The 57,671-nt window shown below is 42.0% G+C and carries 52 protein-coding genes (2 of these 52 running past the window's edge); 25 read left to right on the top strand and 27 right to left on the bottom strand.

What is annotated here, in order from left to right; all coding sequences use genetic code 11:
- From ACXAH9_RS10565 to ACXAH9_RS10525, 9 genes are all read left to right on the top strand, one after another.
- Window positions 1–3,337: the 3' portion of a hypothetical protein gene (locus ACXAH9_RS10565; protein ID WP_474894823.1), read on the top strand. 1,583 nt of this gene lie to the left of the window's left edge; the window shows 3,337 of its 4,920 coding nt (coding positions 1,584–4,920); the start codon falls outside the window, past its left edge; its stop codon occupies window positions 3,335–3,337.
- A 69-nt stretch (window positions 3,338–3,406) separates the two neighbouring features.
- The gene (locus ACXAH9_RS10560) at window positions 3,407–4,774 is read left to right on the top strand and encodes a dipeptidase (RefSeq protein ID WP_474894822.1); all 1,368 of its coding nucleotides are present in this window, start codon (window positions 3,407–3,409) and stop codon (window positions 4,772–4,774) included.
- 3 nt (window positions 4,775–4,777) lie between these two features.
- Window positions 4,778–6,721 carry a protein-disulfide reductase DsbD family protein gene (locus ACXAH9_RS10555; RefSeq protein WP_474894821.1) on the top strand — a complete coding sequence of 648 codons (1,944 nt, stop codon included), beginning with the start codon at window positions 4,778–4,780 and terminating at the stop codon, window positions 6,719–6,721.
- 18 nt (window positions 6,722–6,739) lie between these two features.
- Complete coding sequence (locus tag ACXAH9_RS10550) at window positions 6,740–8,047, top strand: peptidoglycan DD-metalloendopeptidase family protein (RefSeq protein WP_474894820.1); 1,308 nt, start codon at window positions 6,740–6,742, stop codon at window positions 8,045–8,047.
- Window positions 8,048–8,143: 96 nt separating this feature from the next.
- On the top strand, window positions 8,144–8,821 hold the full coding sequence (locus ACXAH9_RS10545) for an OmpA family protein (RefSeq protein ID WP_474894819.1): 678 nt from the start codon (window positions 8,144–8,146) through the stop codon (window positions 8,819–8,821).
- Between the two features lie 11 nt (window positions 8,822–8,832).
- Window positions 8,833–10,884: an OmpA family protein gene (locus ACXAH9_RS10540; protein ID WP_474894818.1), complete on the top strand. Its 2,052-nt coding sequence runs from the start codon at window positions 8,833–8,835 to the stop codon at window positions 10,882–10,884.
- Window positions 10,885–10,946: 62 nt separating this feature from the next.
- Window positions 10,947–12,347, top strand: coding sequence for an aldehyde dehydrogenase family protein (locus ACXAH9_RS10535; RefSeq protein ID WP_474894817.1), 1,401 nt, complete (start codon window positions 10,947–10,949; stop codon window positions 12,345–12,347).
- Window positions 12,348–12,350: 3 nt separating this feature from the next.
- The gene (locus ACXAH9_RS10530) at window positions 12,351–12,752 is read left to right on the top strand and encodes a hypothetical protein (protein WP_474894816.1); all 402 of its coding nucleotides are present in this window, start codon (window positions 12,351–12,353) and stop codon (window positions 12,750–12,752) included.
- Between the two features lie 80 nt (window positions 12,753–12,832).
- A complete protein-coding gene (locus ACXAH9_RS10525) occupies window positions 12,833–15,751 on the top strand; it encodes an AsmA family protein (RefSeq protein ID WP_474894815.1) in 2,919 nt (972 codons plus the stop codon).
- 15 nt (window positions 15,752–15,766) lie between these two features.
- Here ACXAH9_RS10525 and rodA read toward each other — a convergent pair whose 3' ends face one another.
- The 6 genes from rodA to ACXAH9_RS10495 form a co-directional block, all read right to left on the bottom strand.
- Window positions 15,767–17,035 carry a rod shape-determining protein RodA gene (rodA, locus tag ACXAH9_RS10520; protein WP_474894814.1) on the bottom strand — a complete coding sequence of 423 codons (1,269 nt, stop codon included), beginning with the start codon at window positions 17,033–17,035 and terminating at the stop codon, window positions 15,767–15,769.
- Complete coding sequence (locus ACXAH9_RS10515) at window positions 17,004–18,827, bottom strand: penicillin-binding transpeptidase domain-containing protein (RefSeq protein WP_474894813.1); 1,824 nt, start codon at window positions 18,825–18,827, stop codon at window positions 17,004–17,006. Before ACXAH9_RS10515 ends, rodA begins: the two co-directional genes overlap by 32 nt.
- Complete coding sequence (locus tag ACXAH9_RS10510) at window positions 18,824–19,339, bottom strand: hypothetical protein (protein WP_350205142.1); 516 nt, start codon at window positions 19,337–19,339, stop codon at window positions 18,824–18,826. The genes ACXAH9_RS10515 and ACXAH9_RS10510 overlap by 4 nt, the downstream gene beginning before the upstream one ends.
- Window positions 19,336–20,136, bottom strand: a complete 801-nt coding sequence (gene mreC / locus ACXAH9_RS10505) for a rod shape-determining protein MreC (RefSeq protein WP_474894812.1) — start codon at window positions 20,134–20,136, stop codon at window positions 19,336–19,338. Before mreC ends, ACXAH9_RS10510 begins: the two co-directional genes overlap by 4 nt.
- Window positions 20,137–20,143: 7 nt before the next feature.
- Window positions 20,144–21,175, bottom strand: a complete 1,032-nt coding sequence (locus ACXAH9_RS10500; RefSeq protein ID WP_349566049.1) for a rod shape-determining protein — start codon at window positions 21,173–21,175, stop codon at window positions 20,144–20,146.
- 87 nt (window positions 21,176–21,262) lie between these two features.
- Entirely contained in the window at window positions 21,263–22,513 is a 1,251-nt protein-coding gene (locus tag ACXAH9_RS10495) for a TAXI family TRAP transporter solute-binding subunit (protein WP_474894811.1), read from the bottom strand.
- A 238-nt stretch (window positions 22,514–22,751) separates the two neighbouring features.
- Here ACXAH9_RS10495 and ACXAH9_RS10490 point away from each other — a divergent pair, with 238 nt between their 5' ends.
- Window positions 22,752–24,671, top strand: a complete 1,920-nt coding sequence (locus ACXAH9_RS10490) for a CASTOR/POLLUX-related putative ion channel (RefSeq protein ID WP_474894810.1) — start codon at window positions 22,752–22,754, stop codon at window positions 24,669–24,671.
- Here ACXAH9_RS10490 and ACXAH9_RS10485 read toward each other — a convergent pair.
- Window positions 24,668–24,841 carry a hypothetical protein gene (locus ACXAH9_RS10485; protein ID WP_474894809.1) on the bottom strand — a complete coding sequence of 58 codons (174 nt, stop codon included), beginning with the start codon at window positions 24,839–24,841 and terminating at the stop codon, window positions 24,668–24,670. The two genes, ACXAH9_RS10490 and ACXAH9_RS10485, sit on opposite strands and share 4 nt — an antisense overlap.
- Before the next feature lie 182 nt (window positions 24,842–25,023).
- Here ACXAH9_RS10485 and gdhA point away from each other — a divergent pair, with 182 nt between their 5' ends.
- Complete coding sequence (gdhA, locus tag ACXAH9_RS10480) at window positions 25,024–26,373, top strand: NADP-specific glutamate dehydrogenase (protein WP_474894808.1); 1,350 nt, start codon at window positions 25,024–25,026, stop codon at window positions 26,371–26,373.
- Here the strand turns inward: gdhA and ACXAH9_RS10475 are convergent.
- Complete coding sequence (locus ACXAH9_RS10475; protein ID WP_474894807.1) at window positions 26,370–26,966, bottom strand: class I SAM-dependent methyltransferase; 597 nt, start codon at window positions 26,964–26,966, stop codon at window positions 26,370–26,372. The genes gdhA and ACXAH9_RS10475 overlap by 4 nt on opposite strands.
- Before the next feature lie 9 nt (window positions 26,967–26,975).
- Window positions 26,976–27,350 carry an Hsp20/alpha crystallin family protein gene (locus tag ACXAH9_RS10470; RefSeq protein WP_474894806.1) on the bottom strand — a complete coding sequence of 125 codons (375 nt, stop codon included), beginning with the start codon at window positions 27,348–27,350 and terminating at the stop codon, window positions 26,976–26,978.
- Window positions 27,351–27,562: 212 nt separating this feature from the next.
- Between ACXAH9_RS10470 and ACXAH9_RS10465 the strand changes: the two genes are divergently transcribed.
- Window positions 27,563–28,150, top strand: coding sequence for a hypothetical protein (locus ACXAH9_RS10465; protein WP_474894805.1), 588 nt, complete (start codon window positions 27,563–27,565; stop codon window positions 28,148–28,150).
- An 85-nt stretch (window positions 28,151–28,235) separates the two neighbouring features.
- Window positions 28,236–28,892, top strand: a complete 657-nt coding sequence (locus tag ACXAH9_RS10460) for a LiaF transmembrane domain-containing protein (protein ID WP_474894804.1) — start codon at window positions 28,236–28,238, stop codon at window positions 28,890–28,892.
- Here the strand turns inward: ACXAH9_RS10460 and ACXAH9_RS10455 are convergent.
- From ACXAH9_RS10455 to ACXAH9_RS10425, 7 genes are all read right to left on the bottom strand, one after another.
- Entirely contained in the window at window positions 28,889–29,506 is a 618-nt protein-coding gene (locus tag ACXAH9_RS10455) for a LysE family translocator (protein ID WP_474894803.1), read from the bottom strand. The two genes, ACXAH9_RS10460 and ACXAH9_RS10455, sit on opposite strands and share 4 nt — an antisense overlap.
- Window positions 29,503–30,528 carry an ATP-grasp domain-containing protein gene (locus ACXAH9_RS10450; RefSeq protein ID WP_474894802.1) on the bottom strand — a complete coding sequence of 342 codons (1,026 nt, stop codon included), beginning with the start codon at window positions 30,526–30,528 and terminating at the stop codon, window positions 29,503–29,505. The genes ACXAH9_RS10455 and ACXAH9_RS10450 overlap by 4 nt, the downstream gene beginning before the upstream one ends.
- 3 nt (window positions 30,529–30,531) lie before the next feature.
- Entirely contained in the window at window positions 30,532–31,041 is a 510-nt protein-coding gene (locus tag ACXAH9_RS10445) for a DinB family protein (RefSeq protein ID WP_474894801.1), read from the bottom strand.
- A 73-nt stretch (window positions 31,042–31,114) separates the two neighbouring features.
- On the bottom strand, window positions 31,115–31,591 hold the full coding sequence (locus ACXAH9_RS10440) for a regulatory protein RecX (RefSeq protein ID WP_474894800.1): 477 nt from the start codon (window positions 31,589–31,591) through the stop codon (window positions 31,115–31,117).
- Window positions 31,592–31,598: 7 nt separating this feature from the next.
- Window positions 31,599–32,078, bottom strand: a complete 480-nt coding sequence (locus ACXAH9_RS10435; RefSeq protein ID WP_349566077.1) for a YcxB family protein — start codon at window positions 32,076–32,078, stop codon at window positions 31,599–31,601.
- A 52-nt stretch (window positions 32,079–32,130) separates the two neighbouring features.
- Window positions 32,131–32,988: a carboxylating nicotinate-nucleotide diphosphorylase gene (nadC, locus tag ACXAH9_RS10430; protein WP_474894799.1), complete on the bottom strand. Its 858-nt coding sequence runs from the start codon at window positions 32,986–32,988 to the stop codon at window positions 32,131–32,133.
- A 45-nt stretch (window positions 32,989–33,033) separates the two neighbouring features.
- Window positions 33,034–33,405: a DUF4783 domain-containing protein gene (locus tag ACXAH9_RS10425; RefSeq protein ID WP_474894798.1), complete on the bottom strand. Its 372-nt coding sequence runs from the start codon at window positions 33,403–33,405 to the stop codon at window positions 33,034–33,036.
- Window positions 33,406–33,503: 98 nt separating this feature from the next.
- On the opposite strand from ACXAH9_RS10425, the gene gpmI reads away from it, so the two are divergent.
- Together gpmI and ACXAH9_RS10415 are read left to right on the top strand one after the other, a co-directional pair.
- Window positions 33,504–35,006 (top strand): 2,3-bisphosphoglycerate-independent phosphoglycerate mutase, encoded by a 1,503-nt coding sequence (gpmI, locus tag ACXAH9_RS10420; protein WP_474894797.1) that lies wholly within the window; start codon window positions 33,504–33,506, stop codon window positions 35,004–35,006.
- Window position 35,007: 1 nt separating this feature from the next.
- Entirely contained in the window at window positions 35,008–35,568 is a 561-nt protein-coding gene (locus ACXAH9_RS10415) for a hypothetical protein (protein ID WP_474894796.1), read from the top strand.
- On the opposite strand, the gene ACXAH9_RS10410 is transcribed toward ACXAH9_RS10415, so the two are convergent.
- The 4 genes from ACXAH9_RS10410 to pdhA form a co-directional block, all read right to left on the bottom strand.
- Window positions 35,549–36,751, bottom strand: coding sequence for an erythromycin esterase family protein (locus tag ACXAH9_RS10410; RefSeq protein ID WP_474894795.1), 1,203 nt, complete (start codon window positions 36,749–36,751; stop codon window positions 35,549–35,551). The genes ACXAH9_RS10415 and ACXAH9_RS10410 overlap by 20 nt on opposite strands.
- Before the next feature lie 5 nt (window positions 36,752–36,756).
- A complete protein-coding gene (ribH, locus tag ACXAH9_RS10405) occupies window positions 36,757–37,239 on the bottom strand; it encodes a 6,7-dimethyl-8-ribityllumazine synthase (RefSeq protein ID WP_474894794.1) in 483 nt (160 codons plus the stop codon).
- A gap of 108 nt (window positions 37,240–37,347) precedes the next feature.
- Window positions 37,348–38,043, bottom strand: coding sequence for a tetratricopeptide repeat protein (locus ACXAH9_RS10400; protein ID WP_349566093.1), 696 nt, complete (start codon window positions 38,041–38,043; stop codon window positions 37,348–37,350).
- 125 nt (window positions 38,044–38,168) lie between these two features.
- Window positions 38,169–39,185 carry a pyruvate dehydrogenase (acetyl-transferring) E1 component subunit alpha gene (gene pdhA / locus ACXAH9_RS10395; protein ID WP_474894793.1) on the bottom strand — a complete coding sequence of 339 codons (1,017 nt, stop codon included), beginning with the start codon at window positions 39,183–39,185 and terminating at the stop codon, window positions 38,169–38,171.
- Window positions 39,186–39,424: 239 nt separating this feature from the next.
- Here pdhA and recF point away from each other — a divergent pair, with 239 nt between their 5' ends.
- Together recF and ACXAH9_RS10385 are read left to right on the top strand one after the other, a co-directional pair.
- Window positions 39,425–40,486, top strand: a complete 1,062-nt coding sequence (recF, locus tag ACXAH9_RS10390) for a DNA replication/repair protein RecF (RefSeq protein ID WP_474894792.1) — start codon at window positions 39,425–39,427, stop codon at window positions 40,484–40,486.
- A gap of 10 nt (window positions 40,487–40,496) precedes the next feature.
- Window positions 40,497–40,787, top strand: a complete 291-nt coding sequence (locus ACXAH9_RS10385; RefSeq protein WP_350205157.1) for a DciA family protein — start codon at window positions 40,497–40,499, stop codon at window positions 40,785–40,787.
- Here ACXAH9_RS10385 and ACXAH9_RS10380 read toward each other — a convergent pair.
- Together ACXAH9_RS10380 and ACXAH9_RS10375 are read right to left on the bottom strand one after the other, a co-directional pair.
- Entirely contained in the window at window positions 40,784–41,443 is a 660-nt protein-coding gene (locus ACXAH9_RS10380; protein ID WP_474894791.1) for a DUF6048 family protein, read from the bottom strand. The genes ACXAH9_RS10385 and ACXAH9_RS10380 overlap by 4 nt on opposite strands.
- Window positions 41,424–41,864: a hypothetical protein gene (locus ACXAH9_RS10375; RefSeq protein ID WP_474894790.1), complete on the bottom strand. Its 441-nt coding sequence runs from the start codon at window positions 41,862–41,864 to the stop codon at window positions 41,424–41,426. Before ACXAH9_RS10375 ends, ACXAH9_RS10380 begins: the two co-directional genes overlap by 20 nt.
- Before the next feature lie 188 nt (window positions 41,865–42,052).
- Here ACXAH9_RS10375 and rimO point away from each other — a divergent pair, with 188 nt between their 5' ends.
- The 8 genes from rimO to ACXAH9_RS10335 all read left to right on the top strand — a co-directional run bounded on the left by rimO (window position 42,053) and on the right by ACXAH9_RS10335 (window position 53,388).
- Window positions 42,053–43,369 (top strand): 30S ribosomal protein S12 methylthiotransferase RimO, encoded by a 1,317-nt coding sequence (gene rimO, locus ACXAH9_RS10370; protein ID WP_474894789.1) that lies wholly within the window; start codon window positions 42,053–42,055, stop codon window positions 43,367–43,369.
- A 16-nt stretch (window positions 43,370–43,385) separates the two neighbouring features.
- On the top strand, window positions 43,386–44,939 hold the full coding sequence (bshC, locus tag ACXAH9_RS10365) for a bacillithiol biosynthesis cysteine-adding enzyme BshC (protein ID WP_474894788.1): 1,554 nt from the start codon (window positions 43,386–43,388) through the stop codon (window positions 44,937–44,939).
- Window positions 44,940–44,990: 51 nt separating this feature from the next.
- A complete protein-coding gene (locus ACXAH9_RS10360; protein WP_474894787.1) occupies window positions 44,991–46,076 on the top strand; it encodes an alanine racemase in 1,086 nt (361 codons plus the stop codon).
- Window positions 46,076–47,224, top strand: a complete 1,149-nt coding sequence (locus ACXAH9_RS10355) for a glycoside hydrolase family 3 protein (RefSeq protein WP_474894786.1) — start codon at window positions 46,076–46,078, stop codon at window positions 47,222–47,224. The genes ACXAH9_RS10360 and ACXAH9_RS10355 overlap by 1 nt, the downstream gene beginning before the upstream one ends.
- Window positions 47,225–47,263: 39 nt before the next feature.
- Window positions 47,264–48,139 carry a bestrophin family protein gene (locus tag ACXAH9_RS10350; protein WP_474894785.1) on the top strand — a complete coding sequence of 292 codons (876 nt, stop codon included), beginning with the start codon at window positions 47,264–47,266 and terminating at the stop codon, window positions 48,137–48,139.
- A 36-nt stretch (window positions 48,140–48,175) separates the two neighbouring features.
- Window positions 48,176–49,078 (top strand): hypothetical protein, encoded by a 903-nt coding sequence (locus ACXAH9_RS10345; RefSeq protein ID WP_474894784.1) that lies wholly within the window; start codon window positions 48,176–48,178, stop codon window positions 49,076–49,078.
- A gap of 109 nt (window positions 49,079–49,187) precedes the next feature.
- On the top strand, window positions 49,188–52,184 hold the full coding sequence (locus ACXAH9_RS10340) for an ATP-binding cassette domain-containing protein (protein ID WP_474894783.1): 2,997 nt from the start codon (window positions 49,188–49,190) through the stop codon (window positions 52,182–52,184).
- A gap of 1 nt (window position 52,185) precedes the next feature.
- A complete protein-coding gene (locus tag ACXAH9_RS10335; RefSeq protein ID WP_474894782.1) occupies window positions 52,186–53,388 on the top strand; it encodes a hypothetical protein in 1,203 nt (400 codons plus the stop codon).
- Here ACXAH9_RS10335 and lipA read toward each other — a convergent pair.
- From lipA to ACXAH9_RS10310, 5 genes are all read right to left on the bottom strand, one after another.
- Window positions 53,385–54,269 (bottom strand): lipoyl synthase, encoded by an 885-nt coding sequence (lipA, locus tag ACXAH9_RS10330; protein WP_474894781.1) that lies wholly within the window; start codon window positions 54,267–54,269, stop codon window positions 53,385–53,387. The genes ACXAH9_RS10335 and lipA overlap by 4 nt on opposite strands.
- 54 nt (window positions 54,270–54,323) lie before the next feature.
- A complete protein-coding gene (locus ACXAH9_RS10325) occupies window positions 54,324–55,031 on the bottom strand; it encodes a hypothetical protein (protein ID WP_474894780.1) in 708 nt (235 codons plus the stop codon).
- A gap of 42 nt (window positions 55,032–55,073) precedes the next feature.
- A complete protein-coding gene (ytxJ, locus tag ACXAH9_RS10320; RefSeq protein WP_474894779.1) occupies window positions 55,074–55,445 on the bottom strand; it encodes a bacillithiol system redox-active protein YtxJ in 372 nt (123 codons plus the stop codon).
- 25 nt (window positions 55,446–55,470) lie between these two features.
- On the bottom strand, window positions 55,471–56,784 hold the full coding sequence (locus ACXAH9_RS10315) for a hypothetical protein (RefSeq protein WP_474894778.1): 1,314 nt from the start codon (window positions 56,782–56,784) through the stop codon (window positions 55,471–55,473).
- Between the two features lie 81 nt (window positions 56,785–56,865).
- Window positions 56,866–57,671, bottom strand: partial view of an Rne/Rng family ribonuclease gene (locus ACXAH9_RS10310; protein ID WP_349566125.1) — the 3' portion only. It continues 745 nt past the right edge of the window; the window shows 806 of its 1,551 coding nt (coding positions 746–1,551); its start codon lies off the right edge, out of view; it ends in the stop codon at window positions 56,866–56,868.

Below are 57,671 nucleotides of genomic sequence, written 5' to 3'. Positions count from 1 at the left end.
TATTGCAATGGAAATCATGAATGGCAAAGACCTGCTTCCTGCTTCCTTCGAATCAGAAGACTTCTTTAATATGATTCGTTACAGAAAGATGGGGCGCTTTCTTGACTTCCATCCGATTAACGCCGCTGTATACTACGCTCGGAAATACAACCTTGAAGAGTTTTATGTAGGAGAGTTGGCCCTGGAGTATGACATAAACGAAAACTTTGCAAAAGCAGCAGGAAAAGTGCTTTCCCAATACGGGTTTGCGGACTACAATGCAAGCACAGGAAAGCTGAAGTTACACCCAAAAGCGTTTATGTACTATGATGCTTCGGCCGAAAAGGTTGATTTCGACAACCTGATGATTCCCTCGAAAATAAAAAACGGATCAAATGCACACCTCGTTTTGGACAGTGGTCAATTAAAAGTAAGAGGGGTTAGTCGGTTTTATCTGACAACCGACTTCAAAATCTACGCAGAGCCCATTGATAGTACTGTGACTTTACTCAAGGGAAGAAACCTAGAGTTTGATGGTATGGTGAAGGCAGGGGATTTTCAATATAAAGGCTCAGATCATCAATTTGATTATGAAGAGTTCATCATCAACATGCCTCAAATCGACTCAATGAAACTCACTGTTCCTTTGAGAGATACCACTAAAGCGGATTCTGAATTTGAGATGGTAGAATTGAAAAACGAACTCACAGAAACCTCAGGTACCCTTCACATTAATAGTAGCGACAATAAATCTGGCATTAAAGAAAACAGACGTTACCCTTACTTCAACTCGGACAGCCAAGCCATCGTCTATTTCGATGGAAAAGAGGTTTTAAATGGTGCGTATGACAAATCTGTGCGTTTCGTTATCCCTCCATTTGAGGTGGACAGCATTGAGCGGGAAGATGGTGCAAGCATCACCTTTGACGGCACATTTAATTCAGGAGGAATATTCCCAACTTTTCCGGAAACCCTTACCATCCAGGAGGACCGATCACTTGGGTTTACCCACCAAATCCCAGAAGAAGGATACAACCTTTACGAAACGGAAGCCAAAACCTATGAAGAAATTCGATTGAGCAACAAAGGAATGCGAGGTTATGGACAGATTGACTTTCTTACTACAACCATCTATTCCGATGACTTTATTTACTACCCTGACTCGGTGACAACAGATGGTACTGGCGGAGTGATTTCTCCGGGAAACTACAAAGGAGCCAGCTACCCGGAAGCAGTGATTGGAGCTTATGATATGTATTGGCTGCCACGTAAAGACAGCATGTATCTTCGAACCGTAGGTGAGCCATTTAAATTTTATAACTCAACAGCAGAACTTGAAGGTTTTGCTAACATCACCACAAATGGTGTGTATGGTGGAGGGACGATGCTTACAAGAGGATCTAAAGCGATATCTCAGGAATTGAATTTTAAGGAATTATCATACGGTGCACGCCATGCACAGTTTGAAGTTTTGACAGATGACCCTGAAAAGCCCGCAATGGCAGGTGATGACATTCGTCTGGATTTTGATCTCACCAATAATACTGCAACAATTCGTCCTGAAAAAGTCGGGGTGGCGGCCATCTCTTTTCCGTATGCGCAAATGAAAACCTCCATTACAGAGGCTATTTGGGATTTGGAAGATTCAGTAGTTACTATGACCAAGCCTGACAATATCCCGATAGAGGACTCCTACTTCTACACCACCAGGGAAGATTTGGACTCCCTAGCCTTTAATGCGGAAAGAGCAGAATATGATATAAACTCTAAAGAGCTACTGGTGCATGGAATCCCCTACATCATTGTGGCAGACTCCAAGATTATTCCTGAAGGAAATGAAACCACCATTTTAGCTAACTCTGTACTGCAGGAGTTTAAAAATGCAGAAATCATCATCGATACCTTAAATGGATATCATTATTTGGACCGTGCCAATATTCGAGTAATCTCACGACTCAAGTTTGAAGGCGATGCATATTATCAACAGATAGTAGGTACAGACACATTCGATATACGATTCGATAGTTTTGAATTGCAGGAGGTGCCCGTTGGAGAACCAGACCGTCGTGGTAACTATGAGACACGATTAATGACTGTTTCTGGAGGAGAGGTGATGGAAAACCAGAATGTGATCATCTCCCCTGGATTTTTCTATAAAGGCTCAGTGACTATGTATGCTTCAAAGCCCGCACTTGAGCTGGATGGATTAGTTAAACTCGATTTAGCCGACCCAGATTATAACCACTGGGTACAGTTTAAACGAACCGAAGGGGAAAGAAATGTTCAGTTACCTTTTGATAACGCTCTATTAGAAGGAGGAGAAAGGGTGTATGCTGGGATTCATGTCAATATTAGAGATGAGCTGTATACAACATTTGTCGAGCCTAAAGAAAATGGTACCGACATGAATTTTTTTGTTTCCAGTGGTACCCTCTCATACATTGATTCTATCAAAACCTATCGAATAGAAAATCCGGCCAAAACTGATGGCTCTTCGTATCAGGGCCACTCCATGCTGTACACAGACACTTTGAAGTCGTTTGTTTTTGAAGGCAAATCCAACTTCATCAATCCACTGAATGATCAAATAACTGTTGATGCTTCTGTTTTGGGAGTTGGCGATATTGAAAAGAATGAATACACCGCTGACGCGATGTTCGGCATGACGTTTCCTGCTCCCGATGGTGCCTTCGAAATCATGGCTCAGGATCTTACTGATATCATCGAACGGATCGGTCCGCCATTGGCCAACGACATCTCACTGAAACTGCTTTACAAACTGGCAAACTTTACCAATGATGCTACCGCCAAAGAGTATGAGCAGTCAAGCTTAAAAGACTATACATCGCTGGCCTCAGTTTCGAAAGAACTGGAACGCCAGCTACTTATCTCAGGGGTAAAGATGAAATGGGATGGAAGTCAAAAAGCATGGCACAATACCACTAAGCTGGCTATATCTAATATTTATGATAATGATCTCAATGCCAAACTAGATGGGTTTTTAGAAATCAAAAAAGATGAATCAGGAGCTGAAGTGGTGAATTTATTTATTCAAGCTGCCCCTGGAATCTGGTACTACATAGGGTACACCTTCAACCAGCTAATTTTATATTCTTCCAATTCCGAATTCAATGAACTAATAAAGTCTAAATCCAATGTTGAAAACTCCAAACCCGGTGAGCTCATCTTGGCTGTAGGAGATACCAACGAAACGCTTGGATTTATTAATGACTTCAGAAAAAAATACTTCGGCATAGAAGAACCTTACAACCTGGTTTCTCCAGATGAAATCAATGTAGAAGATGAAAATTTCGACACCATCGAGGAAGATGAAGACGATGGTTTTGGGTTTGATTAAACCTTATCGCAGCTATTTCGTGTAGAGCTTCTCATCCTGCGTTAAGTTTGCCAAAAAATTACGATCATCATGAGTGCCATTTCATACATTGAAGAACACAAAGAACAATTCCTAAACGAGCTTTTAGATTTACTACGAATTCCATCGGTCAGTGCAGACTCTAAGTTTTCCGGTGACGTAAGAAAAGCAGCTGAATATTTAAAAAATCGTTTTGAGGAACTTGACACGCATGTAGAAATCTGTGAAACAGCTGGCTATCCAATCGTTTATGCTGAACACATTAAAGACCCAAACCTCCCAACTGTCCTTGTCTATGGTCACTATGATGTTCAACCTGCTGATCCTTACGAGCTTTGGGACTCTCCTCCTTTCGAGCCGGTCATTAAAAATGAAAAAATCTATGCACGTGGCTCTGCTGATGACAAAGGGCAGATGTACATGCACGTGAAAGCATATGAAGCATTGATCAAAACAGATAGCCTTCCATGTAATGTCAAATTCATGATTGAAGGGGAAGAAGAAGTTGGATCTGAAAATCTGGAGGTATTTGTTAAAGAAAATCGTGAAAAATTAGCCGCTGATGTGATACTGATCTCAGACACAGCAATGATCAGCAATGATACACCTTCGATCAATGTTGGCCTCAAAGGGCTTAGCTATGTAGAGGTAGAAGTGACCGGACCTAACCGTGATCTCCACTCGGGTGTATATGGTGGAGCAGTTGCGAATCCAATCAACATTCTGTGTGAAATGATTGCCTCGCTCCAGGATGAAAAGGGAAGGATTACCATTCCGGGGTTCTATGACAAAGTACAGGAGCTTTCAGACGAGTATCGAGCGAAAATGGCCGAGGCACCATTTGATCTGGAGAAATTCAAAAAGGACCTGGATATAGAAGAAGTTAAGGGCGAAGAAGGGTATTCCACCATTGAGCGAACAGGTATCAGACCCACACTGGATGTGAATGGCATTTGGGGTGGCTACATCGGTGAAGGAGCTAAAACGGTCCTACCATCTAAGGCTCATGCTAAGATATCAATGCGATTGGTTCCTGATCAAACAAGTGATGAAATCACTAAGCTATTTGCTGACCACTTCGAAAGCATTGCTCCAAAATCTGTGAAGGTTAAAGTGACTCCACATCACGGTGGAGAGCCGGCCGTAACTCCTACCGATTCAATAGGGTATAAAGCGGCGGTAAAAGCCATGGCCAAATCATGGGGAAAAGACCCAATTCCGACACGCGAGGGAGGAAGTATTCCTATTGTTGCGTTGTTCAAGGAAGAACTAGGATTGGATTCGATATTGATGGGCTTTGGGCTTAATGAAGATGCCATTCACTCCCCTAATGAAAGCTATGGGCTATTCAACTATTATCGTGGCATTGAAACGATTTCCTATTTCTATCAGTTTTTCACAGATATGTCAAAATCATAATCAATGAAGATACCAGTCTTTTTCGCTTCACTCTTTTTATTCGTATTTGCAAGTTTCAGCCAGGTGTTGAAGCCCATTGAATGGGAGGTGACTTTATCTGATGCTTCTCCAAAGTCAGGTGATGAGATCGAGCTTCGTTTTAAAGCCAAAATCGAGAAAGACTGGTATCTGTACTCTTCGGATTTTGATCCGGATTTAGGTCCTCTTGTTACTGAGTTTACTTTCGAGGAGAATGATTCGTATGAGTTGGTCGGTGAGATAGCCCCCATTGACCCGAAGAAAAAATACGACTCCTTATGGGAAGGTGAGTACACGTACTTCAAAAAGGAGGGACTCTTTATTCAAAAAGTGAAGATCCTAAATGAGGATTTCAAAATATCAGGAACATATTTCTATCAGGTTTGCTCAGACATAGATGGAAAGTGCATTCCTTTTGAAGATGAGTTCTCTTTCGGAGATAAACCCGCTGGTAAAACGGATGACTTAAAAAAAAAGGCTAACCCGGAAGAAGATCAAGGAAGTCTCTGGTCGATTTTAATTACTGCATTTCTTGCTGGACTGGTGGCATTGCTTACACCATGCGTGTATCCAATGATCCCGATTACGGTTTCAATTTTCTTAAAACAAAGCAAGTCTAAGAAGGAAGGCATTGGAAAAGCACTGATTTATGGTCTATCCATCATTGTTTTTTTCAGCTTGCTGGGATTTTTGATCTCTATGATCTGGGGATTCACAGCACTCAATGAATTAAGCACCCATTGGTTATTTAACCTGATTATATTCTCGGTTTTCATCCTTTTTGCCCTTTCGTTTTTTGGTCTGTTCGAGATCACTCTTCCCTCCTCCCTGGTAACGAAAATCGATCGACAAGCGGATCGAGGTGGGCTCATCGGTATATTCTTTATGGCAATCACGCTTGTCTTGGTAAGCTTTTCGTGCACCTTCCCTATTGTGGGTACGGCTTTGATCAATACACTGAGCGGCGGTTCCATTCTGGAAGGAACGATGGCTATGTTTGGTTTCTCTTTAGCTTTTGCCATCCCGTTTACCGGCTTTGCCATTTTCCCAGCCTGGTTGAAATCAATGCCTGAGTCCGGTGGCTGGCTCAATTCGGTAAAAGTGGTTCTTGGTTTCTTAGAACTTGCGCTTGCATTAAAATTTCTGAGTGTCGCAGACCTGGCCTATCACTGGGGCATTCTTGACCGTGAAGTATTCATTGCTCTATGGATAGCCATTTTCGGACTGTTAGGACTTTATCTCATTGGTAAACTAAAGCTGAAAAGTGACACAGACTCTGACAAGATATCGGTGGCACGACTGATCCTTGCCGTAATTACTTTCACTTTTACCATTTCGCTCATTCCCGGTTTGTGGGGAGCTCCACTAAAATCTCTTTCTGGTTTTTTGCCGCCTATGGCTACTCACAATTTTAACCTGCTGGAGGAAGAAGCTGGCGGCACCACTTGCGAAGATCCTAAGCACACTAACATTCTACATTGGCCTCACGGCCTACAGGGCTACTTTGATTATGAACAAGCATTGGCGTGTGCTAAAGAGCAAAACAAACCTCTTTTCATTGACTTCACAGGTCATGGTTGTGTCAACTGCCGAGAAATGGAGCAGCGTGTCTGGTCAGATTCGGAAGTATTGAAGCTCCTGAGTGAAAACTTCGTTTTAGTCGCATTATACGTAGATGATCGTACCCAACTTTCGCAGGATTCGTGGTATACCTCATCTTATGATGGAAAAACGAAAAAGACCATCGGCCAGCAAAATGCAGACTTCCAAATTACCCGATTCAACAACAACGCTCAACCTTTTTATGTCATACTCAATGAAGAGGAAGAGCTTCTGATCGCACCCAGAGCGTATGATTTGAGTGTTTCCGGTTTTGTTGATTTTCTGGATAAAGCCTTGGAAAACCACCGAAATGACACAGTTTTGTAGCGTCATCAAGCTAATAGCATGAAAAAAACGAGAATCTGGCTCGTAATCACTGGGCTGACCATCGCGCTGATTTCAGCTGTATATGTAAAAGTTCCTCTGGTGGAGCAGGAAGAAGTTGCTGAGGAGATTGAAATTGATTCAACATTTTTTCACCTTCCAACACTTCACTATGGATTCCCAATTGACTCCTTTGAGATTGCAGAAGGTCGAGTAAAGTGGAATCAGAATTTATCTGAGATTCTAACTGCTTTCAATATTTCCTACAAGGATCTACACCTTTTATCTCAGCGATCAAGAGAAGTTTTTGATGTAAGAAAACTCAAAGCGGGTTCTCAATTTTCAATTATCCATGAAAGAGATTCATTAAAAACTGCACGTCAGTTCATATTCGAACCATCACCAACAGAGTATGTGGTTTATAATTTGGTTGATTCCATTTTTGTTGACGTACAGAAAAAGCCAATTGAGGTTAAGGAACGAACAATCGCTGCAGAAATCAACTCTTCGCTATATGAATCCTTACTCGATAAAGGTGCATCTCCACTGCTAGTCAGCCAAATGGTAGATGTCTTTGCCTGGCAGGTAGATTTCTTTAGAATTGCTAAAGGCGATAAATTCAAACTTATTTTTGAGGAGGAGACTGTCGATGGAGAGGTTGTAGGTATCAAAAGTATTAAAGGTGCATATTTTGAGCATTGGGGAAAACCCTATTATGCCATTCCTTTTCAAAATGGAGAAAAGTTAGACTTCTTTGATGAAGAAGGAAACAGCCTTAGAAAAACATTGCTTAAAGCCCCATTGAAGTACGACAGAATCAGTTCACGATATTCACTCAGAAGATTCCACCCGGTTCAGAAGAGATACAAAGCTCACCTTGGAACGGACTATGCTGCTAGAACAGGTACACCTATTCAAACGGTAGGTGATGGTGTTGTGCTTGAGGCTCGATACCATGGAGGAAATGGTAACTATGTAAAAATCAAACACAACAGCAACTACACCACTCAATACCTTCACATGTCTAAAATCGCCAGAGGTATCCGGCCCGGGGTAACTGTGAAACAAGGACAGACGATTGGATATGTAGGTAGTACCGGTCTGGCAAATGGACCACACCTCTGCTACAGATTCTGGAAAAATGGTCGACAGGTGGACGCCTTAAAGGTAGACCTGCCATCATCCAGTGGAATTGACGAGATCCAACTCAATGAGTTTAAAGTTTACAGTGACTCTGTCAAAATCATTCTTGATCAGATCGCCTACTCACATCAAGAGACGCTTTTGGCAAAGATTCCGTCGGATTCTGAAGATAATCCAACTCCATAGTCTTAATTAAATCCAATCCGTTTACCTAAACGCACAATTATTCTTTAGTTTTTGCATTTAATTGAGTTATTTTGGGCTAAATCATCCTAATAACAAATGCGAAAAATCTATACTATTGCCATTTTTTCGCTTGCTTTTGCCGCCACCACATTCGCCCAGGTCTCAAGTGACACTTTGGTACAGGTGTATGGCAAACTGTTAAAAGCGGCAGATTCTACTCCGGTAGTTGGCAATATTCTCTATGAAAAGCTTCCCTACTATGACGATATGGGAATGGCTTCCACAAAAACGGATGGCTCGTTCCAAATACAACTCATTAAAGGAGAAACCTACAATTTTTCGGTCAAGAAGGGTGGATTCAAAAATTTCGAAGATAAAATTAAGGTTACCGGAAATCTCAACCGAAACTTTTTCATTCAAGAAGACCTTATCGAGTTAAGAAAACTCGAAAATCTCATTTTCGCTCGTGGAAGCGATAAAATCTCACCCAGCTCTTATCAGGAGCTAAATGAACTTGCTGCATGGATGATCGAAAACCCCTCCATCGTTATTCAGCTGGAGGGGCATACTGATTTTGCAGGAAACCCGGATGCAAACATGAGGCTCTCGGAAGCCCGTGTGATTGCGGTTCAGGAATACCTGATTGATCAGAAAGTGAAGAAAAACCGAATTTTCACCAAAGCATTTGGTGGTACTCAACCAGTAACGCAGGATCGAACTGATGAGGCAAAAGCCCTCAACAGAAGAGTAGAAGTAAGAGTTATCCGTCGTTAAAGCTAGACACAATGAAAAAAATCTACCTAGTCGTCCTTGGCCTTTTGGCAGTATGCGCTGTTGAGGCACAAGAGACAGTAGCATGGGGCACACAAGTAATTGATGTTTCCTCTGAATATTCGCCTTATGAATATTCCGCCATTCAAACATTACACAGACCAAACGTCTTGCCGGGGGGAGGAGACAACCCCAATGCCTGGCGGCCAAAAAGCACAGATAAAGAGGAGTTTGTTATGGTCGCCTTCCGTACGCCAATCAAAGCAAAGCAAATTGCAATTGCTGAATCTGAAAATCCGGGAGCAGTAAAGGCTGTTTATGGTTACGATAGTGATTATAATGAATACCTGCTCTTCGAACTAACGCCTCGGGAATTACCCATAGAATCCAGACTTTTAAATCTATTTTTCGAAGAAACACCCTATGGTGTACAAGCAATCCGGGTAGTGTTAGATTGTAGTGTGTCTGATGGATACAATGCAATCGATGCAATTGGCGTCTCTGCCTCTAACATTCCGATTAATGTATTGCTAAACCTTGCAAAAGGGGTGAATAGCTCTGTTGATGCTGAAAAGCTTAGCACCAATGTAAATAGTGATTATGTGGAGCACAGCCCCATTATTTCTCCTGATGGAAAGAGACTTTATTTTAGTAGACAGTTTCACCCCGACAATGTGGGGGGAGAGAATGACGCAGAAGATATCTGGGTCTCAGAGCTCGATGAAGAAACAGGGCAATGGCTGCCAGCACGAAACATTGGTCCTCCGCTAAATACGAAGGGGCCAAACTTCATAAGCTCTATCAGCAAGGTGGGAGATGATGAAGTATTGATTCTTGGAAACAGATACGGTAAAAAGGGGAGAATGTACACTGGTGTTTCAATGTCCACAAAGCAAGGCGATACATTTTCAGACCCTGTATCAATAGAAATTGAGAACGAATATAACTACTCACCAAATGCTGATTTCTTTCTGGCTCCAGGAGGTAAAGCCATGATCATGTCTGCAGAAAGGGATGACACCTATGGAGGCAGGGACCTTTATGTGACCTTTAAGAAAAATGATGGTACATGGACCGAACCGATGAACCTAGGTAATGACATCAATTCTTCCGGGGAAGATGAGTCCCCATTTATGGCAGAAGATGGACGAACACTTTATTTCTCCTCTGATGGATATTCCGGTTACGGTGGAGCTGACATTTATGTGTCATTCAAGCTTGATGATTCATGGAAACGGTGGTCTGAACCAGAGAACCTGGGCCCTGGGATCAATCGCGAAGGAAACGACGAATATTTCAGCATTCCGGCCACAGGTCAGAAATTATACTTCACTAGAGGAGAAAAAGGAGAGGATACAGACATCTTTAGTTTTAAAGTTCAGGACTTGTTCTCTGATCAGGTAGAATCCCCATTGGTTTCATCTGTTGAGCACCTGGTACCAAAAGACATTATTGCTACAGTTTCAGGGACCGTTCTGGATGCCAAAACCGAAACGCCTGTTGAGGGTGCCACTGTACTTATCGAGCGACTTCCTGATGGTTTGGATATCGGACATGCTGCAACAGACTCAACAGGTACGTTTAACTTCACTGTTCAGGGAGGTTGGCAATATGGTTTAGTTGGGGAAGCTGACGGGTATATTTCCGAAACAGAACGTCTTGATTTCATCGAACTGGATAAATCGGATACTGTTGAAAAATTCATTCGAATCTTCCCAATTCAAAAAGGCGAGACCATTGAGTTGAAAAATATCTTCTTTGATTTTGATAAGGCAGAGCTGAAAACAGCATCATATCCTGAGCTCAACCGAGTGCTCGATTACCTGAAGAGAGGAACAATAGAAAAGATTCTCATCTCCGGCCATACAGACAGTGTTGGTGATGAGAATTATAACATGCGTTTGTCCGGACGTAGAGCAAAAGCCGTTATGGATTACTTCCTTCAAAATGGCATCAGCGAAGATCGACTTGCTTATAAAGCATTTGGTGAATCACAACCAAAAGTGTCTAATGACACCCCTGAAAACAGACAGAAAAACAGAAGGGTGGAGTTCCAGATTCAATGATGACTAAAAATAGATTTGTATAAAGAGTCAGCTTTCGAGCTGACTTTTTTTATTTTTAATATATGGATACCGCAACACAGTCAGAGATCAGAGATCTTTTTGAGCAAGCAAAGAGGTACTCAATCAACCAGAGAAACTCAAGTCTATCCGAAAGAAGGGCCAGACTCAAGAAGCTTGAAGATTGGATCATGAAGCACCGAACAGAGATTCATGAAGCTGTCCAAAAGGATCTGCAAAAACCACATGAAGAAACCGACCTTACGGAAGTGTTCGTTGTGCTTTCTGAAATAAGAAAAGCAAGAAAAAACCTGAAGCAATGGATGATGCCCAAGCCTGCTGCATCGAGTATCACCTACCTGGGAACCAACGCTGAAACATTTTACGAACCAAAAGGAGCGTGCCTGATCATCGCTCCCTGGAACTATCCATTCCAACTTGCAATAGGTCCATTGGTTTCTGCCATTGCCGCTGGAAATACTGTCATCATTAAACCATCCGAGTTTTCAGAAAACACATCGGAGTTGATCCTTAGAATGTGCTCGGACATTTTTAAACCAGAAGAAGTAACTGTGGTATTAGGTGCAATAAAAGAATCACAAGAGCTGTTGTCTCTTCCTTTTGATCACATCTTTTTCACTGGTAGTCCACAGGTAGGGAAGATTGTGATGGAAGCAGCTTCTAAGCACCTTGCTTCTGTCACCCTGGAGCTGGGAGGCAAATCACCTACCATTGTAGATCGATCAGCAAACATCAAAGATTCTGCTCAAAAAATCGCGTGGGGAAAATGGCAAAATGCCGGACAGGTATGTATCGCTCCTGACTACTTATTTGTGCATGAAGATGTTAAAGATAAGTTGATTGAAGAGTTAGTGGTGCAGTCAGAAAAACTATATGGGAACAAAGAGAGGTACGGAGGCATTATCAGCCGCCATCACCACAACCGCATCAATGACCTCATGGCTGATGCGATCGACAAAGGAGCCAATATTGAATTTGGAGGAAAGTCTGATCGTGATAATTTAAGGTTCACCCCTACCTTGCTTTCTAATGTCACCAAAGATACGCGTGTCATGGAAGAGGAAATTTTTGGTCCTATTTTACCCCTTATGACATACACCGAACTGGATCAAGTAGTAGATTTTATTAATCAAAAACCAAAACCGCTTGCATTGTATGTTTTTGCTAAAAATAAATCTGTCATTAACAAAGTGAAGAAAAGTACCAGCTCAGGTATGATGACCATCAATGATGTGGTACTTCAATTCGCGCACCCAAACCTCCCAATAGGAGGAGTGAATAATAGTGGAATCGGAAAAGCACATGGGCATACCGGATTCATCGCTTTCTCCAATGAAAAAGCTGTGGTAAAGCAACGAACTGGATTCACCATGGCAAAAACCGTTTATCCTCCATATTCTGCCTTCAAAAAATTTATGATTGATTTCATGGTTAAGTATTTTTGAGACGTGAAAAAATTACTGTTTATTTTATCTGTTTCTGTATTTGCGTGTAGCTCTCCATCCAACGAGAAGGCTGCCAACCGCCCCTCTGAATGGCATGGAAACTGGAAGGCCGAATGGGAAACTCCACCTGAATCATATCCGGAAGTAGAAGACATGGAGTTCTATATGGATGGAAGTTTTGTCTTTACAGCAGACAGCCTCACAGTTACTGCAAATGGCTATCCAGACTGCATCTTTAATGTGGATACGCTTTCACACACTCAGTCCTGGTATGTCTCGAATGACACCCTTTTTCTAGTCAATGATCCGGAAAGTCCGGGAATGACTTATCAGGTAGCATCAAAATCAGAAGACCAGATCAGGCTTCAACTAATGGAAGATATCTTCGTTACACTCTCAAGGTAGTTTAATCTTTCTGTTAAAAATGCGTTGTGCCTTATTAGAACGCATATAATCTCTTTAACTTGGTCATAAATATCTGAGCCATGAAAAAGCTTCTTAAAGTCCTAGCAGTTGTATTTGCCCTTATCATTATAGCCATCATCGTCTTACCGATCATATTTAAAGATGACATTAGAAAAGCGCTGGACGATACTATGGCTGAGAGCCTTGATGCTACGGTTTACTATGACATAGATGGGTTCAGCATATCATTGATTAAAAACTTTCCTGATCTCACCGTAAGCATGAGTGATTTTGGAGTGGTAGGCAAAGGTGTTTTTGAAAAAGATACGCTCACCTCTGTGAAGAATTTCCTGGTGACGGTCGATCTGATGTCCGTCATCAATGGAGATCAAATCATCGTTAAAGAGATTTCTTTGGATGAACCAAGAATAAAAGTGCTGGTGCTCCCGGATGGAACAGCCAATTACGATATAGCGAAAGAGGCAGAAAACGAAGAAGTAGCCGATGAAGAGAACAAGGAAGAGGAAGTAGCTGAAAGTACCGAGACAAGTGAAGAAAGTACTATGAGCATTGGCATAGAACAGTGGAGCATCACTAATGCAGAACTGCTTTACTTGGATCAATCCATGAACTTTTACACCAAGCTAACTGGACTAAATCATGTGGGGTCCGGAGACTTTACCCTTGATGTGTTTGATCTAAAAACCAAGACAACCGTAGATGCTGTTTCGCTTGGATTTGAAGGCACTGAGTATGTATCCAATAAGCGACTGGACATTGATGTAACCCTTAATATGAATTTGAATGAGATGAAATTCACGTTCATGGATAACCGATTTGCAGTAAATCAATTTGCAATTGAAGCGGATGGGTTCGTCAGTATGCCGGGTGATGATATCATTATGGATATCACATTCGGCGGAAAAGACATTAGCATCAAAAGCATTTTGTCACTCATTCCCGGTGTTTATCAGGAATACCTGGATGGTGTGAATGCAAGCGGAAGTATCGGTTTTGATGGGTATGCAAAAGGGACTTATAATGTATCCTCTATGCCGCAAGTTGCCGCCAGCCTGGCCGTAGAAAATGGAAAAATCAGTTATGATGATTTTAATATCCCAATTGAAAACCTAAACATCCAATCCAATTTTAATTATCCATCTGCAGACCTAAGAGAAACCCGCTTCAATATTGACAAGTTCTCAATGTTGGTAGATGGTGAATCAGTAGAAGCCTATCTAAAGTTTAAGAACCTCGAAAACTATCAATGGGATTTTGGTTTTGAGGGAAATGCTGACCTAGAAAAAATCACTAAAGTAGTCCCTTTAGAAGGTATGACGCTGCTTGGTAAAATCAATGCGCAACTAAAGACTGCTGGCCAAATGGCAGATGTAGAGGCCGAGCGATATGACCAGCTGCCAACATCAGGTAGCCTTACCATCAACGATTTTCTCTTCAAAAGTGACGACCTGCCTCAAGGATTTAGTATTTCCAGGGCTAATCTGACATTCGATCCATCAGACATCACTTTGTCTGAATTCTCTGCAAAGTCCGGAAACTCAGATTTTAGTCTATCAGGAAAAGTGAGTAATTATCTAGGATTTGTCCTGTCCGATGAAATCCTTGTGGGTCGGCTGGACTTTAACTCTACACTGATCGACATCAATGAACTAATGCCTGAAGAAAGCATGGAAGAAGAATCCGCAGAAGAGGAGGTTACTGAAACTGTAGAAGAAGGTTCTGAAGAAAGCACAGAAGAAGCACTAGAGGTGGTGAAAATTCCTGAAAACATCGATTTCACCCTTGCCTCCTCTATTGGAAAAATAGCCTATTCAAACATGCCCATTACGAACTTTAAGGGACAAGTTCTGATCAAAGATGGAGCTATCATTCTGGACCAGAATACGTTTAATATGCTGGATGGGACTTTTGAGCTGACCGGATCGTATGTGACTAAAGGTTTAGAAAAACCAAAGTATAGTCTTGGGTTTAAATTCAAAGATCTTTCCATCGCCAATGCCTTCCAGACATTTGAGACCGTGCAGTCGTATGTGCCAATTGCCAAGCAGGTTTCTGGTAAATTCTCAACGGACTTTAACGTGACGGGGCTGTTAGGTGAAGACATGATGCCAATCATGGATGAGATAAACCTTAAAGGTCTGGTGGATGTTGCTCAGGCGCAATTGGAAAAGGGTGAGTTTATGCAAAAGCTATCGGCAGTAGCTGCTTTAAAAACTGGCGCTTCTGGTCAGGCCAGTGATAAAATCTCCGTGAAAGATGTGCTTATTAAAACAGAAATCAAAGATGGCAGAATGTATGTTGAGCCTTTTGAGTTAAACGTCAAAGGACAGAAGGCCGTTCTTGGTGGCAACAACACACTTGATGGAAAACTCAATTATTCCATGCTCTTGAAGGATATTCCTACAGGCGCCATTGGTAATGCACTTAATAGTGCCATTAGCTCTTTTACAGGTGGCAAAAAATTGATAGCTGACAAAATTGATCTGGATTTGGGTATCGGGGGAACTTATGATGATCCACAGATCAAACTCTTAGGAAGCAGCGAGTCATCAGGTAGCTCAAGTGCATCGGAATCATTCAAGAAGCAAATCTCCGCACAGGTGGACGAGCAAAAAGCAAAAGCCGAAGCTGAGCTGGCTAAGAAGAAGGCTGAAGCCGAAGCTAAAGCCAAAGAAGAGCTAGAGCAGCAAAAGGCTGAACAACGCCAAAAAATCATTTCCGAAGCTCAGGCTAAGGCTGCTGAAATAAGAAAGCAAGGGAAGGCCAGTGCAGAAAAAGTAAAAAAAGAAGGATATGCTGCAGCGGACAAATTAGTTGCTGATGCCGGATCCAATCCGATCAAAAAGAAAGTTGCCCAGGAGGCTGCTAAAAAGCTAAGATCTGAGGCTGACCAAAAAGCCAAACAAATAGAGGCTGAAGCCAATAAAAAGGCAGATAAATTGATCGAAGAGGCTAAAGAAAAAGCAGCTAAAATATAGGCCCGTAATTTAAGATCACCACCGCTGCAATACCTGCATGCGGTGAGCATCCAGCTTTAAAAAGCTGAACAGCAAAATCGTAAACGCCCATAGTGAAGAACCGCCATAGCTGAAAAATGGTAGGGGAATTCCAATCACGGGGAATAACCCAATGGTCATGGCAATGTTCACCGTGAAGTGGAAGAAAATGATGCTCACCACTGAGTATCCAAATACTCTTGAGAAAGTAGACTTTTGACGTTCTGCTAAAAATGCCAACCTTAACAATAGCGCCGTGAAAACACCAAGCAAAAGAATACTTCCTATCCACCCTTGCTCTTCACCTATGGTGCAAAAAATGAAGTCAGTGGTTTGCTCCGGCACAAAATCAAATTTTGTTTGCGTTCCTTCCAAAAATCCCTTTCCGGTAAACCCACCAGACCCAATAGCAATTTTCGATTGAGTGACATTCCAGCCAGCTCCAAGAGGATCAATGTTTGGATTGATTAATGACAGCACTCGCTTCTGCTGGTGAGGTTTTAACACTTCGGTCAGAATAAAATCCACACTTCTTACTGCCAGGGCAATCATCACTGCAGAAGCCACGATATAAAGTAGTCGCTTCGGGTTTCTGGCGTTAAGTCCAAGGGCCAATAGTGTGACAATTGCAATTCCTGCTAATAAAACAGTTTGGCTTACTAAAAGTGTCAGAATAAAAACAGCAAAAACAGAAACACCGATGATCAATAGCTGTGGGGGCATCCCCTCTCTAAACATAGGAATTACAAGAGCGGTAAAAACCAACGCAGTGCCTGTGTCACCCTGCAAGATGATCAAAGCCATTGGTAAAAGGATGATCGCAAATGAGATGCCCATCGTATTCAGGTTTTCCAACTTCCGTGTCGGATGATCCAGATACTTTGCTAAAGCGAAAGCTGTCGCAAATTTTGCAAACTCCGAGGGTTGTAAACCAAAACCGCCAATACCCACCCATGATTTAGATCCAGCAACTTCTTTTCCTCCAACAAGGATCAGAAGAAGCAGCACCATAAATACACCATAAATCACAAATGCGAACGAATCGAAGAACTTGTAATCAAAGAAAAACAGTCCAAAGGCGATAACCACTGATGCCATGATCCAAACCAGCTGGCGTCCTGCACTCGTTCCAAAATCAAATATGCTTTGATTAATATCTGGGTCGTATTCAGCGGCATAGATATTCAGCCAGCCGGCAAGTACCAGCACCCCAAGGAGCAGGACCGAAATCCAATCAATTTTCTGCGAGAGTGGGTCTTGGCGCATTTTCTGGTAAATATCTTTCTTCTAAAACGTAATCTTCCAGCCAAGGACGAGAAACCGTCCCCAGCACATATTTTTCTGCAAGTAAGCTAGCCACGGAAACTGCTGCACGTCCTCCCTGCCCGGCATTTTCTACATAAGCAGCTATAGAAATTTTTGGGTCATCCAGTGGAGCAAAGCCCATAAAGCCGGAGTGATCTTCACCATGCGGGTTCTGAACAGTACTCGTTTTACCCGCTAGTTTTAATTCTTTCAAATAACCCCTTCTACCTGACCCTGCCTCCACTACTTGCTCCATCCCTTTTAGTATTGGCACATATAGAGCCTGATCAAAGGGTAAGATTTCTTTTTTGATATTGGGGTTGGGCCATCCAGCTATTTTCTCTACCACATGCGGGGTTATGAAATGCCCACGATTTGCCAGGATGGCTCCAAGGTTTGCCATTTGCAAGGGAGTCACCAGCAACTCCCCCTGACCAATACTCAGAGAAGATATGTTTGAATACTTCCATCGCTTAGCTCCATAAACCCTGTCATAATATTCGATGCTGGGCACATTCCCACTGATCTCATTGGGGAGGTCTACTCCAAGTTTCCGTCCCAAACCAAATTGTTTCACATATTCCCGCCATTGCTCAAGCCCTATTCTGCTATCCAGAAACTGGCTTTCTTCAACCCCTTGCTCCACCATCCTTCTCATTATGAGGTAGAAATAATTGTTGGAGGATTTCGTGATCGCCTTTATCATGTTGTAAGGTCCGGGGGGCGCCAGATCCCCAATATTTGATCCGTCCGTTCGGATTATTTCATCTTCTGTGACTACCCCTTCATGCATGGCGATAATTCCCTGAATCGTCTTGAACATAGACCCGGGAGGATATCGAGCCTGTAGTGGCCGATTAAAAAGTGGTTTATCTTCGTTTCTATTTAGTTCGGGAAAATTTTTACTCAAGTTTTTTCCACTCAATAGATGGGGATCATAGGAGGGAGCGGAAACCAGTGCGAGAATTCGGCCTGTTTCTGGTTCAATTGCAACCACACTTCCCACCTTTCCTTCCATCAGTTTCTCAGCATACTGCTGAAGCTCCAGGTTAATGGTCAGGTGAATGTTTTCACCAGGTTGAGGAAGGGTGTCATATTCTCCATCCCGATAGTCGTCTTTGATGATTCCCTGAACATTAACCACTTTATAAGTAGCACCACGCTTTCCACGGAGGTAGGCCTCATAAGCCTTTTCTATACCACCAATCCCAATATAGTCACCGGACTGATAATAATTGGTCGTATCACGATTTAGAAATCCTTTACTCACCTCACCTACATATCCCACTATATTAGCCAACGATTTGGTATTGTAGGATCGAATCGTTCTTGGCAGCACATAAAATCCCGGATATTTAATCAGCTGATCCTGCAATCGGGCGAACAGGTCATCTGAAATTTGTTCAATAAATTTTGATGCCAGAATGGAAGAATACTCCTCCGCCTTCTCGAGCTTCTCATTCAGTTCCTCCTTTTCAATTTCAAGAAGCTCACAAAAAGCTGTGGTATCACGAATCTCTGCTTCCGTTGGCACAATCATCAGGTCATATACGGGCGAATTGTAAATAACCAGACTGTCATTGCTGTCATAAACCAGTCCTCGGAAAGGGTACTGGACAATTTTTTGTACCACGTTGTTTTCTGCTGCTACTTTATAGTCCTCCTCCAATATCTGGATGTAGAACAGCCGCACAGCGAAAATGATCGCCGTAAAAAGAATGAGTCCCCGAATGATTAACCCTCGCCCTCTCATGCTCGTCTGCTCGTAGGTGTGATGATAAAGTTGATAACGAAAATAACAGCAGTACTAAAGATAGCACTGAAAACAACTTTACTCAAGACCATTCCAAAAAGATGAAAGCCTCCATTCTCGATGACGAAAATTAAGAAGTGGTGAAAGAAGACTAATGGAAAAACAAAGTACACTAGCCCGGATTTTTTCAATGTGCTCACATTGAGATTAGTTAATTCCTGGGAATCATCATTCACAACATTTAGCCAAAAATTTCGCAGAAACATTACTGCTACAGAGGCTGACGCATGAATCCCCGGGGTGTCGGTAAACACATCAATGATCAGGCCGGTCAGGAAGCCGATTACCATTAAGTAGGAGCGGCTCAGGGTTCTGGGAAGCAAAAGCAGAAAACCGACATAAAAAAACCCAAAAGCTTTATCAAACAATGTAATACGATGCACCAAGGGCAGTTGGACCAGCAATAGCAGGATCAGATTAAGAATTTGCTCTTTAATGCTTACTCTGTTCATTGAACTTGTAATGAATCTTTTTCTTCCTTCAACAAATCTTTGATCACGAACACATGATACAAGCTGGTAAAATCAGTAGCTAATTTCACTTTCGCTTCATAAAAAGTCATGTGCTCTTCCAGATTTAGTTCATCCACAATCCCGACCAGAATGTTCTCTGGAAAAACAGAGTTGAAACCGGAAGTTACAATGGAGTCTCCTTCTTTTAACTTAATATGGCGTGGAATATACTTGAGACTGGCTCTATCATAAGCTTCCTGATCCCATTGAACGGTACAATTGGTATCTGTTCGTTTCACTTTAGAAGAAACCAGCAGCTTTGGATGCAACAGTGAATAGATCGTTGCAAAGTTGTTCGTCACAGATTTAACCTGACCTACGACTCCAAATGAGGAAATCACTCCCATGCCAACTGCTACACTGTCTTTCTTCCCTGCGGATATGGTCACGAAATTGGCACTTCGATCGAACGTGTTATTAATCACCTTAGCCCCGATTACCTGGTATTGCTCTACGGTATCTAAAAAAGAGCTTCGCTCGGTGCGCAACATTCTTAGCTCCTCTTGCAACTGCTCGTTTTCCAGCATTAGCTGCTGGTTTATTTCCGAAAGTTCGAAGTAATTGCTTACCTCATTCGATGTTTGTGTAAGTGATGCGGCTGCTTCATTGCTGGAATTTAAGAATGAAGCATTATATCGGTTATTGTAATTGATCAGAAGCCACGCACTAAGAACTTCAAGGCCTAAAAAAACGGCTATTTCTCGTTGCTGATAAAGGAAGTCTAAAAGCCTTTGCATTCACTTCTTAGGTCATCAATACCGCCTTATATTGATTTAGGTTCTTCAATGCCATTCCGGTTCCTCTCACAACCGCTCTCAATGGATCTTCCGCAATGTGGATTGGCAGCTTGGTTTTCATAGAAAGTCGCTTATCCAAGCCTCGTAGCATTGCTCCACCACCCGTCAGGTAGATTCCATTGTCATAGATGTCAGCTGAAAGTTCTGGAGGAGAAATCTCGAGTGCCTTTAACACTGCCTCCTCAATTTTAGAAACAGATTTGTCAATTGCGAAAGCGATCTCCGAGTAAGAAATTTTTATCACCTTCGGTATACCCGTCATCAAGTCCCTTCCTCTTATCTCAAAATCTTCCGGTGCATCTTCATCAAGTTCAGTCAGCGCAGATCCTACTTCGATTTTCACTTTCTCAGCAGTTCGCTCACCTATCAGCAGATTATGCTGTCTACGCATGTAATCAAGGATATCTTTATTGAACGAATCTCCTGCCACACGAATGGACTGATCACACACAATTCCACTTAAAGCAATTACAGCGATCTCTGTCGTTCCTCCTCCAATATCCACAACCATACTGCCGACAGGCTGGTCAATATCAATTCCGATCCCAACTGCTGCTGCGATCGGCTCGTGGATCATGTACACTTCCTTTGCCCCGGCATGCTCCGCAGAGTCACGCACCGCTCTTTTTTCCACCTCCGTAATACCAGAAGGGATACAAATGATCATTCTGTGCGATGCAGGTAAGAAACTCTTCTTGCCCTTATCCATCATTTTGATCATGCCCCTGATCATGTGCTCTGCAGCATGAAAGTCTGCAATAACCCCGTCCTTTAATGGACGAATGGTCTTGATATTCTCATGCGTTTTTTCATGCATCTGCATGGCCTCTCGGCCAATGGCCAGCACTTTGTTTGTGTTTTTATCAATGGCAATAATGGACGGCTCATCTACCACCACTTTATCCTTACTGATAATCAGTGTATTGGCTGTCCCTAAATCTATAGCTATGTCGCTCTGGAAAAAATCAAAAAGACCCATGAATGCTCACTCGAATTTGAGCACGAATTTAGGTTCGTTTTTGCATAAAAGCTAAAGCATCACCGATTAGTGATAAAAGTTTCATTTTTAAGAAGTTGTGCGCTCCTTTTTTGCCTTCAAAACCCGCATCTTACCACGTAGCTCATTGATCGTCTCTTTCGAGAGCTCCATGTAGATACGAAAACTATCATTAGCTACCAGCTTTTCAGCGATCAGCATTTCAAAAGCCTTGTTTTGTGATGCCTGTACACTTTTCACTTTTTCAATCGCGGATGAAATCTGATTGATTTTTGGGATGGCATTTTTGATATTCATGAGGTCTTCATAGAACTCATCTATTTTATCTTTCTTCTTCTGTGCCTGCCATTTGGTTAGTGAAACAATGCCACTAAAAAGTGCGATTACAATCGAAAGAATGACACCACCAAGTTCTGCATACCTTTCAAGGAAGCTAGGTTCATCACGATCTAAAAAGGTTCGGGCTCCCTCATGAAGAGGGATATTCAGAATGCCCTGATTGAAGTCTTCTCTTAAACCATCAAATAGCAGCGGGTCAATAGAGGTAAATACCTGCCTGTTTCGAAGCATGGTTTTGGTAAAATCATTAACAGTCACCTCAAGCAAGCCGGACCTCACTACCATAATTAAATCAACGGCAAGTGTAACTATCGGATCCTCCGTATATCCCCAATAGGATTTTTTTGGAATGACAAACGGCGACATTCTTGGATACTTGAGAGCGATCCCCTCTACAGTAGAGGCGTTCCCCATATTTTCCACCTGATCAAATGAAAAAAGATTGTATCCTTCATACGTTTTGAGCTTCTCTAAGGTGAAAAGGTTAGTTAATTCTACAACGACTCCTGCCTGGTTCATGGCAAAGGTTACATTAATCCGGGAGGTATCCAGACCATAAAAATCAATCAGATCCATCATCATATTGTAGGTGGGCGACTCCTCCCTTCCGATGTAAACCGGACCACTATACATCAGCGATTCGAATGAACTGCCATCAATTTCATCCCGAAAGAAAACATGCAATACCTCAGAATAAACCGAGAAAGCAGAATTAAGGCCCGGTTGATAATTCACGTAATTTTCAACCAGCGCGATATCTACACTTCCCACAGAAAGGCTGTCTAAATTGGCGTTGGTGCTTTTCCCCTTTATTAATTGTATGTCAACATTATAAAAAGAGCCCTCTAGTAGCTCCTCCATTCTTTTAGCGATTTCACCATTTGGCCCTTCATCATTGTATATAAATGTGAATGTAGTGAGGGTGGGATTGCAAGAAACAATCAAAAATGCAGCAATTAGGACGGCAGTTATCTTCTTCATAAAAGCATTTTACGGGCTTTTTAAAGATACTGCCAAATTTTTTGTGTCATCCCTTTGACACTTCGTATCATAGCTAAATATGCTTCAGTCATTAATTTGCATTATTTTAGGAGTACTTTTGTCGCCTGTAGCAATTGATGGCTATTTTTTGAAAGAAAGCAAGTCAATGACAGCTAGAATTTCATTGATAAGTCACATGGGGGTTGCCGCAGAAGGTTGACAAAAAAACAAACAGGACATGAAGAATATTTCCTTTAAGGATAGGCTCAATTATCGATTTGACAGTTTTGTTTCGCAAGGAACAATTTCCATGATCAAAGGGCTGGGGGTAATAACTCTCATAATCATTGTGCTCTTTGGTGGATCGCTTTTGCTTTTAGGACTACACCCTGACCATGATAACGACTTCACCATCTATGAGTCAGTTTGGGTAAACCTCACGCACGCACTAGACCCTGGTGTGCTTGGCAACCATGATGAAAACTGGCCTTTCCGGCTCTTTATGCTAATCACTACCGTACTCGGTCTGGTGATTATTTCCACATTAATAGGTTTGGTGTCTAATGGTATTCTAACCAAGCTCGAAGTACTGAGAAAAGGACGTTCGTTTGTGATTGAAAGCGACCATGTCCTTATCCTTGGATGGTCTTCAAAAATATTTACCATTATCCCTGAGATTGTAGAAGCCAATGAGAACCAAAAAAGGGGAGTAATTGTGATTCTGGCTGACATGGATAAGGTGATGATGGAGGATGAAATCAAGGACAAAGTGGGCAATACTGGAAACACTCATGTCATTTGCAGAACTGGTAATCCCATTGATGTTCATGATTTAAAAATTGCCAACCCGTTTGAAACAAAGTCCATCATTATTTTGGATAAAGAGAATGAAAACTCTGATAGCCAGATCATCAAAACAATTGTTGCAATAGTAACAGATCCAAAACGAGAAAAACTCAGGGGCCCTGCCGATAAACGTCCTTACCATATCACTGCTGAGATGGAGGATAAGAAAAACTTTGACGTGGCTAAAATGGTGGGCAAAAACGAAGTGGAACTCATACTCTCTGATGAGATCATATCAAAAATAATGGTACAAACCAGTAGGCAGTCTGGTCTAAGTGTGGTTTATCAGGACTTGATGGATTTTGATGGAGATGAAATTTATTTTGAAAGCGCACCATCGCTAGCTGGAAAAACATTCCGTGAAGTTCTTTTCTCTTATGAGGACTCTGCCATTATGGGTATACAGTTCGCAGATGGAACTGTGTCCATTAACCCGCCTATGGACACCATATTTAAAGAAGAAGATAAGGTGATCGGTATCACAGAAGATGATGATACATTAATACCTAATGCCGACCCTGTCGATCCACATGAAAGTAAGATCGTTTATACTGAGCCGGAACCACAGGATGCAGAAAAGCTTCTGATCGTTGGATGGAACAACCGCGCCAGATACATCATTCAGGAGTTGGACAATTATGTTCCAAATGGATCCGAGGTTCGAATCGTATCCAAGTTTCCTGACGCGGAAAAAACGGTCAATAAACTGAAAACCAGCGTTCAAAATATCAACATTCACTTTGAAGTACTTGACACAACCGGAAGAGAAACGCTGGAGTCAATGGGGTTGGAGCAATACGATTACATCATTCTGCTCTGCTACCAAAACTATTTCCCAATTCAAGAAGCAGATGCTCAGACGTTAATTACCCTCTTGCACCTTAGAAATTTCACTGAAATCAAAGGGAGCAAGTACAAGATTGTGAGTGAAATGTTGGACATCAGAAACAGACAACTTGCGGATATTACAAGCGCTGATGACTTTATTGTGAGTGACAAGCTGATCAGTTTGCTAATGAGCCAGGTGTCTGAAAACAAAGACTTGATGCGCGTCTTTGAAGACCTGTTTGATGCAGATGGATCGGAGATTTATATCAAGCCTGCAAAGGAGTATGTACAAACAGGCATAAGCATGAATTTCTATACAGTGCTAGAGTCGGCGGCAAGGAAGAATGAAGTGGCTATTGGCTATCGAAACATATCTAAAGCGAGACTTGCGGATGAGCAATATGGAGTAGTGCTCAATCCTAAGAAGTCAGAAGAGTTTGTCCTCGAGGAAGGCGATATGGTTATCGTATTATCTGAGGATTAAAAGTTCTTCAAAGCTTCCCTGATTTCCTTCATGGCCTTTCTTCTGTAGAGCTTTGTGTTATGACTAGTGGGCTTAATGGTTTTGATGTAATGTAATACATCACTCTTTTGATGCCCATTCAGACTTAGTACAGAAGATATGATTTCGCTATCAAGCTTAAAATAATTCATAGTACATGTGGTTTATTTGTAAACTAATTTACGTCCCTCTTGTTAGTCAGGTTTTAGGTTAATATTGTGTTTCGATTAAATACAGATTACCCCAATAATTGATTAATAGCAATATTCCGTGTTTATACGGAAGATGAATAGATAAAAAACACCTAAATTCAATTCATTAAAACAACTAACCAATGTCTAATCATTCGAAAGAAATTTCTCAGTTCGTAGAAAAGATTGCGAAGAAAAATCCTAATGAACCAGAATTTTTACAGGCTGTAGAGGAAGTGGCCGAAACCATTATCCCATTCATTGCTGATAAACCTAAGTACAAAGACTCTAACCTGCTGGAGACAATGTGTGAGCCGGAACGAGTATTTATGTTTAGAGTGCCCTGGATGGATGATAAGGGACAAATACAAGTAAACCGTGGATATCGTGTTCAGATGAATTCAGCGATTGGCCCATATAAGGGAGGTCTGCGTTTTCACCCATCTGTTAATCTCAGTATCCTCAAGTTTCTGGCTTTTGAGCAAGTATTTAAAAACAGCTTGACAACTCTGCCAATGGGTGGCGGTAAGGGAGGATCCGATTTTAACCCTAAAGGGAAAAGTGATAACGAGGTAATGCGATTTTGTCAAAGTTTAATGACAGAATTAAGCAAGTACATTGGTCAGTTTACTGATGTGCCAGCTGGAGATATTGGTGTTGGAGGTCGTGAGATTGGCTACTTATTTGGTCAGTACAAGCGCGTGCAAGGCGAATTCACAGGGGTACTTACAGGTAAAGGTATACCATATGGTGGCTCTTTGATCCGACCGGAAGCTACTGGATATGGGTGTGTTTACTTTAGTAAAGAAGTATTGAACCATAGAAATGATGATCTTGATGGCAAGTCAGCTATTGTTTCAGGATCTGGAAATGTGGCACAGTTTACTGTAGAAAAGCTACTTCAAAATGGGGCTAAAGTGCTTTCCATGTCTGATTCCGGTGGGACCATTTATGACAAAGAAGGAATCACCTTTGAAAAACTTGAGTTTATCAAAGAGCTTAAAAATGTGAAGCGAGGTAGAATAAAAGAATATGCAGACAAATTCAAGGCAGAATTCCATGAGGGAAAAACACCGTGGGATATCAAATGTGATATAGCATACCCATGTGCCACTCAAAACGAGCTGCAGGTTGAGGACGCAAAAACTCTACAGAAAAACGGTTGTATCGGCGTGTTTGAAGGTGCCAACATGCCGTGTACTGCAGATGCCGTTGAGGTATTCAAAGAGCACAAAATGATGTTCAGCCCGGGGAAAGCGTCTAATGCAGGTGGAGTAGCTACCTCTGGACTTGAGATGTCGCAAAACTCCCTGAGACTGTCCTGGACGAGAGAGGAAGTAGACGAAAAACTTCAGGGAATCATGAAAGATATCCACAGAAATTGTGTGCAACACGGGAAGATTACTAAGGATTATGTGGACTATGTAAAGGGTGCGAATATCGCTGGCTTTGTAAAAGTAGCAGACGCGATGCTGGCGCAAGGCTGTGTTTAAATTTTTCTGAGTACCATAAAACTTTGAGCTCGCTCATTATGGTGAGCAATTGTTCTCAAGGGTTCGATTTCTTCGAACCCTTTTTTCATTTCCCTATAAAGGTCGCTTGTAAGTGCAAACCGAATTTTTGTGTCCGGAAATTCATATTTTCCTCCACCAATGGAGCTGGCTAAAGTATTATCAATGGCAGAATCCATGCTGAGATAAATGATTCCTCCATTATTCAAAAGTGAAGCAAGTTTCTGCCACTTCTTATGGAAATCATCCATCGAGTCTGAAAAATGAAGCACACGGCTGCAAATGATAAGGTCAAAATTTTCTACTGAGTTTGCAGCTATAAAATCAACTTGATGGAAACTAGATTTATGATGATCGAGAGACTGAACCAGGTAATCCAGTAATTTCAGTTTGGAGGCATCTGAATCCCACCCTTGATATTCGTATCCATTTCTTATGAAGAAAATTCCATTTCTGCCCTCTCCACATCCAACATCCAGAATTCGTGCGTCCTCTGAAACCCTTCCCTTCAGGATCAAATCCATGAGGAAAAGGTCCATGTCACCAAAATAGTTGTTGATATCAGCTACTTCCACACAGGCAATTTAATGCCTGTAAATGTCAATATCCTTTTGAAAGCCTCCAGATAACTCACTGAAAGGCATGATCACCACCAGAAGATCATCTTCATATTCAGCATGAATGTTTTCCAGCTCAACATCTGCGGAGATCTTGATCAGGCCAAGCATATTAGGTAGCGTATATGCATTTACATGCACATTTTGGTAAATCATCAGATCACTTCCATTCACTTCTACCTTTATATCATCCGGAATGATGGTTGGCACACTCACCTCTAACCGGTAGTGATCCTTTTCCGTTGTGGTTTTAAATGTGGGGAACACTGTCCCTCCGTTTATTGTGTTAACAATGTTAGCAGTCTCAGCTAATCGTTTACTTGCGTTCTTATCAACTCTCATATCTGCGCCAATCATATCTATGGAGGGCAAACCCCATTCCAAAAATCAATTTGATTAAAAACGTGTCAGCCTGACCGATAAGTTTCCTTATATACGCCATTTTGACTGATTCACATATTTCTACAATTCATCCAACGAAAGAAACATTCCATCATTTTATCTGTCCTTGGAATATTCGGATCTCATAATTTCAAACTCAAAATTCAAAGACTATGAAAAGGATACTACAAATTTTACTATTGACAGCATCTCTTGGCACATTGGCTCAAAGCGAGCGTCCCAAAACACTTATAGGAAATGACCCTGAGGATATCTCCGGGTTCGGGGCTGTGCTCTTTTCTTTCACGCCGATAGATGGCAACCTTTCAACGCTTACAGGAGGTGGAGGAGCTGTACTCTTTGATAATACGTTCTTTATTGGTGGGTATGGTTTGGGCCTTACGGGGAACCATGAATTCAATCGCGACGGTGAGGATTATACCACCAGTTTCGGTCACGGTGGTTTTTGGTTGGGTTACAACATCAAGCCAGATGACCTTTTGCACATGGGAGTAGAAACAAAACTTGGATGGGGAAGTATGAGCACCAAATCAGTAGCCACAAATGAAAATGTAGATGAAGATGAGGTCTTTGTCTTTAATCCTCAGTTTTTTGTAGAAGCCAATATTGCCTATTGGTTTAAAGTCAATGCTTCGATAGGTTATCAAAAAACAATCGGCGTGGACAATACTTTCTTTGATACCACAGACTTTGATGGACCCACATTTGGAATATCTTTACTTTTCGGCTGGTTCAATTAACCGAAAAATCAACTAAATTTCCTTTTAGCATAATCCGTCCCCATAACGGTGACAACAGCGTTAAAAATCTAAAAACCTAACTAACATGGCAACACCTAATCGTAAAAAAGCAATCATCGGCATTCTCTTGATCATTGTCGGCACAGTTTTCCTTCTGGATAATTTGGGGTATGACATGGATATCCCATACTATCTTTTTTCATGGCCAGCAGTTTTTGTTGTTATTGGCCTGATCAACTTCTTGTCCGGAAATGCCCGCGCTGGTTTGATTTTCTTTGGAATCGCTACCGTGTTTTACTTGCACTACTATGATGTGGTGAATCTGAGGGATATCTGGCCGGTTATTTTGATCATCATCGGTCTATCCTTTTTACTAAGGAGAAGTTCACTTCCAAAAAGTAGTGAAAGCTCAGAAGATCAGTTTGATGAGGTGGCCATCTTTGGAGGTACAGAGAAAAAGTACGTTTCAGAAAATCTTAAAGGAGGAAAAATCACCTGCGTCTTTGGTGGTTCAGAGATTGACTTCAGGGGTTCTAAAGCTCAAGATGGAGCGGTCATAGAAATCTTCTGTATGTTCGGTGGAGTGGAGCTAATGCTTCCGAAGGACTGGAAAGTTAACATGGACGCTACGGCCATCTTCGGTGGGTTTAGTGACGCAAGGAAAAACATTAGTGATAACCCATCAGCCACCGTACACATTAAAGGATTTACCATGTTTGGTGGGGGGGAAATAAAAAGTTAAAACAGCACTAGCTTTCCAAGAAAATAAACTCCCAGCCCTAGCAGCAGGAAACCCGGAACCTTGTGGACAAGAAATGGATTGTCGGCAATCTTGGAGAATCTTTTACCTGATGCATTCACCGTGAGTAAAAGACAAAAAGTGCCCAGAGAAAGACCCATTAGGTAAATCCAAAAGCCCGGTCCTTCTACATTGATCCAATGATCATTCTCTAGGTATGTTGTGATGGCTAGCCAAAAAGGAATGGTCATTGGGTTTAAGAACCCAAGGATAATGCCACGTAAAAACCCATGACGCCCGGTGATTTTAGTATCCACTTTTACGGATGAGGAAGTCGATTTCGAAAAAATATTCCAAAGCCCCAAACCTATCAATGCGATGGAGGTGATTATTCTGAAGTAATCGGCAATCGTCTCATTGTTGCTTAAAAAAATATGAAACTGCACCGTGATTCCAGCATATAAGAACTCAACCGATGATGCGGCAAATGCAAAAAACACTGCGGCTCTGCGCTTACCCAATATGGCCAGTTGCATTACGGAAACGTTGATGGTTCCGGGAGGAATGGAACCAACATAGCTAACTACAAAAGCAACAATGAGTGTTTGAATGATCATGAATTTGTCAGCAGACGATTGTACCCTCGGTGCGATTTCCACATGCTGAAGCCCTGTATAAAACTCCAGTAGGAATGCCCTTCTTTTCGATTTTGGGCGCTAATATCCGACAAAACAGCCAAATGCCAAAAGATGTCGCGGTAAGCTTTCCAAAGCGAATAGCCAGGCTGATAGATATGACCCGGCTCTGCCCCCGCACCATTTAACTCCAGTATTTTGAAATTTCTTAGCTGCTTTAAATCATCATATGATTTACACCTCAGATCAAACCGCCCAAAATAAAAATTAGGTATTTGACTGGCGAGCTCATTAAAAGCCTTGTTTAATTCCTCATCAATTAGCTCATTGTCATTCAAAAACTTGGTGCCACGGCAATGATTGCCTATGGGCTCTATTAACACCGTTTCCCCGTCCCTAGGAATTCGATCACCATTTTTCCTCAGAAAATCACTGTTCAAATTGGCAGTGAGCTGTGCCCGATCAATCTCTTTCACCAGTTCCCATATAGTCTGTTTGCCATCTCCTTCTACCTGTAGGAATTCTTTCCTTACTATCGATGTGACTTTACCTTCATGTCCCTGCTTTTTCACATAAAACACCCCCAGCTCAATTGGATATCTGACCATTTCCTGAAGAAGGAAATCAACAGGACATGATTCTACGTACTCTTGCAGCTCCTTTTGATCATTGATCTTTTCTACCCACGTGCCTCGCTCCCCGATATCCGGCTTTGCTATGAGTGGGAAACCAATACGCTCTGCTGAAACGGCAGCACGCTCAATGTCACCCTTGGTCAATAACACCGTATTTGGATAATACTCTTGGGGGATTAGTTTGAAAATATCCGACTTTCGCTCTCCAAACATACCTCCAAACTCAATGCTCGGGTTTGATGCTGTGAAAAAGAAAAAAGATCGGTGCTTAATAGCCAACCAACCAAAGTATAAAAATACGGGGAGGTAAAGCAACCAAAATGGCCAATACTCCCAGTGAGTAAGCTTAATGATTAGCCTTCGGATCAAGGGTTAGTTTGATTTAGCGCTGGCCCGGTATCTGATAGTTGAGCTGGCCACCCCGAAATGCTCAGGCAGGGAAATATAGTGGAGTGACTGATTGACAGCCACTTTTAACAATGCCATATGGTGAATGGCATGCTCAATGTTATACGCCAGCTCTCGGTGGAAACTGCTTTTCATGGAATGGTTTTGGCCTTCTTTATCACTGTAATTAGCCTCAAACGTGACTTCAAAATCCGCTGTGTTTTCTTCCAGAAAAGTAAGAATGGAGCCAATAACACTTTTAGCCAGCTGCCGGTCTGTTTCTATAAGCTCATCGTGATTCCTTTGATCATAGTTTACAATGCCTTCATTTTTTGCATCAAAAAGGCAAATGAAAAACTCCAGCGTGTGTCTGACGTGCTGACCAAAAGTAGCGCCGCTGAGTTCATCCAGTGGTCGGGAAAAATCCTGATCACGGCATGAATCTATAACATGTGTTAATTGGTGAAGAAGGTCCTTAGCTGATGATTGAAGCATAAAATCGAGTTATCCAATTTTAAACTTACGGATTTTATTTCTTTCTGATTTTAAAATTTACGAAAAAGTAATTCTAGCGACTTTCGTCTTCGACTTTGCTTATAGCACTCCAAATCAAATCCATTTCGTATCCTTTTTGGGCAAGATAAGCCACTGTTTTTTGCTTTCGCTTCATGCCCTCCTCCTTTCCCAGCTTATCCCATTTCGATTTTGCTAAATCAAAAAGCCGTTTTTCATATTGCTGCGGATCGATCCGGTCGAGGGCCATGGTAACTGCCTGATCGGAAAGTTTATGGCTGTAGATGTGAGCACGAATCTTCTGCTTGCCCCATGAGTTAAACTGAAATTTGTCATTACAGTAAGCGTTGGCAAAACGCTGCTCATCCACAAAACCCTCTTTGATTAATTCTGCAACAATCGATGCTGTCTCTTCCTCTGGTAATCCCCAGCTTTGAAGTTTTTCAAAAAGCTCGTTTGGTGACCGCTCGCGAAAAGCACAGAACCTACCGGCTCGCTGCTTCGCTTCCTTGATGCCCAGCTTCCGAGCCATGATTCGATTATTTCTCTGAAATGTAGCCCTTGCGCTTCAGCACCGTCTCGATGAAACGGATCTCATTGTCATTGTTGAAGACTTTGAAAGGAAGGTGAATCAGCTGTGCTTTGCTGGCAAAAAAGGTGAATCCGTCTTTCCCTTTTTTCGCACGCTTGATCTGATCCCACTTCATCGGCATCCCCTGCTTAGCGTTCATTTTTATAAGGATCTGCTGAGAAGAGATTTCATATGAGAGTTTCTGAAACATGAACTTTCCTTGCTCCAGCTGAGTAATCCCAGCAAACTGGATCAACCAAAAAAGCATATAAAGTGCCAGTGCGATCGAAGCACCGGTGATCCACCAATGATTAGGAATCCACAAATAGCCTGCACAAATAGCCAGGTAAATAAGAAACACCCACCATTGTTGTTTGAGGGCTGCCTTAAAGGCAATTCCGATATATTTTTTGGTTGGTAGCTGGTATTTTTTTGTCCTTACTATCATGACTCAATCGCTCTTTTCTACTTCTTAAATGATTATACCGCGAATATAGAGTTTAAATAGCTTTGAGACTCATATCAAGGCTTTTGTATGAGTGAGTAAGTGCGCCTACAGAAATGAAATCCACCCCAGTCTCAGCAATTTCGGCGATCGTCTTTTCCGTGATACCTCCCGAAGCTTCTGTTTCAAATCTTCCTCCAATCATTTTTATGGCTTGCCTGATATCTGATGGAAGCATGTTATCAAGCATTACGCGATGGACCTTTCCAACTGCCAGCACCTCCTCTAGCTCTCTTAAGCTACGCACTTCAACCTCAATGTTCAGCTTCAGATCATTTTTTTCCAGATAGGTCACGGTTTGTTCAATCGCATTTTTCACACCGCCAGCAAAGTCAATGTGGTTGTCTTTTAGCATCACCATATCATAAAGACCAAACCGATGGTTAACCCCACCTCCTATAACCACTGCCCATTTTTCTGGCAACCGAAAAAGCGGCGTGGTTTTTCGGGTATCCAAAAGTCTGGCTTTGGAGCCCTTAATCAGTTGATTCATGTGATGTGTATAGGTAGCAATACCACTCATTCGTTGTAGGCAGTTGAGTACCAGTCTCTCCGCTGACAGAATGGATTGTGACTTTCCTTCCACAGAAAATGCTACCTCCCCATGCTCGATGGCATCACCATCTTTTTTATGGAAATCCAACGATAGGCTATCATCTACATAGTTGAAAATTTTTTCCGCCAATTCAAGTCCTGCAATGATTCCATCGTCTTTTATCAGACAATGAGCCTTGCTTTTGGCGTCATTAGGAATTGATCCCAAAGATGAATGATCTCCATCACCAATGTCTTCTGCAAGGGCAGCTTTTATAAATGCATTTATCCTCTTTGTTGTCAAATAAGGTAGGCTCATAACACGGTGGGTTTTTGTAAAGAAACAGGCGGAAGGCGAAAATGGTTACTCTTGGCTGAAATTCAAAGTGTCAATCAGGTATTTGTCGCCTATCTTCTTAATAAACATAACAACACGATACGCTCCATTCTCGTGCGTATACCTTCCAATAGTATAATTAAGACCCTCTGAGGCCCCCTGGTGGATATATGTGAATCCTTTTGCTGGATTATCATTGAAAAACTTTCGTAAAATCACTTCTGCCTGAGGTCTGCTATAATTGGAGCTTTCCCCATTGATCTTTATCTCCACCGTTTCATTGCAAAACTTGATTAGCTCTTTTGAACTACCTGCTTTTATTGCTGTGCCAATATTTTTCATTGTTTCATCCTGTGCAGGAAACAGAAAAAGGACACATATCAGGGTTAGCATTTTCATTGATCTATCAAATGTTTGTACACAATGTAGTAAAAACCATGCCCAATTTATTCATTCCATAAACGACATTCAAAAATTGACCCCTCTATATTTGCCCAATGAATAAGAAAGTCATTCTTCTGATTTTAGATGGTTGGGGTATTGCCAAGGATAAATCTGTATCGGCAATAGATGCTGCGAACACCCCCTTTATGGATCGAATGTTTACCGAATACCCTCACAATACACTTGAGGCTTCTGGTTTGGCCGTGGGCTTGCCTGAAGGACAGATGGGTAATTCCGAGGTGGGTCATATGAACATTGGTGCCGGGCGAGTGGTCTATCAGGATCTGGTAAAAATCAGCAATGCTGTAGAAGATGGTTCCATTGCCGATAATGAAGCTTTACAGTCAGCACTAACATATGCACGGGACAATGAAAAACCCATTCATTTAATAGGACTCGTATCAGATGGAGGAGTTCATTCACACATTGACCACCTTAAAGGTTTGCTTTCAACATTTCATAAACAAGATTTTGAAAACGTGTATGTCCATGCATTTACTGACGGCAGGGATACCGACCCAAAAGGAGGTGTGGATTACTTGCGCGACCTGCAGCACCACATGGCTGAAACCACGGGCACGCTGGCAACCATCACCGGCAGATACTATGCAATGGATCGTGACAACCGATGGGAACGTGTGAGGCTGGCATATGATGCAATGGTTCATGGTGAAGGGAAAAAAGTCCAGGATCCTCTCAGAGCTATGGAGGAATCATACATGGAGGGCGTGACGGATGAATTTCTAAAGCCAATCATCTGCGCCGACGCAAAAATTCAAGAAGGAGACGTGGTGCTCTGCTTCAATTTCAGAACCGACCGAGGAAGGCAAATCACCCAGGCGCTGACTCAACAGGATTTTCCGGATCATGGCATGATGAAGATGAATCTTCATTATGTAACCATGACCAATTATGACGCTTCATTTAAGGGCGTTCATGTGATGTATGGCAAAGAAAACCTGACCATGACCATGGGAGAGGTACTGGAAAAAAGAGGAAAGAAGCAGATCAGAATAGCGGAAACAGAAAAATATCCGCACGTAACTTTTTTCTTCTCAGGTGGTAGAGAGGAACCTTTTGAAGGAGAAAAACGAATCCTTTGCCCTTCCCCGAAGGTTGCTACATATGATCTACAACCGGAAATGAGTGCTTTCGATATAAGAGATAAGATTATCCCCGAACTTCAAGCAAAAACGGCTGATTTTATCTGCCTGAACTTTGCCAATCCGGATATGGTAGGACACACAGGCGTATTTGAAGCCGCTGTGAAAGCATGTGAAACTGTGGATCAATGTGCAGAGGCTGTCGTAAATACCGCACTTGAAAACAATTATTTGTCCATCATAATCGCAGATCATGGCAATTCGGATATGATGATAAACCCGGATGGCACACCCAATACAGCGCACACCACGAACCTTGTGCCATTCATTGTGGTTGACAAGGAGTTTAAAGGTGATCTCAAAAGCGGAAAGCTGGGGGATTTGGCTCCTACCATGCTGAAATTTATGGGTGTGGATATTCCTGAAGAGATGACTGGAGATATTTTGATTTGAAATGAATCGATCAACAAATTTGAAGATTGGAGTGATACTCCTGGTTTTTTTGGCTAGCTGCCAAAAGCTTAAGCCTGAATCAGTGAGGGTTCCTGAGTACCCGGACTTTGAGGTGCTGATGCAAGAGCAAGTGACTGCACTGGGTAATATCAAGATCAAGAAAACTGTATGGCTGGAGGGGCAAAGTGAAGTGAAGGTTCAGGACATAGACTCCACCAGGTGGGCAGAAGAGCTTTCCTTTCTCGAAGAAATCAATCCCAATCAGCCTGAATATGTGGGTGCTTTTGAAAAATCCAGAGAAGGTGATTTTCAGGTCTTAACTATTGGTGAGAATGAAAGTGGTCCACTAAAAAAGATAATGTACACGATGAAAGGGGACGATTTTGCACGAATTCTGGCCACCTTCCATGAAGATAAAGATGTATACGTGCACCACCGGGACATTGAATTGAGCTTTGAAGAAGGTAAGCTCAGTTCCCTAAATATCGATGGGTATCAGAAAATGATGTTTAAGGATACGGTGAGGTTTGGGATAATTGTTATTACCGATCAGGGTAAGTAGAAGGAGACATTTCCTTAATAAATAAAACACCATCATACACATTAGTCCAATCGCCATTCAGCTCCAAATAATGAAGTACCCCGGACATCTTAAAGTTTCCAAAGTTTCGATTATCTGTAAAATCCACAAATGCAGATTTTTGATTTTGGGCAAGGAAATGCTCTAGTGTCTTTTTCGATTTTTCCTTTATGGTCTGTATGTGATAATCGGCATTACTCAGGTATTTACCAGAATAGGATATGGTTGCGATGCTGTAATAATCCACATTGAAGCTTTTCAAATGGTGCCCCATCATATTAGAGCGTTCATTTCTAAAATATTTATGGCTTTCTATATGCGATACGACATTTCTTGCAATATGCAAATTAGCAGCCCAAACAATTAATTTTTCACTGGCATACTTTTCCTCTGCGAGCCATTTGATATTAAGTGCCATTGTACTATCGTGTGTAGTGTAATCAAACCAATCTGCCTTCAAATGAGCAGCCATATCCCACCACTCTGACGCATGGATTTTTAATCCATCTAAAACCCTGACCCACTGAGTGTTTTTATTCCCTGAAGGGGATTGAAGTTCTCCCGAAAGCATTTCCAGGAATTTAAGAAAAGTCTCTCTTCGATTCTCATCAATAGCTTTGGATGCTCGATACTTCAAAAGGAATTCTAAATCCTGATCAAATTTTTCATAGACCCTTACCTGCAGTGCCTTAGCCAATGAGTCTACCTCCTCAAGGAAGTCATCCAAGTAAAAATAATCATCTATATTATCACACCCAGTGAAAACTAAATCAGGATTTGCCTCCAAATACGAAAACAGTTCTTTCATCTCTTCAGCGTTACTCCATTGATAAGGCATGGATTTAAAAATATCTGCAAATTCCGCTTCCCCCTTTTCCAACTTCTCTCTCCATTTCATGAATGAATACATCCCGTCTTCAAGGACTAAAACATTAAAGCCAAGCTCTTCATTTAAGTATTTTACAATTTCTGTTTTAAGCTTGAAGGTTGCACCATCTCCATGCGTCATTTCTCCAAGCATCACAACTCGTTTATCCTGAAGTACGGGTTTTAAAAAAGAAAAATCAGCTTCCTCTTTAATCGGGTAAACCGGAAGCTCCGAAAAATCTTGAGTGAATGTGGAGAATGAACTGAGTAGGATGAAGGTAACGGTTAGGTATTTCATACCTACTATAACTTCACCGATAGCATCTTTATTGCAGTAGCAGCTGCTTCATCACCCTTATTCCCGTGCTTGCCTCCAGCCCGATCCAATGCCTGCTTCATGGTATCCGGTGTGAGCACACCAAAGATGACCGGCTTGTTGTATTTCAAAGAGACATTGGTAATACCGTTTGCCACTGCATCACAGATGAAATCAAAGTGACGAGTTTCTCCCTGGATCACACAGCCCAAACACATAACGGCATCAATGTCTTTTCTTTCAGCCATCCACTGACCTCCGAGACTTAGCTCGAATGTACCAGGAACATTCATGCGCTCGATATTATCTCGGTTTGCTCCAGCAGCAATTAGCGTTTGGTATGCACCTGAGTAAAGTGATTCAGTAACCTGCTCATTCCATTCGGCTACAACAATTCCAAATTTGAATTTGCTGACGTCTATCGATGAGCTTATCTTAACGTCGCTGAGGTTTTTATCTGCTGATGACATGGTGTAAAATTAAAAAAGGAAGTCATCCTGAGCATGTCGAAGGATAACTTCCTTTTGTGAAGATGCTGACAATTCCATTGCGGAACGCATTCAGCATGACTTAATATTTTATTGTGCTAACGCTTCCAGCCTTGCTTTCTGTTTCTTCGCATCGTGGATTTGAGCCGAATTTGGATAATCATTAACGATCACTCCATAAGTACCAGCTGCCTCGGCAAGATTTCCATTTTGCTCCTGTGCAATAGCCAGCTTTTTCAAGTAAATAGGCGTGAAAGACTCATTCTCTTTGTAGTCAACTGCCTGCTCATAGTATGAAATGGCATTTGAGAAATCATCCATTTCCATGTATGCATCACCAATCAATGAGTATGCTCTGCCCTGAAGCAGGTAATCATCGCTGCTAAATTCTTTTAACTGACGAATGGCTCCATCAAAATCGCCTTGTTTCAGAAATGATGCACCGGCATAAAACCGAGATAGGTTTGCTGCTTTTGTCCCCGGGAACTCCTCGATGATTTCAAGGAAGCCATAGCTGTTTCCGTCTCCATTCAATGCAAGGCCAAGGCTGTCTGCATCAAAGTAGAACTGCGCCTGGAAAAGCTCTTCCTGAGCGGTTTGATTTTGATTCGTTATATAGTAGTTGTATCCAGCAAAGCCCACAATCAATAAAGCAATCACTCCACCGATACCAAAGACCATCGCCTTGTTTCGCTTGCTGCTAAAAAATTCATTGGCTTTTTCAACGATTGCATTTGGATCCTCCAGAATCTCAATACCATCATCTTGCTTTTTTCCTTTTGCCATTTTATTCTAAAATCTTAATTTTTTCTGCCGCATTCCAACTTAAATCGACATCAATTGTAATTGCCGATGAAAAATGCGGTCGCAAAGATATATTTTTTGTTCAGATGTATAAGACTCTCAGCTAATTATGTGTTGACAAATGGATAGTCATCCTCTACATAATTGTCTGTGTACGCTTCTGAAGGGTCTGGCCAAGGTGATTCCTCAGCAAAATCAACTGCTTTTTGAACTTCCTCTTTGATCTCCTTGTCAATTTCTTTCAAGTCCTCTTCTGAAGCCCACTTATTCTTGATAATCGTCTGCTTCACCTGCTCGATTGGATCTTGATTCTTATATTCTTCAAGCTCTTCTTTGGTTCGGTATTTAGCCGGGTCTGACATGGAGTGTCCCTTGTATCTGTACGTTCTAAATTCAAGGAACGTAGGTCCATCTCCTTTTCTGGCTCTTTTGGCCGCCTTTGCCACAGCATTGTGCACATCCTCTACTCTCATCGCATCCACAGGCTCAGATGGCATGTCGTATGCCTCTGCCAATGTGTAAAGGTCTGTTACATTGGATGTTCTTTTCACAGATGTGCCCATCGCATAGCCATTGTTCTCAACAACGAAGATCACTGGCATTTTCATGGTCATCGCCATATTGAATGCCTCGTGTAAGGCACCCTGGCGAACAGCCCCATCACCCATATAGCAGATGCAAAGACTCTTTGTTCCTTTATACTGTTCCGCAAAACCGATCCCAGCTCCCAATGGAATCTGTGCGCCAACAATACCATGTCCGCCCATGAAGTTCACTTCTTTATCAAACATGTGCATGGATCCACCTTTTCCTTTTGATACACCGGTTGCTTTGCCAAAAAGCTCGGCCATCACTCTTCCCGGATCAGTCCCCAATGCCAACGGGTGACCATGGTCGCGATAAGCAGTAATCCATTTATCATCCTTTTCAAGCGCTGAAACAGCACCAGAGGCACAGGCTTCCTGCCCTATATATAAGTGACAAAATCCGCGAATTTTCTGCTGGCCATATAGCTGACCTGCTTTTTCTTCAAACCTTCTCATGAGCTGCATAGAGCGAAACCACTCCATATATTGCTCCTTTGAAAACTCCCCTGATTTTTTTGTTGTCTTTTTAGCCGCCATAGGACCCAATTGTTTGATTTACTTTGCTAAACGGATTGCGAAATTAGCTCAAAACAGGGTGAGTTGAAAAGATTTGCCCTGAGATGCTTCCAGATATTCCGATATTCAAAAATGACACAATTTAGCCTCCTTCTTTGAAGGGGTAGAGGTGGGTTAATCTGAAAACTGTCATTTTTGAATGTAGTTTGTTGTAAAAACCCACCCTAAGCCCTCCCCGGAGGGGATTTGATTTGGCAGCCATGATCCTAAAGCAATTGAAGCTCACATCCTTCAAGAACCACTCCGAATCCACGTTTAAATTCGGAGAAAGGATCAATTGTGTGTTGGGGAAAAATGGGGTTGGAAAAACCAATTTGCTGGATGCAATCTATTACCTGTCCTTCACAAAAAGTGCTGTTGGTTCTCAAGATCGATTGTCAATCACGCATGACCAGCGAGCATTCACGGTACATGGAACCTATGAAGAAATAACGATTGCTCTTCAGTTTGAAAAAGGGAAGGTAAAAACGCTGAAGATAGATGGGCAGGAACCAGACCGACTCAGTGATGTGATTGGTAAAGTGCCTCTAGTCATTGTTTTGCCTGACGATACATCCATGATCAAAGAAGGGAGTGAAGAGAGACGGAAGTTTTTTGATGGAGCTTTGTCCCAGTTTGATAGTGAGTATTTGAAGTCATTGCTTAAGTACAATAAGGTTTTAAAGCAACGAAACAGTCTACTGAAAATAGAAGAAGGAAGAGGGCTTAATAAAAAACTACTGGAAACCTACGATGATCAATTGATTCCGCTTGCGTTAGATGTTTCTAAAAAAAGGCTAGAGATGAAGGAGTTGTTTTTGCCATTCCTTCAAAAGAATTACGCTGACCTGCACGAAGGTGGTGAAACTCCCGGTTTGAATTTTAAAACACAAGTGGGTGAAGGGTTTGCGTATCGCTTTAAAGCCAATACTCAGAAAGATCAGATCATGCAGCGAACCCTGATGGGGAGCCATAAAGACGATTTTGAATTTTTACTGGATGGAGAATTAATTAAAAAGTTTGGTTCTCAGGGACAGCAAAAAACATTCATTATCGCATTGAAGCTGGCACTTTATGACTTCCTAAAAGAAAAGACAGGAAATAAACCATTGCTTTTACTTGATGATATTTTTGATAAGCTGGATGATTCCAGAATCGAACTGCTAGTCTCTCTGTTGCTGGATCATGATCGGTTTCAGCAGATCTTTATTACAGATGCCAGAAAAGATCGAAGTAAGGTTCTCTTTAAAAAGGAGAAAGAGGTAAAGTTTATAGACCTTTGATCTCAGAAGAATGAAAGAAGATCCAATTAAAAGTTTTCGCAATGCGTTTCAAGGATTTCTCAAAGAGGAGAATCTGGAACATACCTATAAGCAAAAACAAGTGATTGCCGACTGGGAACGAATCATGGGGAAGACAATCGCCTCAAGGACGACCAAAATGTTTTTCAATCAAAAAACGCTTTTTGTTAAGCTTTCATCCGCTCCGCTTAAAAATGAAATGCAAAACTCTAAGGACAAAATCATTGAGTTGATTGAGAAAGAGATTGGTAAAGGAGAGGTTGAGGATGTAAGGTTTCTTTAGTTCCTAAAAGGTATCCTCCACATCAAATAATAATCAAAAGCGGTAGAGTTTTGTCTGCGGGTTTTACCAAATCCAGGAATATCGTAAGCCTTTAGTTCACCCTCCCCATTGATTTTTCTTGCAAACTGCCAGCGCATGGTGAAGCCCATATAAAGGTTGGATACTATTTTGCCTCTGAGCCCAAATGCCACCTCAACCCATCTTGCAGTGAGGCTTTCATTCTCCAAAAAGTAATCTTGTTCACCAAAGCCCTGATCGGCTGTGAATGTCATTTGATCATTAAAGTTAGCCCGAGCATACCTCAGCCCTAAAGTCAGGACATTCCCACTTTCTTTGTCTTTGGTAAAATTCCGATCGATCCCTACTCGGTAATAGCTACCCTTGTTTTCATAATCGAACGACTCACCACGCGTGTGCTCTTCTATTCCAAAATTTCCTACGACAACAAATCGATGAATAGCCAAAGCTGCCTCCACTTCATGGGTGATAAGGTCTGACCCAAATGCAGTTCGTGCAGATCTGATCGCATTCACCCCCAATTTCAATTCGTAAGGACGAAAGTCAATTGGCTCCTTTTTCTGCTGAGCAGTAGGTTCTTGCCCATTTGCAACCAGACAAACCACCACGGTCGATATGCTAAAAATAGACTTCCACATTGGTGTTTAATTGTCTGTTTGTAACTGTGCCTGGAATGGACAAAGAGTCGAAAGTGTATCTCACCGTATCCAGACCTAAATATGTATATGATGGATCACATTTTGGATCATAAATGGAAACCTCTACCTTCTCATAGCTAATCTCTAATTCGAAATGAGAAGTATCGGTATCAAAGAAAAAAGTGGAAGTCGGATCTTCCGGATTCAGAGGGAGACCCACGCCGGTTGAATCAGTAAAAGGAGTGAAGGCGTACGGTGAATTCTCCGCTGTGATTGTGAAGCCGATTTTTTTTGAGCTCTGTGATTCATAATCGAAAAACCGCAAAATCATAAAATCACGATTATCGTCCGTGCCACAGTTTTCTATGTCCTGGCAGGAGATGACCGCTAATCCAATTAATATAACACTGAGTTTTTTCACAGGCTGGCAAAATTAAGTCTTAGTATTCAATGTCCGTTTAGCTAAGGGCTTTTAATCTGTCCTCCCTCTTACTCCCTCCGAAGGGAGACAAATGGACTTAGCTAAACGACAAACACTTCATATTCCATTAGCTTTGCACCCTCAAAAGAGAATGAACCAAAATAAGATCACAGGGTTCTATTAATGTCATGAAAACGAAGGGGTTAAAGAAAACAAAAGTCAACATTGTCACGCTCGGGTGCTCCAAAAACCTGGTGGATTCTGAAGTGATGCTGACACAGCTGAGGGGAAACAACATTGATGCCACACATGAGTCTACCAAGGACGATGCGAACGTGGTAGTGGTAAATACCTGTGGTTTTATTGACAATGCGAAGCAGGAGTCTATAGACACCATTCTGCGCTATGTGGATGCAAAGCAGGAAGGATTAGTTGAGAAAGTGTACGTATCGGGCTGTCTATCCCAGCGCTACAAAGAAGAATTGAAAGAGGAAATACCCGATGTAGATGCTTGGTTTGGCACAGGTGACCTACCAGCACTACTAAAGAAATTCAAAGCAGACTATAAAAAAGAGTTGCTCGGTGAACGAATTCTTACCACAAGCAATCATTACGCTTACTTAAAAATCGCAGAAGGATGTGATCGTCCGTGTAGTTTCTGTGCAATCCCGCTTATGCGTGGCAAGCACGTTTCCAAACCGATGGAACAAGTCATTGCCGAGGCAGAATCATTGGTAAGACAGGGAACCAAAGAAATTTTACTCATTGCCCAGGACTCTACTTATTACGGGTTGGACCTTTACAAGAAGCGAAATCTCGCTGAATTAATGGATCGTCTAGCTGATGTGGAAGGGCTGGAATGGATCCGACTGCACTATGCTTTCCCAACAGGTTTTCCTGAAGATGTGTTGGATGTGATGGCTAAGCGACCCAACATCTGCAACTACCTTGATATTCCGCTGCAGCATGCCTCCACAAATATGCTGAAGATGATGCGGCGAGGAACCACCAGAGAAAAGACGGAAGCATTACTGGATAAAATGCGAAGTAAGGTTCCTGACATTGCCATTCGTACAACACTAATAGCAGGTCACCCGGGAGAAACACAGGAAGACTTTGAAGAGATGTTGGACTTTGTAGAGAAGAACCGATTCGAACGACTGGGGATCTTCACCTACTCGCATGAGGAAAACACCCACTCATACAATTTTGAAGACGATGTGCCTGATGAAACCAAACAAGAGCGCGCAAATGCCGTAATGGATTTGCAGGAAGAAATTTCCATGAGCATCAATGAGGAGAAAGTTGGTAAGGAGTTTAAGGTGTTAATTGACCGGATGGAGAGCGGTTCCTTTATTGGAAGGACAGAGTACGACTCACCTGAGGTGGACAATGAAGTGATCATACCTGCCGACCATTCATACTTGCGAATTGGAGATTTCGCCCAGGTAAAAATTACCGACGCTACAGCTTTTGATCTGTATGGCGAACCAATTAAGCAATAATCCACTTTACTAAAGCGTGCGCACCGAAACCATCCCTTTAGACGAGACCGACTGTTTTTCTCAGTTTTTTATAGACTACATCAACCAAAAGAAAGAGCTTGCTCCTTTCTATAACGATTTTCCTACAGTTGAGAACTTTGAAAAAACTATCCAAAAGCGTCACTTTAAGGATGAGAATCGTATTGTTTTACTTGAGGTTCTGAAAGAGCAATACGAACAGCTTGACACCAGCAGTGCAGTTTTGCAAAACATTGAAGCATTGGCTGATTCAAAGACCTTTACCATTACCACCGGGCACCAGCTCAATATTCTCACGGGTCCGCTTTACTTCATTTACAAAATTGTGACTGTGATCAACGCTTGCAAAACACTGAAGCAAGCGTACCCCGATTACAACTTTGTTCCCGTTTATTGGATGGCCAGTGAAGATCATGATTTTGAAGAAATCAACCACTTCTTTTTTGAAGGGAAAAAATATGAGTGGAATACTGATCAGTCAGGGGCTGTTGGGCATTTCGATCCATCCGGGCTAAAAGAGATCGTAGATAAACTTCCCAAAGGAGCTGAGTTTTTCAAAGAGGCGTATTCTCAGAAAACTCTGGCTGATGCAGCAAGAGCATATGTCAATCATCTTTTTGGAAGCGAGGGGCTTGTTGTCGTAGATGCTGATCATCCAGATTTGAAAAAGATGTTCACACCAATTATCAAGGATGATCTTTTTGAGCATAGCTCAGAAAAATTTGTGTCAAAAACATCCTCGGCTCTTGAGGATAAAGGATACAAGACGCAAGTCACCGCGCGTCAAATCAATTTCTTTTACTTAGATAAGGGTGTTCGGGAACGTATAGAAAAAACGAAAAGTGGATTTCAGGTACTGGATACGGATATTACTTTTAGTGAAGAGGAAATGCGTTCGTTGATCAAGGATCATCCGGAGCGGTTTAGTCCAAATGTTATACTCCGTCCACTATTTCAGGAAACTATTCTGCCCAATCTGGCTTATGTTGGCGGCCCTTCAGAGGCGATTTACTGGCTGCAGCTAAAAGGTGTTTTCGATCACTTCAAAACAGCCTTCCCATTATTGATGCCCAGAAACTTTGCGCTGGTAGTACCAGAAACAGCCGCAACCAAATGGGAAAAAACAGGGCTTTCTCAATCTGACTTTTTCCTTGGCAGTGAGAACGCCTTTGAAAAATGGGTGAAGGCGAATAGCGATCATGTGATTTCTTATAATGAGGAACTTAAAAAGTTGAAGGAACTAGAGGGTTCACTCAAGAGTAAGGCTGGAGAAGTAGACCCAACACTTGTTAAGCACATTGAAGCCCTTCATGCCTCATTTTCCAAACGCATTGAAAAGGCAGAGAAGAAATTGGTTCGAGCAGAAAAGCGTCTCTACGAAGATCGTAGAAGACAAATTGAATCTGTGAAAGAAGTGCTTTTCCCGGGAGGTAGTCTTCAGGAGCGAAAAGACAATTTCCTCAATTTCTACCTCAAAGACCCGGCGTTTCTACGAAAGCTCTTGAATACTTTCGATGCATTTGACTATCAGATGTATTTAATGTATTTGTAGAAGATACGGTGATTGCTTTTTATCTTTCACTAGTCAACTAGTATTCAGCTTATGGAAATTAAAACACCCACTCTCCTGGTAGATAAGGTCAGGTGTCTAAAAAACATTGACCGCATGTTCAATAAGGCAAACGCCTCCAACGCCACTCTCAGACCCCATTTCAAAACACATTTTTCGGGAGAAATAGGCAATTGGTTTAAATCTAAAGGAGTCACCTCCTGTACGGTGAGTTCAGTCTCAATGGCTCAATATTTTGCAAATCATGGCTGGGAAGACATCACCATAGCCTTTCCATACAATCTGTTGGAAGCAACTGAAATAAATGAGTTAGCAAAAAAGGTTGAGCTAAACATCCTTATAGAATCTGAAGAAAGCCTGGATCATGCAAAAAATCATGTTACGCACTCAGCCGGCTATTTCATCAAGATTGATATTGGGACGCACCGAACCGGAATTGACCCCAGAAACGAAGAGCTAATTGGTAAGCTAGTCAAAGGTGCCAGTGATACTGCTCTGTTCAAAGGGTTTCTCGCACATGCAGGACACACGTATGGTTCCACTGACTATGAAAGTGTTAAATGGATTTACGACAAGTCTGTTAAGGATTTGGCACACCTAAAAGAAACGTTCGGGGGAATACTCTCCTATGGAGACACCCCGTCATGTAGTCTGGTGGAAGACCTATCGGCATTTGATGAGCTCCGTCCCGGAAATTTTGTTTTCTATGACTGGATGCAGCACAACATTGGGTCTTGTTCGGTAGAAGATATCGCCGTTTGCCTGGCATGTCCGGTAGTGGCCGTTCACAAGGATCGCAATGAAGTGGTGGTATATGGAGGAGGGGTGCACTTATCCAAAGACATGATAATTGAAAAGGATATCATGGGTAAGGACCGAACCTGCTATGGCAAAATGGTCAAACTTGAAAATGGTAGCTGGAATACAGAAATCCTGGGTCAAGTAGATCGCCTCTCTCAGGAGCATGGCATCATTAAATTAGCAGAAAAAGCACTCGCTCATGTAAAAGTTGGCGATGTGATTGGTATTCTTCCTGTACATTCGTGCCTTACTGCTGATTTACAAGGATTCTATCTCTCCACAGATGGAGAGAAGATTGAAAAGATGTTGAAAAACTGATGCGCAAAACACTTTTACTGCTTTTTATTGTACTCGCCACCTTAGGATTTTCCAAAACCGACCCACCAAAAGATACGATTGATATCATGATTGGACAGATGATCATGATCGGGATTGGGGATTTTGATCTGGTTAATGAAAGCGAACCCATTTTTAAAGAGATTAAAAGTGGTAAGGTTGGAGGAGTGGTTCTATACGAAAAAAACATCCTTTTTGAAAGCCCAAAACCAGAGCTGGCCCTATTGGTTGAAACGCTTCAAAAAAATGCCTCTATTCCTCTCTTTATCAGCATTGATGAAGAAGGTGGAAGGGTGACTCGCATGAAAACACGGTATGGATTTCCAAAGAATGTTTCGGCCCAATACCTGGGCGATATGAATAACCTGGATTCCACACGCTTTTACGCGAACCAAACTGCACGCCTCCTTAGCAGCTTTGGTATTAACATGAATTATGCTCCGGTCGTAGATGTCAACCTAAACTCCCGCAATCCGGTAATCGGAAGGATTGGTAGAAGCTTTTCATCAGACTATAATGAGGTGATCCGGCAAGCATATGAGGTGATCTCCATTCATAATAAAAGAGGGGTGGTTCCAGTATTAAAACATTTTCCCGGTCATGGAAGTAGCCGAAGCGACACACACCTGGGCCTAACAGATGTTACTGAAACATGGCAATTGGAAGAAATGTATCCATATCGGGCACTCATTGATAGTGGTGTGGTTAAGGCTGTTATGACCGCTCACATCGTTAATAAAACATTGGACGGCTCCAAAAATCCAGCTACTCTTTCCAAAAAAATTGTAACCGGAATGCTTCGGGAGTTTCTGGGGTTTGAAGGTGTGATCATTTCAGATGACATGCAAATGGGAGCAATAGACAATGAGTATGGCTTGCGAGAGGCTATAAAACTTTCAATCGAAGCTGGTGTAGACATGCTCATGTTTGCCAACAATGTAAAAGATTTCAACATGGTTTCTGCGAGCACTGTCCACGCCATTATTAAGGACTTGCTTTTTGAGGGGATCATCACTCGTGAACGTATTTATCAGTCTTACAAGCGAATCATGAAACTGAAAACGGAAACGGGACTTTGTGACTCGGATTATTACCGATCATTGAAAAATAAGCTCCGTGCCTACAACTAAGTATATAATAAAAACTGATTTTACTATCTTCACCAATCCATGATCCAATACAATCCCAAATCGTGGTTTTCGCTCATCTTTGATGTCTATAGCAGATATGTAATAAGAGCGCTATTCCCCCTCATCATGTTTGCAGGAGTGCTCACCACTATCCTGTGTTTTCTATTCATAGATGTATTGCAGATCACCATTGAAGACACCAAAGCCTTTCACTCTATTCTTGGAGTAATCCTCGGTTTGTTTCTGGTTCTTAGAACTAATACTGCTTACGATCGGTGGTGGGAAGGAAGAAAGCTTTGGGGCCAGTTGGTAAATGACACCCGCCAGCTGTCTATTAAAATAACTACGTTTATCCCTCTAGATGCCAAGGAAGATCGGCTCTTTTTTAAGAAGATGATTCCTAATATCACTTTCGCAATGAAGAACCATCTGCGAAACAGCATTCTTGTGGGGGAGATGGATTTTTACGATGAAAAAGTAAAGGAGCGAATCATAAACAGCAACCACCGTCCCAACATCATTAACAAAATATTGATGGAACGTGTGATGGACATGAACAAACGAGGGTTGATCTCTGCGGATAAACTTTTCATTCTTGATAAGGAAATCAAAGGGTTCACCGACATTATAGGCGCATGTGAGCGAATCAAGTCTACACCTATTCCTTACTCGTACAGCATGTTCATCAAGAAGTTCCTTTTCATCTATTGTATCACACTCCCGATGACTTTTATTGGAGAGTTTGGTTACTGGTCTATCATTTTGGTGGTAGTTGCTTTTTATTTTTTGATGAGCGTAGAGCTGATCTCTGAAGAGATTGAAGATCCATTTGGTAGAGATATTAATGACCTTCCTTTGGACGAACTGTGCGTGAAGATCAAAAAGAACATTATAGAAATTTTCAACAATAACTAAATTGGCAATTTAAAATCGCTTTTTAAACCTGATATTATGAAATTCAATCAACTTAAACTTTCCTCTCTTGCACTTGCTGCAGCTCTACTAGTTTCTTCCTGTGGGGGAGGAAGCAGCAAAGAAGAGTCTTCATCAGATGCATCATCTGAGTTTGATGCAGCGAAGGAGCAAGTAGCCGCTGATGTGTCCAAAGTATTGAAAGACCTGCCTCCTCCATCTGAAGTGCCTTACCTTTTGATGAATGCGGGTGCTGAGTTCGATGCAAGCCTAATAAACTCAATTGAAAAAATGGAATCATACCAAGCCAGTGAGTCCAAGGCAGCACTTAATCTGGGAGTATATGCTACTGACATTGGCTACCTGGCGTCTTATGAAAAGTCTGAAATGGCACTTGATTACATGGGTGAATGTCAAAAGCTTGCAGCTCCAGTCGGAGTTGCTGAAGCTATCGACTATGGCATGATCTCCAGGTTTGAGTCAAACATGGAAAACAAAGACTCATTGGCCGTGATCATCAATGAAATTATGGAAAAATCTGGGGCACGATTGAGCGAATTGGACGAGCTAAACAGTGCTGCTCTACTTCTGGCTGGTAGCTGGATTGAAGGGGTTTATATCTCAACCAGCATCGTAAATAATTATCCGGATGATCTTCCGGAAGAATCCAGAACGTTGATCCTTGAGCCGCTTGTAAAAATTGTGATGGATCAGAAAACCTCTCTTAACGATCTGCTTAAGGTAATGAATGACGTGCCTGAAACAGAAGATGTTACCAGCATGAAAGCTGAACTTGAAAAAGTAAAAGCGATCTATGACGGTGAGTTGGCAGAAGTAGAAGAACAAATCGCCAACAACACGGGTGATTTCGTACTTCAGCCTAGCACATTGGATAATCTTTCAGCAGAGGTGAGCCGCATCAGGGGCACAATTGTTGAGTAAGTAATCGGATAAAAGACTGTGGAGCCGTCATGCAGAAGCTTGACGGCTTTTTTATTTTTAGATTGCGCGAATAACCTAACTTTAACATCACCAAAACCAACCTGACCACATGAGTGAAGAACTGCTGAAAGCAATCATCCGCCTTCTCGTAATAGTAGCAAAAGAAGAGGGAGAGGTTGATGAGACGGAGAAAGTCACTGTACGTGAATTCCTATACGAGAATGTCAGTCGTGACGATACCCGCCACTACCTGAAAATACTGGACGAATATGTCAACGAAATAGAGACCGGTAATGGCAAGGACGACCACAGCCAGATAAAGGAAATCACCACAAACATCAACAATGAGCTAACGCAACAGCAAAAACTTGTGGTGATGGTGCGCTTGATGGAGTTAATCATTGCTGATGAAAAAATCACAGAGCGAGAGGCGGAGCTCCTTTCACTAATTGGCAAGCAATTCAAGTTTGACGAAGACATTGTTGACGCCATCACGCATTTTGTAGTTAATAGGGACATTAATAATTATTCCAACCTGTATTCAATAGTTGTTTCTGGCGCCAATGATCCCGATCGTCCGAAGCAGATTTATCTGGAAGGACTAAAAGGACATATTGCTTTCTTCAAGCTTCCAAAAATTGAAACCTGCTTCTTTAAATATTATGGTGGAGACATCCTTAACCTCAATGGTTTAATGATTTCTCCAGGAAAGATCAAAGTCTTCTCCACAGGCAGCTCCATCAAAGGCAAGCGAACCGAACGTCTTTACTACAGTGATATCATCGCCATATTCAGAGATGATGTTTCTGAAACAAACGTATCATTTGTTGCTGAAAATATCTCCTACAAATTCAGCAATGGAAATATTGGTTTGGTCGACATCAACATAGCTGAACCAAGAGGGAAACTAGTGGCTATCATGGGGGGCAGTGGAGCTGGAAAATCTACACTTTTTAATGTTTTAAATGGTTCTTCTAAACCTGCCGGTGGGTCTGTACGCATAAACGGAATTGATATTTACGAAAACGCAAAAGAAGTAGAGGGCATCATTGGAAATGTTCCGCAGGATGATTTGCTCATTGAAGACCTTACCGTGTATCAAAACCTGTACTATGCGGCCAAGTTGTGCTTTGACAACACGGAAAAAAGTGTGTTGGATGACCTGGTTTCCAAAACACTTGACTCACTAGGTCTGACTGAGGCAAAAGATTTGAAAGTGGGAAACCCGCTGCAAAAAACAATCAGTGGGGGTCAGCGAAAAAGACTAAATATCGGCCTTGAACTTCTAAGGGAGCCCTCCGTGCTTTTTGTAGACGAACCTACGAGTGGCCTGTCTTCCCGGGATTCGGAAAATATCATGGACTTGCTAAAGGAGCTGTCCTTAAGAGGTAAAATGGTATTCGTAGTTATTCACCAGCCATCCTCTGAGATTTTCAAGATGTTTGACAAGCTGCTGATCCTCGATTCCGGAGGTCATCAGATTTATTATGGAAACCCGGTCAAGGCAGTCACCTATTTCAAAAACATCGTCGACATGATCGACAGGGATCAAAGTGCCTGTATTGAGTGTGGGAATGTAAATCCGGAGCAAATCTTCAATATCATTGAAATGAAAGTGGTGGATGAGTATGGTAGATTCACCAACAAGCGTAAGTACTCGCCTGAACAATGGCATGAGCAGTTTGTAAATAACATTGAAGTAGAGCCAGTCAAAGAGGAGGAAACCAAGCCCGAAAAATCGCTGGCCCTTCCGAACAAGCTGAAACAGGCAAAAATATTCTTGCAACGAGACGTGCTCGCCAAGATCAGTAACAGACAATATGTCTTGATCAACTTACTGGAGGCTCCAGCCCTGGCACTTCTACTGGCCCTGATTACAAAATATGCACCTCCAGGAGCAGAATACACTTTTTATAAAAACGAAAACATTCCGGTCTTCTTCTTTATGAGCATCATCGTAGCTCTTTTTATGGGGCTTACAGTAAGTGCTGAGGAGATTATAAAAGATCGGAAGATCTTGAAAAGAGAAGCCTTCCTTCACTTGAGTAAAGTCAGCTACTTATCGTCCAAAACATTTATTCTTTTTTGTCTTTCTGCTGTCCAGACACTTCTTTTTGTCATCGTTGGCTCCTTAATTCTGGAGATCCAGGGGATGACACTCTGGTATTGGATCATTTTGTTTTCGGTTTCATGCTTCGCTAATATTCTAGGTCTGAATATTTCCGCCGGATTCAACTCGGTCATCACTGTATACATTTTGATCCCATTGCTTATCATCCCGCAGCTTATACTTAGTGGTGTGGTAGTGAATTTTGATAAGTTAAATGAGTCCTTTGCCAACAGGGAAAAGGTGCCATTGATCGGAGAACTGATGGCTTCTCGTTGGGCCTATGAGGCACTGGCTGTATCTCAGTTTCGGGACAATCCTTCGAATAAAGATATTTATCCGCTCGACCGACAAGTGGCCATGAACACGTATAAATCCGTTTACTATACAGGCTACTTGCTGGAGGATTTACAATACTGCTACGAAAACAAAGATTTTAATGGCCGAGATCTGAAACTGAAAATCATTCAAAACGAATTACGAAAACAACTGAGGATTTTCGGAGAGGATAAATTGCCGGTAATTGATCAAATAACAGCTGAAGGATTAAGCGAAGAAGTTTATCAACAGACTACCGACTTTCTGAATACCCTTCAATCTCTTTTTAATTCTCGCAGGAAAAAGGCGAAAGATGAGCTAGACGCATTGATCGCTAAGCGCACAGACACTCCTGAGTTAGAAAGTCAGTTTTTGACCATGCGTGACAAGTATGAAAATGAGCGCATTGAGCTTATGGTAAAAAATATCCAGACTAAACGCAGGGTTGTTACTTCAGGAGATGAACTAGTTCAGCTTATTTATCCTGTTTATGCAAAAAATGAACACCCGGAACATGCGCTTGATTTCAGAACCAACTTCTACTATCCAGAAAAGTATTTCGCCGGGAATTACATTGATACAAAGATTTTCAATGTCATCATTATTTGGCTGATGACTGTCGTGCTCTTTATAGCCGTGTATTATGATTGGTTAAGAAAATTGTTGAGAACAGGGAATTAAAGTGAAAGTATTCAAATATTTTCTCCTGATACTTTTTACATCCTGTATTCAGGAATCAAACACACTTTCAGTTGAACAGATCCAGGTAGCGGTTGAGTATGCTAGCACGCATTTTCCCGAATACTGTAGTAGACAAGATGATAATGATGAGCATAATTCTATTCTTACCTCTTTTGTGGGCGATCATCAAAGCAGCTATATCTATGCATCGAGACGAAGATATGAACCTAGCATTCAGAATGAAGAAATAGACTTTCAATTCACATTTAACGACTATAAGCCCACGGACGCAATTAGTGAAATTATCATAAATGCCACAGACTATCATTTTACTATGATCAATGAAGCTCATTATTGTGGGGAACATCGTGTTTTCACCACAAGCCTATTAAAACCTCTTTGGGAAAAGGGATATCGCTACTTAGCATTAGAAGCACTGAGTTACTTCGATACATTGATGAATAATCGAACCTATGCGATAGATAGAACAGGTTATTATATTCAAGAAAGTGCTTTTGGAAATATGATTCGTGAAGCTCGAAGTTTGGGCTACCAGCTTATCCCATATGAAACTCAGTTTATGGGACAATCCTCCACTCATAGAGATTCAGTTCAAGCTGTAAATCTTATTTCACAAACCCTAAATAGGGATACTGTTGGAAAAGTGCTGGTTCATGTTGGCTATGGACATCTATTTGAAGAATTCGGCTCTACGTACAAGCCACTTGGATGGTGGGTCAAGAACAATACCGGACTTGATATTCTAACCATTGATCAAGTCAGAATGACGGATGCAAGTTTGCCGACAAAAATCCATCCATACTATTCTCATGCGTATCAATCTTATCCAATTAATACACCAGTTGTTTTTAAACACAACACGAATGGCTACCTGGTTGACCCTGTGCAGCAAGGAGGAATTGATTTGCAGGTATATCATCCACGTGTAGCCTTTATCAATGGCAGACCAAATTGGCTACAAAAAGAAGATGTCAATAATTATCCTTTGCCTGAAGACTTTCTTCCTTTTGAAGGGTACCATCTGTTTGTGCTCAAAAAAGGTGAGCCTATTGACGCTATCCCGGTGGATCAGTTTATTATAAGCATGGAAAAAAACCTGCTATTACCCGAAGGAGAATTTGATTCCTATGTTGTAGACTGTACTAACAAAGTGTTGGCTCAATTTCAGATGAGGGCCAATTAGTCAATCGGCACGTTCACATGTCGCTCTGCATGGTACGAAGATCTCACTAGTGGTCCGGACTCTACATATTTAAGTCCTCTCTTCAATCCCTCTTCTCTGAAGTGGTCGAATTTATCAGGGTGTACAAACTCAGCTACTTCGATATGTCTCTTTGTTGGCTGGAGATATTGACCAAGTGTCAAAATATGTAGGCCATGTTCAACCAGGTCATCCATCGCCTTATAAACCTCCTCATCCGTTTCTCCCAGCCCAAGCATGATACCAGATTTGGTTCTCTTTCCAGCCTCATTGGTCAGCTTGATTTGCTCAAGACTTCTGTAATATTTGGCTTGGGGTCGTACCCTTCTGTATAGGCTTTCTACTGTCTCCATATTATGAGAGACTACTTCCTGACCAGCTTCTATCATGCGATAGAGAGCGTCCCAGTTTCCTTTCACATCTGGAATCAACGTCTCAATCGTGGTTTCCGGAGATAGCTTTTTGGTTTCCACCACCGTCTGATACCAAATCTCTGCACCTCTGTCCTTCAGCTCATCTCTGTTCACTGAGGTAAGCACTGCATGCTTCACCCCCATCAGCTTGATCGCTTCCGCTACACGCTTTGGTTCTTCTTCATCATATTCCGGTGGTCGTCCCGTTGCTACAGCACAGAAGGTACAGCTTCGGGTACACACATTTCCCAGGATCATAAATGTGGCTGTTCCTTCTCCCCAGCATTCACCCATATTGGGACAGTTACCACTTTCACAAATGGTATGAAGTTTATGCTGATCCACCAGTTTGCGCACCTTGGCATAATTCTCCCCTACAGGAAGCTTCACTCGCAACCATTTAGGCTTTTTCTTTCTTTCCGGTTTTTCTACTACTGGTAAATCAATCATACGCTACTATTCAGATGTAAAAGTGCAAATCTAACAGGACTGAAGGAGATTCCTCTATTTTCGGGTCCCCCAGAATAATGTGAAGAAAACAGAAGTAAAAACAGATTTGTTCGGCTGGGTTGGGACTAGCTCAATTTCTTTCGTAAATGCCTCTGCCATGACACCAACTTCTATGCCCGCAACGTTGCTTCTATACGTCCCAAACTCGAAGAAAATGGATCCTTTGGTATGAAGGCCCATTTCAAGTTTAGCATCTCCCAACCCTTGAAAAAGTTTTCCTGGTCCGGCAATATTTTGGGGTGAGGGATGTCTGACCACACTAAAAGGTTCGTATTGCTGATCAGCACCTAAGACATAATAAGGTGAAACTAAGCCAAAAGTTGGACCGCCGGCTACTGCTGCACTGATTTGGACTCCCTGTTGGTTGGCTTTTTTGAACATGAGACGCTCCAAGCCATAATTAGTACGGATGGCATAGAGATAGTTTGATTTACCATAGATAAATCCTGCTCCACTTAAACCAATATATCTTGCTTCACTCGGGTGCTTAACGTTGGAAAGCTCGAGCCCAAAAGTGTGATAAACATTATTCCCTTTCTTTCTGCTATGACGCAATATCAAGCCCCCAATGAGTCCTCCATTTGTGTTTTTGTTGATCCCCCAGATCCACTCGGAGGTATACTCAAATTCCTCTCCTTCAAAGAGCTGTGCGCTTCCTAATAGTGGGGCTGAGAGAAATATGAATATAGCTAGCTTTTTCATGGGCGCTTAATCATAACAAAAATAATGCGCAAGTCCCTAAGGTTAATGAGCGTAATCATTAAGTTCAGAATAACTGATCCCCATGTGTGAAGAATGGAATACCGCCTTTCCATCCTTTACCAGGATCGCCTGTGGAGATTCATGCCTCACTCCATAGCGCTCCGCAATAGCATTTGATACGTCTCGATTAGAAATCAGGTCTAAAAAGTAGGGTTCAAAAGAGGCTTCCTCTGCATACGATCGCTCAAAGCGAGCTAATGACATGGCACTTATAGAACACCGGGTGCTATGCTTGAATAGAAGTACAGGCTTCTCTCTGGATTTCTTGTCTACTTCTTCCAGTTGATCAACGGATGTCAGGTTGGTCCACGGTACTTCTATCTTCTCTCCTTTCGAAAAAATCTTTGATAACATTTAATTTCTTGATTATTAGCCTATGTTAATTATTCCAGATCACACGCTCCTTCTTATCAAACTTCGGCTCCTTCTCTGGACTCTTAACACCTTTTGAGTTTTGACTGTTCCCATTTAGCCGAGTCCAGAAAATATTCCATTTCCTAAACATCTTTCTAACCTTAGGACTATTGAACTTCATAGCTATGTGATAGTTGCTGCTAGGGTGTTGATCTCCAATCCTGGGTCTGCTCCTCTTCATGTCCCCCTCCCATAACGATGACTCCTGATAATATTTAGCTTCTCCCCATTCTCTGGCATTTCCAAACCATCTTATTTTAGTACCCGTATAACGTGGACGAACCTTGAAGTCTACACCTCTGAAAGGTGAGCCAGCTGAGTAACGAGGCTTTACATTGTAGTCTTTTCCTCTGAAGGGCATCCCTTTCGAATACCTTGGATTCACATGATAATCCTTTCCCCTAAAGGGCATCCCCTGGGAATATCTAGGGTTGACATGATAATCTTTCCCTCTGAATGGCATTCCTTGAGAGTACCTCGGAGTAACCTTATAATCACGCCCTTTGAAAGGGCTTCCTGCAGAATAGCGTGGTGTAATCCGATAATCCTTTCCTCTGAACGGCATCCCCTGAGAATAGCGAGGAGTGACATTATAGTCTTTACCACGAAATGGCGATCCTTGTGAGTAACGAACATTTATTTTGTAATCTTTCTCTCTGAATGGATTAGACCTTGAGTACCTTGGCGTAACTTTATAATCCCGTCCCTTAAATGGACTACCTGCTGAATAGCGAATATTCACTTTGTAATCTTTTCCTCGGAAAGGATTAGCGGGTGAATACCTTGGCGCAACTATGTAATCGCGCCCTTTGAATGGACTCCCTGCTGAATAGCGGATATTCCTTTTATAATCACTTCCCCGGAAAGGATTGCCACCGGAATACCTGGGTGAGCTTTTGTATTTGCTTCCTCTGAAAGGGTTGCCAAAAGAATATCGAGGTGTGACTTTATAGTCTTTTCCTTTAAATGGGCTGCCGCCGGAGTATCTGGGTCGTGCGGAGTATCTTCTCTGACGATCCTTTGATGGTGAATACCTTGGAGAAGTGGATCCCGAAAGCTTGAATGGGGAAGAGGCACTGGAATATCTTGGAGATGTTCTATTATCTCCACGAGGTATTCCCTCACTGTTTTTTGGCTTTTTCTTGCTCCTGAAAAAAAGGAACCCCTTCCTTTCAACCTTCTTCGTCTTTAGTCTCCGATCAGAGTCTTCGATCAATTGAGCATCGGCGGTATACACCGCCGTGCCAATCAAAAATGCTATGATCAGAAACCTTTTCATCTAATGCCTATCACCCAAAGGTTAGTAATTTAGGTGATAATCTCAACGATTTGGTCGAAACGGTACCTATCAGCCAGCTTGCTAAATCTGTATCGGCTCTCCCTGAGCGTTGAGCACTTCAAACTCGGTGAGGGCTTTTGAACTGTCCTCCACCATGTTAACCCAACGAAAATATTTCAAAAACCATTTAACCCTTCTTGAAAAAATTCCGGCTGTAAAGTAGGTATACAGATACGGGTGTAATGCCACCGTTATTTTCTTCTCATTTTGCGATTCGAAGAAGTATTTAATGGTATTCTCCACCTGATCCGCTACCTGGATAGAAGCTGAGATTTTTCCTGTTCCGCTACAAGTTGGGCAAACCTCCTTGGTTGTAATGGAAAGTTCAGGACGCACACGCTGACGCGTGATTTCCATTAATCCGAACTTGGAAAGTGGCAGGATAGTATGTTTGGAACGATCGTCTTTCATGGCCTCCTTCATCTTAGCATAGAGCTTCTTCTTGTTCTCTATTTTCCGCATATCGATAAAGTCCACCACAATAATGCCGCCCATGTCTCTCAGCCTGAGCTGACGAGCAATCTCTTCTGCTGCATCCAGATTTACCTTAAGTGCCGTGTCTTCCTGGTTATCCTCCTTGTTGGATTTATTTCCACTGTTTACATCGATCACATGAAGTGCTTCCGTGTGCTCGATGATCAGATAACCCCCATTGAGCATACTTACAGATTGACCAAATGAGGTCTTCATCTGCTTTTCTACTCCGGTAGCTTCAAAAATCTTAGCTTTTCCTGTGTATTGTTTTAGAATCTTCTCCTTATCAGGAGCAATCCCCTTTACAAAAGTTTTGATTTCCTGATAAAGGTCTTTGTCATCTACCTGAATGC

Source organism: Ekhidna sp. ABH4_415 (assembly GCF_056161305.1).
This window is presented reverse-complemented; position numbering and strand designations above follow the sequence as displayed.

What these genes read in the sequence shown, in the direction of transcription:
- ACXAH9_RS10500 (WP_349566049.1), bottom strand. Translation starts at nt 21,175, where the DNA reads ATGGGTCTTTTTGATTTTTTCCAGAGCGACATAGCTATAGATTTAGGG.
- recF (WP_474894792.1), top strand. Translation starts at nt 39,425, where the DNA reads ATGATCCTAAAGCAATTGAAGCTCACATCCTTCAAGAACCACTCCGAA.
- nadC (WP_474894799.1), bottom strand. Translation starts at nt 32,988, where the DNA reads ATGAGCCTACCTTATTTGACAACAAAGAGGATAAATGCATTTATAAAA.
- ACXAH9_RS10340 (WP_474894783.1), top strand. Translation starts at nt 49,188, where the DNA reads ATGAGTGAAGAACTGCTGAAAGCAATCATCCGCCTTCTCGTAATAGTA.
- ACXAH9_RS10515 (WP_474894813.1), bottom strand. Translation starts at nt 18,827, where the DNA reads ATGAGAGGGCGAGGGTTAATCATTCGGGGACTCATTCTTTTTACGGCG.
- ACXAH9_RS10410 (WP_474894795.1), bottom strand. Translation starts at nt 36,751, where the DNA reads ATGAAATACCTAACCGTTACCTTCATCCTACTCAGTTCATTCTCCACA.
- ACXAH9_RS10525 (WP_474894815.1), top strand. Translation starts at nt 12,833, where the DNA reads ATGAAAAAGCTTCTTAAAGTCCTAGCAGTTGTATTTGCCCTTATCATT.
- ACXAH9_RS10385 (WP_350205157.1), top strand. Translation starts at nt 40,497, where the DNA reads ATGAAAGAAGATCCAATTAAAAGTTTTCGCAATGCGTTTCAAGGATTT.
- ACXAH9_RS10560 (WP_474894822.1), top strand. Translation starts at nt 3,407, where the DNA reads ATGAGTGCCATTTCATACATTGAAGAACACAAAGAACAATTCCTAAAC.
- rimO (WP_474894789.1), top strand. Translation starts at nt 42,053, where the DNA reads ATGAAAACGAAGGGGTTAAAGAAAACAAAAGTCAACATTGTCACGCTC.
- ACXAH9_RS10355 (WP_474894786.1), top strand. Translation starts at nt 46,076, where the DNA reads ATGCGCAAAACACTTTTACTGCTTTTTATTGTACTCGCCACCTTAGGA.
- ACXAH9_RS10490 (WP_474894810.1), top strand. Translation starts at nt 22,752, where the DNA reads ATGAAGAATATTTCCTTTAAGGATAGGCTCAATTATCGATTTGACAGT.
- ACXAH9_RS10325 (WP_474894780.1), bottom strand. Translation starts at nt 55,031, where the DNA reads ATGAAAAAGCTAGCTATATTCATATTTCTCTCAGCCCCACTATTAGGA.
- ACXAH9_RS10470 (WP_474894806.1), bottom strand. Translation starts at nt 27,350, where the DNA reads ATGAGAGTTGATAAGAACGCAAGTAAACGATTAGCTGAGACTGCTAAC.
- ACXAH9_RS10545 (WP_474894819.1), top strand. Translation starts at nt 8,144, where the DNA reads ATGCGAAAAATCTATACTATTGCCATTTTTTCGCTTGCTTTTGCCGCC.
- ACXAH9_RS10485 (WP_474894809.1), bottom strand. Translation starts at nt 24,841, where the DNA reads ATGAATTATTTTAAGCTTGATAGCGAAATCATATCTTCTGTACTAAGT.
- rodA (WP_474894814.1), bottom strand. Translation starts at nt 17,035, where the DNA reads ATGCGCCAAGACCCACTCTCGCAGAAAATTGATTGGATTTCGGTCCTG.
- ACXAH9_RS10535 (WP_474894817.1), top strand. Translation starts at nt 10,947, where the DNA reads ATGGATACCGCAACACAGTCAGAGATCAGAGATCTTTTTGAGCAAGCA.
- ytxJ (WP_474894779.1), bottom strand. Translation starts at nt 55,445, where the DNA reads ATGTTATCAAAGATTTTTTCGAAAGGAGAGAAGATAGAAGTACCGTGG.
- ACXAH9_RS10350 (WP_474894785.1), top strand. Translation starts at nt 47,264, where the DNA reads ATGATCCAATACAATCCCAAATCGTGGTTTTCGCTCATCTTTGATGTC.
- pdhA (WP_474894793.1), bottom strand. Translation starts at nt 39,185, where the DNA reads ATGGCGGCTAAAAAGACAACAAAAAAATCAGGGGAGTTTTCAAAGGAG.
- ACXAH9_RS10550 (WP_474894820.1), top strand. Translation starts at nt 6,740, where the DNA reads ATGAAAAAAACGAGAATCTGGCTCGTAATCACTGGGCTGACCATCGCG.
- ACXAH9_RS10315 (WP_474894778.1), bottom strand. Translation starts at nt 56,784, where the DNA reads ATGAAAAGGTTTCTGATCATAGCATTTTTGATTGGCACGGCGGTGTAT.
- ACXAH9_RS10495 (WP_474894811.1), bottom strand. Translation starts at nt 22,513, where the DNA reads ATGAAGAAGATAACTGCCGTCCTAATTGCTGCATTTTTGATTGTTTCT.
- ACXAH9_RS10345 (WP_474894784.1), top strand. Translation starts at nt 48,176, where the DNA reads ATGAAATTCAATCAACTTAAACTTTCCTCTCTTGCACTTGCTGCAGCT.
- ACXAH9_RS10460 (WP_474894804.1), top strand. Translation starts at nt 28,236, where the DNA reads ATGGCAACACCTAATCGTAAAAAAGCAATCATCGGCATTCTCTTGATC.
- ACXAH9_RS10360 (WP_474894787.1), top strand. Translation starts at nt 44,991, where the DNA reads ATGGAAATTAAAACACCCACTCTCCTGGTAGATAAGGTCAGGTGTCTA.
- ACXAH9_RS10435 (WP_349566077.1), bottom strand. Translation starts at nt 32,078, where the DNA reads ATGATAGTAAGGACAAAAAAATACCAGCTACCAACCAAAAAATATATC.
- ACXAH9_RS10425 (WP_474894798.1), bottom strand. Translation starts at nt 33,405, where the DNA reads ATGAAAATGCTAACCCTGATATGTGTCCTTTTTCTGTTTCCTGCACAG.
- gdhA (WP_474894808.1), top strand. Translation starts at nt 25,024, where the DNA reads ATGTCTAATCATTCGAAAGAAATTTCTCAGTTCGTAGAAAAGATTGCG.
- ACXAH9_RS10445 (WP_474894801.1), bottom strand. Translation starts at nt 31,041, where the DNA reads ATGCTTCAATCATCAGCTAAGGACCTTCTTCACCAATTAACACATGTT.
- ACXAH9_RS10510 (WP_350205142.1), bottom strand. Translation starts at nt 19,339, where the DNA reads ATGAACAGAGTAAGCATTAAAGAGCAAATTCTTAATCTGATCCTGCTA.
- ACXAH9_RS10400 (WP_349566093.1), bottom strand. Translation starts at nt 38,043, where the DNA reads ATGGCAAAAGGAAAAAAGCAAGATGATGGTATTGAGATTCTGGAGGAT.
- ACXAH9_RS10455 (WP_474894803.1), bottom strand. Translation starts at nt 29,506, where the DNA reads ATGATCATTCAAACACTCATTGTTGCTTTTGTAGTTAGCTATGTTGGT.
- ACXAH9_RS10415 (WP_474894796.1), top strand. Translation starts at nt 35,008, where the DNA reads ATGAATCGATCAACAAATTTGAAGATTGGAGTGATACTCCTGGTTTTT.
- ACXAH9_RS10555 (WP_474894821.1), top strand. Translation starts at nt 4,778, where the DNA reads ATGAAGATACCAGTCTTTTTCGCTTCACTCTTTTTATTCGTATTTGCA.
- mreC (WP_474894812.1), bottom strand. Translation starts at nt 20,136, where the DNA reads ATGCAAAGGCTTTTAGACTTCCTTTATCAGCAACGAGAAATAGCCGTT.
- ACXAH9_RS10540 (WP_474894818.1), top strand. Translation starts at nt 8,833, where the DNA reads ATGAAAAAAATCTACCTAGTCGTCCTTGGCCTTTTGGCAGTATGCGCT.
- gpmI (WP_474894797.1), top strand. Translation starts at nt 33,504, where the DNA reads ATGAATAAGAAAGTCATTCTTCTGATTTTAGATGGTTGGGGTATTGCC.
- lipA (WP_474894781.1), bottom strand. Translation starts at nt 54,269, where the DNA reads ATGATTGATTTACCAGTAGTAGAAAAACCGGAAAGAAAGAAAAAGCCT.
- ribH (WP_474894794.1), bottom strand. Translation starts at nt 37,239, where the DNA reads ATGTCATCAGCAGATAAAAACCTCAGCGACGTTAAGATAAGCTCATCG.
- ACXAH9_RS10440 (WP_474894800.1), bottom strand. Translation starts at nt 31,591, where the DNA reads ATGGCTCGGAAGCTGGGCATCAAGGAAGCGAAGCAGCGAGCCGGTAGG.
- ACXAH9_RS10465 (WP_474894805.1), top strand. Translation starts at nt 27,563, where the DNA reads ATGAAAAGGATACTACAAATTTTACTATTGACAGCATCTCTTGGCACA.
- ACXAH9_RS10380 (WP_474894791.1), bottom strand. Translation starts at nt 41,443, where the DNA reads ATGTGGAAGTCTATTTTTAGCATATCGACCGTGGTGGTTTGTCTGGTT.